The sequence below is a fragment of the Streptomyces sp. NPDC047061 genome (assembly GCF_040643955.1).
Classification (GTDB): Bacteria; Actinomycetota; Actinomycetes; order Streptomycetales; family Streptomycetaceae; genus Streptomyces.
Genome location: NZ_JBEYVI010000027.1, coordinates 115344 through 157098, shown reverse-complemented (window position 1 = coordinate 157098; position 41755 = coordinate 115344). Strand labels below are relative to the sequence as shown.

The window sequence follows — 41755 nt, the reverse complement described above, 5'->3', positions numbered from 1 at the left end:
CCGGGCCGGCTTCCCGCTCCTCCGCCAGCGCATCCTGCTCAGCTGATGCTCCGCCAAACCCGGCGATCACCCGCTACGAAAATCTTGGAAGACCCACAAGTTCCGTGTGACGGTTGCTGGCCGTAATGTCAGAGGCATGTGGTGGGATGGCAGAACTTCGTTCCCATCGTGCTGGAGATCCTCTCAATGCCTGGTGCGTACCCGTCCCTGACGCGAGCTCTGGCCGAGGCACTGGTCGACGCTCTCTGGTTCGTCGAGGGTTCTGAAGACGAACAAATGGATCCAGATGACGCCGTCAAGGTTCTGGAGGGCGTCGCCTAGGTGGTGAGCAAACTGTTGCCCGGGCAGCGGGACGAGTTCCTCGACTTGCTTGGAGCGATGGCCCTCGAGGAGTCCAATCCGTCTCGGCGGGCGTTTCTGGAGGAGTTCCCGGACGGCTTCGGGCTTCTGGAGGACGAGGGCTGACGCGGGTCCTCAGGCGAGCAGGACCCGTTTGCGGAGAAGGCTGAAGCTGGCGCGGCCGAACATCTGCCGTTTGAGCATCTTGATCCGGTTGACTGCGCCCTCGACCGGGCCGGAGTTCCAGCCGGTCGTCAGGCCGACGGTCACCGCGTCGAAATCGCTGTGCAGGCCGACGGCGAAGCTGCTGATGCCGGGCAGGTCGGCGTCCGCGGCCTCGGTGATCCAGTCGGGCAGACGGGTGCCGCCGAGCGTGGTGAGCATTTCAGCGAACGAGCTGGTCAGCTCAGCGGCGGATGCCAGTTCGGGGCAGTGGTCGAGCACGGCCTTGCGGTGCAGCTTCTCCTCCTCGGTGAGGGTGGCCGGGTGCCGGGTGAGCCAGCCGGTGACCTGCCGCACCGACGGTGGTGGCGGGGCGGGGGTGAAGACTTCCAGGCGGGGCAGGCCGCGCCGGGCCCAGTCGCGGACGGTGGAGTAGTGGTCAGGGAAGCCACGGGTGGTGATCTCGCGGTAGAGGTCGAGGACGGTGACCTTCCCGTCCGTTTCGGCCCAGCGTTGAGCCAGGTAGGGCTTGAACGGGTCGAGTTTGCTGGGGAGTTGACGCTTACGGCCCTTGACCATGTCCTGCCAGCGGGCAACGCGGGCGTACCGCTGGACCGTGTGCCGTCCCCAGCCCAGGTGGCGGGCGATGTGACGGATGCCCATGCCCTGGGCCAGGAGTTCATGGACGAGGGCATGGTGGGCGCGGGCCCGCTCGGCGAACCTGCCGGTCGGGTCCTCGTTCTGGTCGTCCGGGGTGGAGGTTGCCTCAACGGGCGTCTCCCACTCGGGCTCTGGTTCGGGGGCGGCCGGCGGGAGTTCTCGCAGGCAGGAGCGGTGGGCGGCGACGGTCTTCTCGACCGCGGTGGTGAGGTTCTGCCAGAGGTGGAACCTGTCGGCGACTTGGAGAGCCTGAGGTGCGGCGGTGGCGGCCGCCTCGGCGTAGGCGCCGGAGCGGTCGCGGCAGATGACTTCGATGTCGGGATGGGCCGTAAGCCATGGGGCGAGGGCGGCGGCATCGCGTTCGGGCAGCAGGTCGAGGACCTGGTGGCTCTCGGCGTTGATCACCACGGTGCCGTAGACGTGGCCGCGCCGGAGGGCGAAGTCGTCCACGCCGACAGCCGGGGGCTCGGCGGTGGTCGGGTCGGGCAGGTCCATCACCCGGCGCAGCAGCGTGGTACGGCTGGTGATGATACCCAGGAGCTGCGCGAGGCGGGCGCCTGCCCTGCCGGCCAGGGCCAGTCCGATCGCGCCCATCGCCTGCCGCAGTCGTTCGGTGACACGGCCGTGGCGACGGGTGAGCCCCGCCACCTGCTCCACGAACGTCCGGCGACCGCAAGCCGTGGTCGCGCAGAGGAACCGTCGGACGCGCAGCACGAGTTCCGCTCTCTGCCCGGCAGTGGGCAAGTCTGCGGGAAACCGCAGGTAGGAGCTGTGCACCCGTTCCGTCCATTGGCCGCAATCCGGGCAGGCGGCGCCGATCGGCGTGCATCGGGCCTCGATGCGTATCGTCTCGCCGTCCGCACGTACGGCCACGACTGCGACAGCGGCAACCGAAGGGAACAGCAGCTCCTGCAACCGGGACAACACCTCGTTCACGGCCACCGAATGTCCGGCGTGCCACCCATACGAGGAGCGATTTCAGGGCGTCTTATGCACCGCCGAAGGAAGACCAACAACTACAAGGAGTAGTCGGCTCACGGGACTTGTGCCAGACCCGCGTCTTGGGACCACCGAGGCGTCTCGAATCGGCCCCAATCTGTGAAGATCACTGCCCGCGAAGATGGCTTGAGAGCGGTCCTAGCTGGCCCTAGTGCCGTGACCCGGCGTCGCAACCTCCGTACCGTCTGGGGGGGCACCGGGGGCGGCGAGGCCTTCTGCGGCTCGCTCATCGCATGCCTCCTCTCGCGTCTCCAAGCCCCGCCCCGGCAGCGGGGATCTGTGGGAAGCACAGCCCAACTGTTCTACCCGCCGGGCGAGCCGGAGACGGAGAACGCGCCGGAGCCGGTGGAGTAGCGGCGGCAGTCACGGTCGTAGTGTTCGACACCCCTCGCGCCCGGGCAAGGCCTGAGAGGCATCACCGTCCTCGTGCCCCACGCCCCACGTCTGCCGAAGCAGCGCTGCGCCGAGCGGGGTCAGCGTGTGCAGGACCGTGGGGCCGATCTGCTGGCTGGTCGTCAGTCCGGCGTCGCGGAGCACCGAGGCGTGCCGACTGGCGGCGGACAGTGAGACCCCCACGACCTGGGCGAGCTCTCCCGTGGTCAGCCCGTCCGCGACGCACCGCAGAACCCGCGCGCGTGTGCCCCCGAGCAGCGCGCCCAGCGGCACCTGTTCCGGGGGAAGCGTTTCCTCGGGCACCGTCGGATGGTTGAGCGGGTACGAGAGTACGGGCGGCAGGTCGGCGTTGGCCAGGGCAACAGGTGTTCCCCACGAGAAGTACGTCGGCACGATCCTGATCCCGCGTCCGCGCAGATGGAGATCGCGATCTGTCCGGTAGTCCACTTCGAGGACCGGCGGGTGCCAGCGGAATCGAGGCCCCAGACTCGACAGGAGCCCCTCGATGCCCCTGGTCAACAGCGCGCGGGCGAGGAGGGCGCGGTGTGCGACGATCCCGCTGGCGACGCGCTCCGTGAAAGGGGCCACGGCCACCTCGTGGTACCGGCGGATCAGCTCGGTGAACTCCCGCCGTTCGGCCGTCTGTTCCAGCCGCAGCGCCCAGGAAGGCACCGGGGAGACGCGGTTCAGGAGCTGTAACTCGGCGCGGACGTCGTGTCGAGGCATACGTAGGATGCCGTCGAGGACCGCTGTGATCCCGCCCTCGGATTCCGTCGGCGTCAGGAAGTCGGGCAGGTACGGCCCGAGAGCGTACAGCGGGAACAACACCTGGCGCACAGGCCGAGCCAGTCCGGCCACGTTCAGGTCGGCTCGGACCGTCCGGTGCCATGCGGCGAACTGCCAACGGCCGCCGCGCGACTGCAACCGATGGAGCGTCGAGAGCACCTCCCACATCGGGTCCGGCTCCGCGGCGACGCGGACGCGGGCGAGGTCGACCTCAGTGAAGTGAATACGGAGCACGCGATTCCCCCCGGAGAGCTCCACATTTGCGCTGAGGCGCAAGAGTGTGTCGCCGATGTCGGGGTCCTGCCAAGGTTCGGCCAGGCCAAGAAGGTGCCATGGCCGAATCCGATGTTCGACCGCCCGAACCAGGAGGAATTCGCGTGCTGACGAAGAGAGCCAAAGCGACCGCCGGCACCATCGCGGCCCTGACCGCCGGAGTCCTAGCCCTGAGCGCCGGCCCCGCGTCCGCGAGCGGCACGTACAGCGGCCTGGCCTACGTCTACGGTGCCGGGGTCTTCATCGACGACTGGAACAACGAGGGCATCGTGGATCAGAGCCACAACACCTCGTCCAACGCGACCTGCCTGTGGCAGACGATCCTGTGGTCTGACGGCTTCCTCGGCACCGGCGACATCGACGGCATCTTCGGGAGCGACACCGCGAACGCGACCAGGCAGTGGCAGAACGCCTGGACCGACGACACCCCCGACGGGTCGGCTGGGCAGATCACCTGGACCGCGGCAGGCAGATTTCTGTACAACGAAACCGAGACGCATACCGGCAACACCGTGAGCTACTACGACGGCTCCCTGCACGACTTCGCCCTGAGCCGCGACAGCAACGGCTACTACCACTTCTACGACAGCACCGGCGCCGACCGAGCCGCCGGATACAACTACCGGACCTGCAGTTAGCTGCGGATCTTCAGGGACGAGCAACCCTTGTCCGCAGCCACCTGGCTGGAGGGTCCGCGGGGCCCGCCAGGCCCACACCGCTGGATACGGATGCGGGCCACGACCTGCTCGACCGGGTGCAGTCATTCACGTGGCTACGGCAACTTCTTCCGGCCCCACTAGGCGCTTCCAGCGGGTCCTGAAAGTCTCCGTCACTCACAGCAACTGCGTCACGGAACTTGTGCCAGACCCCAGCTCACATTGTCGAAGCCGCGCCGGTGTCCGAGCCACGCCTGGAGCTCGAACAGGCTCATAGGCTCTTTCGCGTTGTAGGGCTGGCTGGCGATGGTGGGGCAGGCGCGGTGGCTGGTGATGATGCCGCAGGCGCCGACGGCCGGGACGCCCGCTTTGCCGCAGAGCGCCGACCCAGGCCGGAATCTCTGGACTCTAGGCCAGGGAGCACGTCAATGCGGGCCTCCTGCACGTCGCACAGGGATGTTGTCAACGGGAGTGGTTGGCCAGAGACAGGAGAAGATGTGCAGTCTCCGGCCGTAGGTGGTCGGAGTGGGCCCCGGCAGGTCCGCTTCCGTGCATGAACACTTCGCTTGCGTCGACGCTGACGAAACGATGATCAAGGTTGGCGATAGGATACGCGGTGCCGGTGCCGTGCATACGGATGCCGGACACGGGCGCGGGTGCGGTCCCGATGCCCGCGTAGCCGATGCCGGCCCGCTTTTCCGCCCGCAGATGCCAGAAGCCGTTGGCGCGGTCGTGCTGGGAGTAGGTAGCGACCACGGGACCGCGCAGGGGCGCCTTTCCCAGTGAGGGGAAGGTGGTAGCGAAGGCATCGCGAGGCGCCGCCATCTGGAGCAGCAACATCGAGTCGACGGTGAAGGGGCGGCCGGGCGGCCGGGGGGTGCTCCAGCCGAGCGTCGGCGGTTCGTCAGCCGCCCATTGGACGGCCTCGCAGACAAAGCGGCAGCCAAAGGAGTGACCGATGACATGCAGGTACGCGCCGTCTCGAGTGGCGAGGACTGCGGGTGCGGCTGGGCCCGGACGGGTGAGATCGAGGTAGCCGAGCAACTGGCCGATGACGCGGGAGGCGTGGCCTTGTGTGCTCATGGCGTGAGCTCGGTCGCGGATGCGGCGGTAACCGCTCAGGGACGGCAGCGAGCGGGAGGGCCAGCGGATCAGGACGGTCCATGGCCGCCAGGGCCGCAGCGCCGGATACAGCTGAGGATGGTCCTCGTACTGGTGTGCCGAGAGCTCCAGCAAGTGATGGACCGCGGTGAGAGCCGACTTGGGGGAACTCTGCCAGCCGTGGGCGTACACCAGAAGGTCGGTGGCCCAGCCGGGAGGAGTCAGTTCCTCAGCGAAGTGGTCCAGCAGCCGGTTGCCCGGGACAGGACGCGGGCCCTGAGGCGTGGTTGCCAGCAGCCGGCCGTCGAGGTCGAGGTCGACCAACTGCACGGCGGCCGGGCTCACGTGGTCGGCCCGTGTGCGTCGGCCAGCTGGGCGGCCCGCTCGAGTCGCGCGTCCATGCCGCAGTGAAGGGCGTAGGCGAACCCCAGCGGGTTGTGGAGTTCGTCGGCGAAGTACCGGGCGGCGCTGTGGGCTGCTTCGCCGGCCGTGTACTGGCCAGCCAGGTAGCGGGTGAGGAACTCAAGCGCGTATTCGGCCGCGAAGATTTGCGGCATCTCGATCTGCGGTGCGAGCACGCCCCGCGCGCCCGCCCGGATCAGCTCTCCGCCAAAGAAGGCGGGATCACAGCCCTCTGCGGGTACCCCCGCGTGGCATGCGTTGATCATCACGAAGGGCTGGAAAGGATGGTCGTTGCCCGCGTCGTGCCGGCATTCCCGCACGGTGTCCGCGTCGATGGGGACGCCGTCGGTCAGTCTGAGAGCCAGTGCGGGCGGGTGGGCACCGTTCGGCACGAAGTGGCCGTGGCACCAGAAGTACATCAGGTGCTCGCATAGGCTGCGATCGGCGAGGGCAAGCCGGAGTTCGGAGCGCCTGCTGCGCTGAACGAAATGGGTGTCGCGGGCGAGGAGCGCGGCCACGTCGGCCGCCCGGGTACGGCCATGGGCGTCGACCTGCTCGTCGTGGTTCAGGCTAACAGTGGGCACCTTCGGCGCCTGACGTCGACTGGTCAGCCACGGGTACGCCCCGCCGGTTTGCTCGATCTGATGGCGATGGCCAAGGAAGCGCTGATAGATGGTCGCCGGTTCCCGGGCTGCAGTGGACTGTGACAGATCCTCGGGGCGCAGGCACATCATCGGCCAGGGGATGTACAGCTCGGAGTCGAACCGGACCCGGAACCCCTCACAGGCGGACAGGGTTCCCGCCAGGTGTTTGCGAAAGACCTCGACATGCGGATCCGGTCCCCCCAGGAGTGTGGCGAACAGCAACTGTTGGCCCGCCAGGGCCAGTTCGTCCAGGATCTCAAGCAGCCCCCCGGGCGGCTGGGACCGCAGGTCTACCAGGGCGGCATAGGGATACTCGAGGGTCTGCGGTGACGGAGAGCTGTCGTGCTCCGGTGACCTAAACCCGACGAAAACGTCCTTCCACAGACGGCACAGGCGCATGGCTGCCGCGCGTACATCGGCCGGGCGCGCAGTGAGGTCGGCGCGATGCTCGGTGCCGAACAGGGACGCTACGGCCGGACCATGCATGCGCGCCCGGATACGGTCACCGGCCACAACGTCGAGAGAGACGATGAGGTCGGGGCTCTGGGTGACCTCGTCAGGCAGCGTGGTGAACGCCCGACTGGGGTCCTGCACCACCCGGACTACGAGTTCTGCGCTCATCGCCCGCTACCACCCCGCTGCGACACCGTGTGGCGGGTGGCCGAGTTCGTCGGGACGTCTCCGGCAGAGACATCGATCTCTGTTTCCACCTGTTGCAGGACCGTTCCGGTGCGTTCCAGGGAAACAGTGAAGCGGATGACGTGACGGCCGGGATGGCGTGCCACGAAGGTGAACTCCCCTCCGTCCCCCTCCCGTTCCGACGGGCGCAGCAGCGCCATAGCGGGCTCCACGGTGGCAGGAGTCAGCGGCGTTGCGGCGACGGCCAGCAACGGACGCTGCGGGGCCGCAACATCCGACCAGGGATGAGCAGGGCCCGGGACCACACGCAGCACCAGCTGGCTCTCGACGGAAGCGACGGGAGGCTCGCCTGGCACGGCGACGTGCACGCGGCAGATCTCTGCAGCATTGCCGGCTCGCGTCTGCTGCCCTTCAACTCCTGCAACACCCGTGGGCCGGCGCAGCCCTGACGGCCGTGCCGCAGACCCTGCACGCTGTCCTACCTCCAACTCGCCGAACGGGCGGGGGTTGCGTGCGGGATCGTCGAACAAGATGGCCAAATGGCGGCCGACGTGCTGGTCCCAGGCCTCCGGGCCTAGATCCAGCGCTTCCTTGCGCCACTGCACGACGCGCTCGGTCAGCCTGCCCAGACTATGGTCCTGCACCATATCGGCGACGGCGTCTTGGAACTGCGGGTCCGAACAGTCACTGTGATGCCAGATCATTGCGGGAACCCCCGCCCGCAGCCCGGCCTCCAACTCGCGGCGGCCTACACCGGAGGGGGCAGACGGTGGCTCGCTGAGGACCAGACAGACGGCGTCAGCATCCTCTTTGAGTTCGCGCTCAAGATGAAAGAGGTGCGAGGTGTCGCCCGGCCTGCTCCACAGGGAACGCGTGTCCCCGGGATGCTCCTGCAGCTGACGCCACTTGCTGTGCCAGGGCCGGTGCCAGCTGGCCTGCCGCAAGCGCTCCAGACTACGCACCACCACTGGATAATCCATGATCAGCGGGCTCGGGTCTGAGGCACTGGAGTCCCTGGACCACCACTCGACGGGCTCGTTGAGCAGTTCCAGGGGCAGGATGAACTCAAGGGCCACTGACTGCCGAAGATCGGCCCACCTGCCCTCGGTCTCCTCGATCAGTTTCTCCACCGCACCGGGCAGTTCCTCCCGACGGCACAGGACGGTCTCGCCACGCACCGGATGCCAGCCCGCAGAGTCGGCTTGCCGCCAGTGCGAGACGTAGAAGCGGTCCATGTCGAGGCGATCCGGCTCAAACTGGATGACCAGATACGCCGGTGCGAGCGCGAACTCCGCCTGCACGAACTCCCGGTGCCGCCACTGCCCTAGCAGGTCCTCCACACCCAGCCGCACGGCCTGGTCGCGGTTGAAGCGGTGTAGCAGCTCGGCGCCCTCCACCGAGCCGTCTTCCACCAGTTTCTCGGAGCACAGGGCGAGAAACGCCATGCCGGGCGGCAGTTCATTGCCAGAGGACTCCTCGCAGGCCAGCCGCAGAAAGACCTGCCAAGCCGTCTGACACCACGGAGGCAACTCCTGAACGCGCGAGCGGCTCGCGCGCCTTGCCATGGCAGACAGATGCCAGGATCGAGAGGGCAACAGCAGGGGCCGCAGACGTCTGAGGTCGGCATCATTGAAGAAGCGGACAGCGCCCCACTCGTCCACGAGCGGCCACAATGTCGCGACCGCCTCTGACTGCTGCTCCACGTAATCCAGTGAGCGGGCCAGGCACGAGAGCCCGTCCTCCGTGTCGGTGCAGGCCAGCGCCACGCGCAGTAGCCAGGCGCGCAGGGGCGCCTCGCCCTGCGGCTCGACAGGCGCCCCGAGTTCGTCCGCGACCAACCGGCGCCAGATCTCCTGAGAGGCTGGTTGCCGCACGGTGGGCGAATCCTGGAGCACGTCCACGAGGCTGACAATCAGCTCATTGCGCACGCGCTTCACACTGTGCTGGCCCACCCCTACCTCCAGACGCCACCGACGTTCTAGATGGCGTCAGCCAGCGTAGTGCCGCCTGCACGATGACAGTGAAGGATAGTCAGATCTGCTGCCGGGGCGGGGCGCTGTATGACGCCGCAGTCGCGTCTGGGCCCTACAGCCACTTCTACGCTTACGGTCAAGTTCCCCAGTGGACCACCCGGCAATTGGAGACGGGCGACCTCTTCCACTGCGACATGTACGGCGCCGCTGTAGAAGGCTACCGTTACGACCCCTCCCGAACGGTGATCTGCGGCGGCAAGCCGACCAAGGACCAGGAAGAAGTCGTCGAGGGTGCCATCGCCGCGATCGAGGCGGGCGTTGCCGCCATCCGGCCCGGTATGCGCGCGTCTGAGCTTTACACCATCGTCCACTCGGTTCTGGAGGAGAGGGGCGTTGAGATCGGCGATCCGCTCCACGGCCACTCTTATGGTCTCGGCTGGGAGTCGCCATGGCTGATCCCCTCAGAGGACGCGGTCATCGGGGCCGGCATGGCCATCGCCATCGAGACGATGGCGGGACGTGAGGGTGTCGGCTGCGCCAAGTTCGAGGAGAACGTCCTCGTCTCCGAGGACAAGGTCGAACTGCTGACCACCACCCCCAAGCGGCCCTGGTTGTAAGGGCTCGCAGGCATTCAACCTATTACTTCCCGTGATCCGGCTCGGTGATGCAGTAACTGATCGTTTCAGAATGCGGTTTGGAGGCGGCGGAGGCATATGAGGCTGCAGGCCAGTTCGAGCAGGCCCTGGTGGAGATCGGCGCGTCGTTCGTAGCGGGTGCGGAGCCGTTTGAACTGGTGCAGCCAGGCGGTTGGGTCGGCCGCGCGGCGAGGTGCTCGCCGTGGGGCGAGTCCTGTTCCGCGCGGCCTCCCGCCGAACCGGACATGACGGTTTCCCGGTCATCCGGCTCTCCAGTGACTACTGCGTGAATGGTCTGGCTGGCCGTTCCGAATGGATACGGTCGTGGCAGATGTCGCAGGCCACGACTGTTTTGCGGCGCCGGTGAAGCATGACGCGCGCCCAGTCGGAAGGCTGCCATCCGGCATGTGCGAGGTCGGCGAGAGCACGGACGTGGTGCACCTGCACGTTGCCCTTGCTTCCGCAGATCTCGCAGGTATCCGCCAGGAGTCTCGCGATGAGTTCCTTCTGGGGATAGTCCACCCGGACAGGCTCACGATCGGCGAGTTCCGCCGCCCGCTGCCGTTGGAGAGGAATCCCACCGAACCGGGCCACCAGTGGTGTCCTGTTCTTCCGCTCGATTCGGGCCTCGAAGCAGACTCGGGGACCGTTGGGGGTATCGATTCTGGCCTTGCGCTTGGCGGCCATCTTCGACACTGACGAGCGGTGCTTGGCCGCAAGAGTCTTGAGCATTGAAGTCTCCATGACCCATTGGAGCCGATGCAGCCGGAAGACATCTCCGGCAAGCAGGTAGTACTGGACGACGCCCCGATAGACGGTCCCGAAGGTCGCCACGATCGCGTGATCGCTGCTGTTGATCAGGGCCGTCTTCTTCGCGGGTTTTCCGCGATCGGTATAGGGGGCGCACTTGGCTTTGATCACGTCCCGTGGGACACGGAGTGCTATCTGGCCGTTGACTCGACGGTAACGGCCGGTTTTCTTCGTGTCGTTGTGCTGGGTCGTGATCTCGTAGCCGAGAAACCTTGCTGCCCGGGTGCGGGCGTGAGTGATCAGTGTCTTTTCCTGGGACAGTTCCAGTTTGAGTTCGTCACGCAGGAACTGGGCCAGGCGTTTTTTGATCTGCTCGGCCTCGGCTTTTGGTCCGGTGAAACCGAGGAGGTGATCATCCGCGTAGCGTATGTAGCGCAGCCTGCGGTAGCCCGGATCGTTGGGATCCGCGCTGGGCAGGCTGACCATCTGCTGACGCAGCGCACGGGCCTGGACCCGGTTACCGCGCCGGCGGGCTTTCGCCAGCAGATTCTGCAACTCCAGGTAAGCCGGGTTGCGGGCCCGGCGCTTCCCTCGGGTGTGCTCCGGAATCAGAACTGTCTCGACGAACTCATCCAGCTTGTGCAGGTAGATGTTGGACAGGACCGGGGAGGCCACTCCGCCCTGCGGCGCTCCGGAGAGCGTGGCGCCCCATCTCCAGTCCTCCAGGTATCCGGCTGTCAGCATGTTGCGCAACAGCCGCAGAAACCGCTGGTCATGGATCCTTTCGCCGAGGATCGACAGCAGAACCTGGTGGTCCAGGCTGCCGAAGCAGTCGGCGATGTCCCCTTCGACGAACCAGGAAGTCCCGGTCCAGGTGTGGTCCACTTCCCGTAATGCGGTGTGGCAGCCCCGCCGGGGACGGAACCCATGAGAGCGGTCGGAGAACGTCGGCTCATAAAATGCCTCAAGTAAAAGGCGGATCACTTCACCGACGAGCTTGTCCGACCAGGTCGGCAGTCCCAACGGGCGTGTCTTCCCATTCTTCTTCGGGATGTGGACGCGCCGGACCGGGCGGAAGCGGTAACGCTCGTGACGCATCGCCTCAATGATCCGGTCGATCTTCCGCTGTGACATGCCGTCGACGGTTTCCGACGTGACCCCGGGCGTCATCGCACCATGGTTGGCATAGATGCGACCGTAGGCCAGCAGATACAACTGCGGGTTGAACATTTGCCGATACAGTTCGTCACACGGCAGGCCACGCCTGCCGCGTTCACGCAGGACACCCAGCACCGTTTTGGCGTTCTGCATTCCGCATACCTCCCGGGTTCGAGTGTCCGAATCACCTGGCCCCCTTCGCCCGATGCGGACGGCTTTCCCGTCCTCCCTGGCCGGTCGTGACTCCGGCGACTACTACGGGGCCTCCGTCGCCATAGGATTCGCATCCCGTAGGCGATCCCACGTTCGTCTCTGTCTGTACGTTCTAGCGCGAGTTAGGCGTCCCACTCATCTCCTTGAATGTCCTCGCTGGACATCGCTCCGCACTCCGGAAGTTGCCCCGGCCACAGCATTCGAAGCCAGGGCAGAGTGCGGCACCGGTTTCAGGTGTCTTTCCGGCGGATGGGAACTTGCATCTTCTGGAGATTGGGCTTCAAACAATCCAGTCTTCGCCATATCGCGCGGGCCACCCTGCGCACCGTGCCCGACAACTGGCCCCGGCCACAAGTTTTCTGACATGCTCTTGTCCCCTTCACCTTTCGGATCCAGGTAAGTCATCGGGCCCAGGAACCTCCTTCCGAGTTCCTCCCGGCTGAGCCGGGGATACAAACAGAGCGCCTCGTGGCGCACAAGGCGCGTTCGACCACCCAGCGGACCTTGCCAGTCCGGAGCCGTGGGCGACGCCGCGTCGGGCGATCACGGGCTTGATGCCGCGCTTCCATAGCAGGCGGCGGTACTTGTCGAAGTCGCAGCCTCGGACGGCGTACAGGCGCCGGGGCGTGCGGCGGGGGCGTCCTCGCAGTCCCCGGATCGATGGGACGGCGTCCGGCAGGGGCAGAAGCTGAGTGACGTCGTGCCGGTTGCCGCCGGTGAGCGTGACGGCGAGCGGGGTTCCGTGGCGGTCGACGATCAGGTGGTGCTTCGAGCCGGGGCAGGCGCGGTCGACAGGCGAGGGGCCGACATGATCCCCCCTTTCAGAGCCCGGATGTGCGAGCCGTCCACGGCGCAGTCGTCCACGGCGCAGTCGTCCACGGCGCAGTCGTCCAGGTTCAGCAGGTCGGTGCGGCGCAGCTCGCTCAGCAGGGCGGCGTGCAGGCGGGGCCGGACACCTGCCTCGGTCCAGTCCCGCAGCCGACGCCACGCCGTCACTCCGGAGCAGCCCACGGTCTCCGCCGGGACGTCCCGCCAGGCGACACCGGTCCGCAGCACGAACAGGACGCCGGCGAGTGCTGCTCGGTCAGGAACGCGCAACCGCCCGGGATGACGGCGGCGCCGTTCAGGAGCAGGTGGCAACAACGGGGCCACGCGTTCCCACAGATCGTCCGGAACAAGAGCAGCGCCCTGCGGTCCCGCCGCAGTCTCCCGTGCAGGTTGTCCTTCGCGAATTCATCGATCACGCGGCATGAGCCTGCCATGGGCAGCTCGTGGTCTCAAGATCCCGTACTCGGTCCCCAACGACCGGCAGAGCCAAGGGCCTGGCCATGACCGCCGCCCTGGCCCGCTGCAAGAAGCCCGCGAAACCTGCCACGTGGGACAACCTCCAAGTCAGACCGTGGCGGTGCGTCGCCGCCGGTGTCACGAGTCTGCCAGGCGGCTGCCTTGTTCGTATGCCGAGGCACGGGCAGCACGGACGCAGAGAAGACCGAAAGAGACCCAGGAGAGCGCCACTGAGCGTAGTCACTGTCAAAGGGATCGCAGATGGGTGTAGATCCTTTGGAGGGACTGGCTGAGCTGCGACTTCGGCAGACCGATCACGCGACGTACAACTGCTCGTTGGTCGAACACCGCAGGTGGCTCCACCAGCCGTAACCAAGATCGGCTGGACGGTCGCCGCCGGAGAGTTCGGAGCGTCCAGAAGGATCACGTATCACTTGCGAGTCCGCAGGTCTGCGCTGGTGAGGCGGTCCTTCCCGAGGAACTGCACTCATGGCACAACCCTCGCGCATGCCGGCAGGGCCCGCTGCTCCGCAGCTCCCCGTTGGCGGCATCGGCACTCGTCTCCCTGCCCGCCGGATCGTTCGGGAAGGCTCAGCCGCCGGCCATTCCCGAATCGTGCGACCCAGGGCCGTCCGCGGGTCCCGCTCAGGAAGGTCCAGGGGCATCAGCAGTGAAGGGCGGGTTCCGGCTTCGCTCCCTTCACCAGCGACTTCACCAGCGTGAACAGCTCGCCGGTCTGGGGGGCGTGCTCCAGCCGGGTGTCGACCGGAGCGACGGCCGCACGGTACGCCGCGAGCTGCGCCGCACCGGCCTGCCCCACGACCAGCCCTCCCGCGCAGAGTTGGGTGAGTTCATCCGCGTCCTCTGCCTGCAGTTCCGACATCGTGTCGTCGAAGGCTGCGGACGCGGCCCGGGTGAGCGCCTGGCGTTGGTGGGGACTCAGGCGCTTCAGCGCGGTGTCGCTGATGAAGGGGACGGCCATGCGGGGCCACAGCACCAGATTCCCTGTGAGGTACTTCTTGGAGGAGGCGTAGCCCTCGTGGTTGAAGGAGGCGATCGAGGACTCGATGGCGTCCATGTCGCTGACCGACCCGGACAGCGGATACCAGCGGGTGCGTGCGCCCAGAGCGTGGAAGGTGTCGTCCGCCAGCTTCGACTGTGCCACGCCGATGAGCTGCCCGTGCAGACCGGTGGGGGTCGGGGCCGAGCGACTCGCGGTGAACAGGTAGCGGAACTGGCCCGGGAGCAGGCCGAGGCCGGTGACGCCCGGGACGCTCAGTGCGGTGCCCAGCCGCTTGTAGAGGGGGCTCTTGAACAGCCGTTCCTGGGCCGCGTAACTGGTGATCAGCTCTGGCGCGCTGAGCATCCGCACGGCGCCGGGGAAGGCCCGCGTGCCTGCCACCCCCAGATCCGCTTTGCCCGCCTGGACGTCCGCGATCGTGCCGTCCTCGTAGGCGAGCCGGCCCGTCCGCCAGTTGAGCTTGGCGTCGATCTGCAGGGATCCCCCGGTCGCCTCTGCGGCCTGTTGGATGAACCTCTCCACCGCAGACGTGGTGCCGTAGGGCACGGCCATCGTCAGATGGACCACCTTCGGGGACGCTCCCGCCGAGCCGGATGTGGACTGCTGCGCCTTCGGTGCGCCCGACGTGCAAGCGGCGAGCGCAAGCAGTGGCGCGAGCAGCAGCGCCTCGACTCCCAGGTTCCTTCTCACCTTGACACCTCCTGGCGCCCTCGGGCGCTCCCTCGTTCAGCAGCTGCGCGTCGTCCACTGCCACAAGGATCTGCACTCATCGGAATCTGACGGTCCGGAGCATGCCCTCGAACCGTGTGACGGCGGCCGAAGCATCCTGGACCTGAGTGAGATCCATCAAGGTCCATGCCACCAGCGGCCTGCCGGGAGCGTCGATGACGACCACTCGAAATTCGTAGTCGGGCTGGAGGCCGAAGCAGTCCTTGTCGGGATCCGCTTCGGCCGTCGGGCAGCCGAGCGATCCGTCCATCGGTTCATTGGTGGTGCCGGTCAGCAGTGTGGCGGCGCGACCACCGACGGTCGTGGGCTTCTCATCCCGCCAGTTCGCGTGATGTCCGGCCTGCTCATGAAGGAATGCCAGGTAGCCCTTGTAGGTGGCCGGAGGCTTTTCGGGGCTCCCACCGCCCTCTGGCCGGTACACGACCGCGGGCAGCAGGAACCGGACCTTGTTGCTCGACCTCACCCACGTCAGGAAGGTGCTCGTGTCCGACACCGGCAGCGCTCCCAGTGAGGCGGGGACGGTGATCGTGAGCGGCGTCGCGAAGGACCGGCTGGTGTACGTCCGCGATACTGCAGCCGGATGTGAGGGCCTGGCGGCTCGTTCTGCGCCGCCACCGCAGGCCGCCGCAGCGAGCAGAGCGCACGCGCCCCCAGTGGAAACCACTAACTGACGAGCGCGCGTACGCCTCATCCGGCCACCCCCAAGGACGTGAAGTACAACTCTGGGGTCGCCGCATCGGCCGCGGCAAGAGCGAAGACGGGTAGACCGATCGGCACGGTCTCGGTGCCTCACGGGTGATCACCCAAACGTCGTGTCCCAGATACGCATGCACGACCGGCGGCACACGCGTGAAGAGACCGCGCGGCCCACTGCCATGCTCAGAACGGCTTCCCAATGGAGGAAGTCAAGCCGTGAGACATGGGCATCAAACCCGTTTGAGAGGACCAGCGATCTCTCCTAGGTTGGCCCGCGTGACGATCGAGGTGCCCTACCAACCGCTGCCGGTCGACCAGTCGGACGTCCGCTACGCCCACGGCCCCGACTCGGCTGCCCAGCCCGGCGTGCCTGTCGGCGAGACAATCGAGTTCGACTGGAACGACAGCGCGATCTACCCGGGTACCTCCCGGAAGTTCTGGGTTCACGTGCCCGCCCAGTACGACCCCGCACAGCCGGCGTCACTGATGGTGTTCCAGGACGGATGGTGGTACCTGGACCCCGAAGGAGAGGTCCGCGGCGCGATCGTCCTGGACAACCTCGTCCACCGCGGCGACATCCCGGCCACCATCGGCGTGTTCGTCGACCCCGGCATCTTCCCCGACGCCGCGGACCCGAAGAACCGCAACACCGAGTACGACGCATTCGACGACCGATACGTCAGCTTCCTCCTGAACGAGATCATCCCCGAGGTCACGCAGCGGTACACGATCACCGCGGATCCTGACCGGTGGGGCATCTGCGGTGGCAGCAGCGGCGGCAACTGCGCCTTTACCGCAGCGTGGCTGCGCCCGGACAAGTTCCGCCGCGTCATCGGGTACCTGTCCAGCTTCACGCAGATGCCAGGCGGCAACCCGTACCCCGAACTGATACCCGGCGTTCCCCGCAAGCCACTGCGCGTTTTACTGCAAGCGGGCCATCGTGACCTGCGCTGGAACGAGCCCGAAGCGAACTGGCTCGCCAACAACTTGCGTGTCGCGGCCGCGCTTGCGGAGGCCGGATACGACTTCCGCCTCGTCCTGGGCGACGGCGGTCACAGCCCCAACCACGGTGGAGTCCTGCTCCCTGATGCCTTGCGCTGGTCGTGGCGGTCGGGTGATCGCCCGCACTAGTACTGCTTCGTTAGGTTCTGGTTCTGGTTCTGCCTGTGGTGAGGGGGCGTCCGCAGGTGCTGCAGGTGCCGCTCCAGCACCGCAGCAGGTCCTGCAGTGCGTCGAGGACTTGGTAGAGACTCAGGCTTTCGTGCGGGCTTTTGGGTCGTAGCGCCGCAGGGTGAGGAAGGCCTGCGCGGCGGTGACCAGGGTGACGTGGTGGTGCCAGCCGCGCCAGGTGCGGCCCTCGAAGTGGTCCAGGCCCAGGCCATGCTTGAGTTCGCGGTAGTCGTGCTCGATGCGCCAGCGCATCTTGGCCCAGCGCACCAGGTCGGCGACCGGGGTGGTGGCGGGCAGGTTGGTCATCCAGTAGCCGGTGGGCTCGGTCGCCGTCTCGGGCTGTTCGATCAGCAGGGTCCGCAGCGGCAGCACACCGTCCCGCCGGCTGCGTCCGCCGGCGTGTTCCTGCGCTGTGCGAGTGGCTTCCTTGCCCGACGGCCGCACCTCGATCACCGCAAAACGGGAGGTCATCGGTGCCTTGCTGCCCTGGCGCCAGGTGACGCTCTCAAAGCGGGTGCCTGCTTCGGTCAGCTGGTGCAGGGGGCGGGCCGGCTCGCGATAGCGCGGCAGAGTCGGCGGCCCCAGCCCCTGGTAGGGCGGCAGGTACGGGACGGCACCAGCCGGGCGGGCGACCTCCTTGGGCTCAACGGCCATCACGTAGGACCAGCCCCGTTCCTCCAGTGCCAGGCGGAAGGCGACGCTGCGGCCGTAACCGCAGTCGGCCACGATCACCGGCACCGACGCAAGCCAGCCCGCCAGCCTCTCCAGCAGCCCCAGGGCCAGACGGGGCCTGGTCACATGCCCGACTTCGTCGGGCACGCCCGCGGCCCGGCGCCGCGGGATGTCGTGCGCCCATTCCTCGGGCAGGAACAGTTCCCATTCCAACGGGCAGGAGGAGGTATCGGTGGCCGCGTGCACGCTGACGGCAACCTGGCAGTTGGCCCGTTTGCCCAGCGCGCCGCAGTACTGCCGGGCCACCCCCACCGAGGCCCGCCCGCACTTGCGAAACGACACATCGTCGATGATCCACACCTCGGGCTGGACCACTTCGGCCAGCCGTTCGGCGATCCGCCGCCGCACCGGCGTCCACTGCCACGGCGACTGACTGACGAACTGCTGCAAGGCCTGCATGGTCCCGTCCGGCAGTCGATGTGCCATCGGCTGGATCGACTTGCGCCGGCCGTCCAACATCAGCCCCCGCAGATAGCACTCGCCCCTGGCCCGCTGATCCTTGCGCGGCACCGAGGCGAACACATCCTCCACGAACAGCCCCAACGCGGCCCGTAATCGGTTCACTTCATGTGCATCCACGTACCCAACATGCTCGTGATCAGCGAAAACGCCAAGACCTAACGAAGCACTACTAGGAGCTGTCCGGTCGATCAGTGGTTGGTGCGCACGGTCACGGTGGTTGTCTGCGCGGTCCAACAACCTGCGCCCATGACCATCGAGGAGTACCTCTCGACGATTGACGCGTTGGCCGTGCAGCCGTTCCCGGAGGTGACCTATGCCGACGCCTCCGGGGGCGGTGGACCAGAGCATCATGTACGCGAACTGCAGGTCAGTCGGGACTTCTGGGATGACGACGACGGGCTGGCCTGGGTTGAGGCCGAAGCTGACCTGCGGGCCTGCCTCGACCACCTGGCAGCACGCCTGACGACCCGGTGGGGCAATGCGTTCCTCGTTGGCCTCGGACCGTATCTGAGTGCCGGTTGCGAGGGAGAGCCGGCGCCCCAGCCGCTCGACTACCTCAGCCAACAGGTCGTGAGCATGCAGGTGTGGCCGCTCCCCGATAGCGGCCGGTGGCTCGCGCTGGCGCTCGGCCAGGCCGACAAGGAGCTGCCACTCATCCTGTTTGCCGCAGTCGGCCGGGCTTCCGCACTCGACTTGAACGTGAGTGGCCGGTCATGAGCGGAGCCACACGATGACGGCTGCAGCTGAGACAGCGCCGAACACGTAGCCGCGCTTGTCATACCGCGTAGCCACCGCACGGAAGTTCTTGAGTCTGTTCACGGCTCGTTCGACGGTGCTGCGCTTCTTGTACCGCTCCTCGTCGAACCCCGGTGGCCGTCCGCCTCGTGATCCCTTGCGCAGGCGGGCAGCCCGGCTGTTGCCCTTCTCCGGCATCGTGTGCCTGATGCCGCGCCGCCGCAGGTGTTGACGGCATGGGCCATCGCGGTAGCCCTTGTCTGCTGCAACGCTGCCCGGCTTCTTGCGGGCCCGGCCCGAACCGCGACAACGGACGGCAGCGGCCGTCCGCGCTCAGGTGGATCTCGCTGGTGAAGCCGCCACGCGAACGCCCCAGGCCCTCGCCTCCTGCACCACCTCCACCAGCCGGTCGACGAGGCTTTGCCACGGAGCCTCGTCCTGGTGTTCCAGTGGCTCGCCCCCCTTTGGGGCAGCGAGGGCCGGTGGCGGGTCGGTGCGAGCTCCGGACGCGTGCTGGTGCGCGCGCACGATGGTGGAATCCACCGAGACATCCCAGTCGATCTCGCCCACCGCATCAGCCTCAGCCTGGACCTGCTCCAACAGCCGTTCCCAAGTACCGTCCGCAGACCAGAGCCGATGACGCTCATAGACCGTCTTCCACGGCCCGAACCGCTCCGACAGATCACCGCGCTTCCCCCGCCCCATACACGGGACAACGATCCGACCAGGCGACAGTCACTTGATCGGCCGGACAGCTCTAGCGCCACACGTCGGGATCGGCCGTGATCGCCAACTGGGCGGCCCGCAGGAACTGTTGAGTCTGCCGCTCGGCTCGTCTTCTCCCCGTCCCTGCCTGCCGCCATACGCTCGAGCATTTCGTGGTCCGCACGGAGGAAGTGCTCTTCCAGAGCGTCTGCGAACTCGGCGGGCGCTGCGCGGACGTCCTGGACAATCACCACGACGAGGCGTTCACGGGCATAACCCACGGTCCGCACCCACCATCCCAGCTGCCGTGCCGCACGACGCATCGCAGCCCGGACGAGGTCCATGCCTCCCAGCATCTGTGCGTCCGCGGGGTGGAGGTTGGCCTGCAACTCCCCGCCGTACCCGCCGGCCTCCGGCGGACAGGTCGCCCGAAGGACCGGCTTCGACGCCTCCGCCAGGGCTACGCAGCGCCGGTTCTTGGACAGCGGCGGCCGCTCGGCCGTCGCCGCCGTCGTTTGCGCCGTTGCCGTCGCTGCGGCGGTTGTCATCTGCGCTTCAGAACCCGCGCGCCTCGCCGGGCCGGGTGCTCCAAGGTTCTGCTGCAGAACGACAAGAGCCTGCCTCATGCCCTCCTGGTCGAGGCGGGCCGGAAGAAGTCCGGCCTCGCTGCAGGCGGTCACATGGGTCAGGGTCGTCTGGTAGGGCATGGGCTGCTCTGCGGCGAAAGCCCGTGCCGGACGCGTGCGGTGGGTACGACCGGACATCACGTTCCCATCAGGCCTGCTCTCACAGCAGATACATTCCACCGCACCATGTATCCGGCAGGCCGTGGACGCGAGGAATCGGATCCGAGCCGGGGTACATCATCGTGGTCCTGGCGGCGGCCCGGTTCACCCGAGGCGGTGGCCAAAGGGGTGGTGTGCGCCCGCAAACGCAAGACCCAGTATGCCAGCCCAGCCGCCTCCGGCACCGGGGATCCAGACCGGGCGTGAACGGCCGCCGTGACGAAAGCTGCCGGGTGCCACCGGCCCAGGAGAGCGGCTGTTGGGGCGAATCCCGTCCACACGGCAACAGCCGTGCAGGTCAGCAAGCGTTCAGTCCCCATACGTGGGGACAGCCCTGAGCCGTTCGTGCTCCGCCGCACCAGCGCCTGTCCAGTCCCTACGCGTGAGGGTCCCTCCGGGGCGATCCACGAGCACGGTGTGCCGGGCGGTGCCCAGTACCGCGTCAGGCAACGTTCGCCCTGTTGAGGAGCCACGCGAACACAGCCGCGCCGATGGGTACGGCGACGACGTAGCCGACGAGGAGACCGACGTCTGAGTCAGCAGACGCGGGGAGGGCCCAGTTCGCCACTGCAGCCACGAACAGTGTCACCGTTGCCAGCGCAAGGACGGCGGCAACAACGGCGAGCCGTCGGGGCGGTCCCGCACGGTACAGCTCAACCGCAGGCCAGACCGCAACCATGCTCGTGAAGAGCATGCCGAGACTGGGGTCGGGCTGCCACCCGAACGGCCACGCCAACAGGGTGCCGATCCCGAAGAAAGCGAGGCCGACGAGTTCCAGCAAGACGGTCTCCACCACCAGGTCCCACGGACGTTGCCGGATCGAGCCGTTCCTGCTGTCCTTCTCATCGGCCACGTCGGCACAGTACCCACCGGCAGGGCGGATGTTGCCTGTTGCGGCACTTGGAGCTGTCTGACGAATGATCAACCTCATGCCGGCCTGGGGCGGTAGGCAATGGCCTTGCCGTGGCGGTCACGGCCAGCGATGCTTGGCCGATGCCGGGGCAGCGCAGGAGAAGCCGTCAGCGCAAGGACGAGATACGGCGGGTTGCTGACCGCTTCGCGCCGGAGGCAGGCCGCTGGGAAGTGCTTTTCGAGACCCGGGATGAGCCCGAGTGGCGCGAGCACATTCGCCGCCTCCGGGCATCGGACACGCAGATCGACTGGTCCGCAGCGCGGATGGACACCCTCTGCGGGCGCCTGATGCAGCCGACTACGTACCGGCTGAGCCTCTTCGTGCGGGACAAGGCGCCTGATCCGGGCAAGTACTCCTCTGGCAATTGATCTTGTGGCTGGTCGGGGTGAATTGACGGATGCGGCGTGGGAGCGCGTAGAGCCCTTGCTGCCGCAGGTGGACGGGCGTGGTCGTCCGTGGCGTGATCACCGGCAGGTGGTCAATGGTGTGTTGTGGCGGTTGCGGACCGGGGCTGTGTGGCGTGATCTGCCCGAGCGGTACGGGCCTTGGCAGACCGTCTACGAGCGTTTCGCCCGCTGGGAGGCAGGCGGGACCTGGGCGAAGCTCCTGGAGCACGTCCAGGTCCGCGACGGCGCGGTGGGCCGGGTGGAGTGGACCGTATCGGTCGACTCCACGATCAACCGGGCTCACCAGCACGCGGCCGGCGCCCGCGAAAAGGGGCCGAGGACGGGGACGAACTGGAAGACTCGGGCCGCTCGCAAACGCGCCAGACCCTCGGCCGGCCCCGAGGAGCAGATGCCGTGCAGTGCGGAGAAGGCGATCGCCTGGTATCGGGCCGGCTGGGCAACACCGCGTACGAGGGCTGGTGCGAGAAGGCCGCCCGCACCGCCTGCGGCTGCCCACCGAAGCACCCGTCCGCGATCGCCCACCGAACCGCAGCGGACCCGGGCACACCACCGGAGTCGGCGGGCACATTGGCCACGCCACCAGTGTCCGGTACTACCCCGCCACTGCCTCGGATGGATTCCCGGCGGATGCGCCTGACCTGTCGGGCCTGGGCGCCCGCAGGCGGGTGCCCAGGTGTTCTGTCCATGGACGTTGGTGACGGGGTCGGGTCGACCGGCGAACCGGCATGGCGGTGTTGTTGCTCGCCATTGCCCCGGGCCGGGGCTGTTTCGCTAACTGCGCCGACCTGGGGTAAGTGAGTGGAGTCCGGTGTCGATGAGTTGGGCTGCGCGTTGGACGTCGGCGCTGACCGCGTCGTGCAGTTCCTCCGGGGTCCGGGCGAGGTTCAGGTGCTTGCGCAGTGCCCGGAACTGGACGGGCCACAGGGCGAGCAGGGCCGTCGCGGCGACCTGCGGTTCGGGGTCGTCCGGGCTCATTCCGGCGCGCCGGGCCAGGACTTCGGCGGCTACGGCGACTTGCTGGTCTGCCGTGTCACGCTGATAGGCCCGCAGAGACGGGGTGGATCTGATCAGCATGCCGAAGCGCAGAAGCATGGCCTTGGCCTCGGCCGGGTCGCTCTGCGCGCTCAGCCACGCCGTGATGTTCGCCAGCTCGCCGGAGAGGATCCTCAGCGTCGCGTCGACCGGCGACAGGTCTGGATCGGCCAGGGTGGTTCGCAAGGAGTTCAAGGTGGCCTCGCCCAGGTCAAGGACGAGAGACTCCTTGGTCGGGAAGTAGTTGAACACCGTCTTCTCCGAGACCCCGCACGCTTCTGCGACCTCGGCGACCCGTACGGCGTCGAAGCCCCGTTCCATGAACATCTCGGTGGCTGTGTCGGACAGCTGCCGTCGCAGAAGCCTCTTCTTGCGCTCCCGCAGCCCCTCGACGGCGGGTTCCTCGTCGCGCGGCCGCAGGGCCGTCCAGTCCACGGTGCGCATGGTCATCACCGAAGCATAGTCCAGTCCCTAAATATTTTCTGCTACTGTAAATTTACAGCCACTGAAGATTAATGTCGGGCTTGACGCCTGCATGCGAAAGGAGACCCTCCATGAGCGTCATCCACATCGTCCGCGACTACCCGCACCCGCAGCAGAAGGTCTGGCGAGCGGTCACCGATCCGGAGCTGATTCCCCTGTGGACGGCTACCGGCGCCGGCGCTCGGCCCGAGGGTTTCGCCACCGCGATCGGCACCACGTTCAGGTTCGTCGCGAAGCCCAAGCCCGGCTGGAGCGGTGTCGTGGTGTGCGAGGTGTTGGAGGTCCGCGAGCCTTCGCTGCTGCGCTACTCGTGGCAGGACGAAAGCGGTGGCGAGGTGACCGAGGTCGCCTACCGGCTCGAACCGCACGGCAGCGGAACGACCTTCACCTACGACCACACCGGCTTCACCGGCGCCGGAGGCTTCTTCATGGCCAAACTCCTTGGCGCCGTCCGCACCAAGATGCTCACCAAGGGCCTGCCCGCAGTGCTGAACGACCTCGACGACCAAGGCAACCTGCGACCGGCGAGCCCCCTCGGCCCCAAGCGGCTCTAGCAGGGCCGGCACGAGAACTCACTGAACAGCGGGCACATCCGAACCTGCGCGACGTCGGCGCCCACCGCGGCTGCCCAGCAGACAACGCCGGGGCACTGCCCCTCCTCCCCCACGTCCTGCCGGCCACCTGGCAGCAGCGCAACGTCAACACCCTGACCGTGGACGGCTACTCCGCTGACCCTGGACACCGACCAGGTCACGATCGCCCACGAAACACTGCTGCCCCCTGAAGCAACTGCGCCTGACCGTCGTTGCCCTCTCGGTACTGCTCGTGCGGCGCCGGGATGCCGGGCAGCGTGCCGAGCGGTCAGCGTCTGTGCTCCGGGCGACACGACCAGCCGGTGGGCCGGAGCAGGACCCGTGACTGCGGATGACGCCGAACCCGTGCTCCCCGGTCGGTTCGGGAAGTGCGGGAAAGTCCCGTTGTCAGTGGTGGGAGGCATGATGCCGGTCATGACGACACCAGTAGCAGAGATCGTGGATACCGTCGCCTACGCGCAGGCGGTCGAGGAGGCCGTCGGGGCGGCGGCCGCGTACTACGCGGGCGGCACGTCGCCGCTGGACGACGACGCCTACGACCGGCTGGTGCGCTCGATCGCCGCGTACGAGGCCGTTCACCCCGAGCAGGTGCTGCCCGGCTCCCCCACCGGGAAGGTGGCCGGCGGCGCGGTGGGGGGCGATGTCCCGCACACGGTGGCGATGCTGAGCCTGGACAACGTGTTCTCCCCGGAGGAGTTCACCGCCTGGACCGCCTCCCTTGCCCGTCGTGTCGGCCACGAGGTCGCCCGCTTCCACGTCGGGCCGAAGCTGGACGGCCTCGCGATCGCCGCCCGCTACACCGAGGGCCGGCTCTCCCGGCTGATCACCCGCGGGGACGGGACGGCCGGGGAGGACGTCTCGCACGCGATCGGCATCATCGAGGGACTGCCGGAGCAGCTGGCCGAGCCGGTCACCGTGGAGGTGCGCGGCGAAGTCCTCATGACCAGCGCCCAGTTCGAGTACGCCAACGAGGTGCGCACCGAGCACGGCGGGCTGCCGTTCGCGAACCCGCGCAACGCCGCGGCGGGCACGCTGCGGGCCAGGGAACGCCTCTACACGGTGCCGATGACGTTCTTCGGCTACGGGCTCCTCCCCCTGCCCGGCACCGACCCGGTGCTCGCCGAGCGGCTGACCGCGTCCGCGCACAGCGACCTGATGGACCTGGTCGCCGAGCTCGGCGTGCACACCAGTGCCCGTACCGACGTTCCGGACGCCGTCGTCGAATCCGTGGAGCAGGTCCTCGCCCGGGTGCAGGAGATCGGCGCGGTCCGTGCCGGGCTGCCGTTCGGGATCGACGGCATCGTCATCAAGGCCGACTTCGCCGCCGACCAGCAGGCCGCAGGCTCCGGCTCCCGCGCGCCCAGATGGGCGATCGCCTACAAGCTCCCGGCCGTGGAGAAGATCACCCGGCTGCTGGCCGTGGAGTGGAACGTCGGCCGCACCGGGATCATCGCCCCGCGCGGCGTCCTCGAACCGGTCGTCATCGACGGCTCCACGATCACCTACGCCACCCTGCACAACCCGGCCGACATCACCCGCCGCGACCTGCGCCTGGGCGACCAGGTCATGGTCTACCGCGCCGGCGACGTCATCCCCCGCATCCAGGCCCCGGCCGCGCACCTGCGCACCGGCGACGAGCAGCCCATTGCGTTCCCGGAGGCCTGCCCGCGCTGCGGATCGGACATCGACAGGAGCGAGGAACGCTGGCGGTGCACGCAGGGCCGCAACTGCCACCTGGTCGCCTCCCTCTCCTACGCCGCCGGCCGCGACCAGCTCGACATCGAAGGCCTCGGCACCACCCGCGTCGTCCAGCTCGTCGAAACCGGCCTCGTCACCGACCTCGCCGACCTGTTCACCCTCACCCGCGAGCAACTGCTCGGCCTGGAGAGGATGGGCGAGACCAGTACCGACAACCTGCTTGCCGCGATCGCGGTGGCCAAACTGCAGCCGCTGTCGCGGGTGCTGTGCGCACTCGGGGTACGCGGCACCGGGCGGTCCATGTCCCGCCGTATCGCACGCCACTTCGCCACCATGGACTTGATCCGTGCCGCCGACACCGAGGCGATGCAGCAGGTCGACGGCATCGGGGTGGAGAAGGCCCCCTCGATCGTCGCGGAACTGTCCGAACTCGCCCCGCTCATCGACAAACTCGCCGCCGCGGGCGTCAACATGACCGAGCCCGGCGCCACCCCGCCCGCCTCCGCCTCCGCCTCCGCCGACGAGGTGAGCACCGACGGCGAAACGCCCGCGGCCGCCGCGGAGGCGGGTCCGCTGGCCGGGATGACCGTCGTCGTCACCGGCGCGATGACCGGAGCCCTGGAGCGGCTGTCCCGCAACGAGATGAACGAACTCATCGAACACGCCGGCGGCCGCTCCTCCTCCAGCGTCTCCAAGAAGACCACCCTCGTCGTCGCCGGCGAGAACGCCGGCTCCAAGCGGGCCAAGGCCGAACAACTCGGCATCCGGCTCGCCTCACCCGACGAATTCGCCGCCCTGGTCGCCGACTACCTCAATTGAAGCCCCGGCACAGCATGTTCTGCAGCTCACAACGGCTTGCACGACCTGAGCGGGAACAAAGCGGCGGTGGTTGACCGTTCATCTGTATGTGACCGCGGAGGGGACAGTGTCCCCGGGCCTCACCTATAGCCCATGGGGACGATCGTCCGGCTGAAGCCCCATGGAGCCTGCCGCCGAGAGGCGACCGCCCTCCGCAGGTCACCACCCGGCCCCGGCTGGTCTCCCCCGTCCAGCCGGGGCCTTGGCCTTGTCGCGGGGCATCAGCCGCAGGGCCGGGCGCGCCGCGATTCAGAGCAGAGGTTGGGGTTACGTACGTAGGCAGCGCGGTCCCTGCCCGGCACCCGTCCTGCAAGACGTCGTCGGCCCTGCTCGTACCGGAGATGCACCGGACCGCGAGCCATCCAGCTGCTCGACGAGCGGGAGTCGACCAAGCATCCGTACTCCCTGTCACGAACAGCCACTCTCACCAGGAGTGTCGGCCGCAAGCAGGCATGCCAGCCCGCGAGAGGCAGCCAGGTCAGGACTGGGCGGCCTGGAACGCGAGATACCGGCTGAAGGCTTCGTGGCTGTCGGGAGTGAAGTGCCACTCCCGCAGGGCCGACCGCAGCTCCGGCTCGGTCAGCCAGCCATGCCAGGCGACCTCGTCGGGATCGGCGGCCACCGTGTCCGGCACCGCGGCTTCGTGCACGCCGAGCCAGTGAGGGCTCAAACCGCTGCGGTTGAGGAACGTGAACAGCAGGCCCGGCAGCACACGAACGCCCAGCTCTTCGGCCAGCTCCCGCGCAGCGGCCTGTTCATAGGACTCGCCGACATCCACGGCGCCACCGACCAGGACCTCATGGAGCCCGGGGAAGCGCGACAGCTGCTCCGACCGCCGGTGGACGAGGATCCGCCCGCGCTCGTCACGGCACACCGTCACGGCGACCCGGTGCAGCCACCCCTCCCGGATGGCCTGCCGGCGGCTGACCACCACCCCCAGCGCACGATCCTGATCGTCGACACGCTCCACCAATTCGTCCACGACGCACACCCTGGCAGAGCCCACCGACAACGCCGCTTCCCGGCTGCCCGCGGAACCGGACCACGTATGTCCGAGGGGAGTCTCGGACATACGGGCACCGGCCTCGGATGGTCACTGGTCGGGGCACGGCTCAGCCAAGGTAGAAGTCCCTGCGGGCCTTCACGAAGGTCTCGATCGACTGCGGGGGGATGCCCGTCACGCGCTCGACGCCGTCGGTCGTGCGGTCGTAGCGGTTGTCGCGGTGCAGCTTGGCCATGGTGATGATGTGCTGGACGACGTGCGGCGGCAGGCCCAGCTTCGGGAGCTGTACCTCCCACCTCTGCGGGGGCACGTCAACGTAGGAGACCTCGCGGCCCAGCGCCCGGGAGAAATCCGCTGCCAGTTCCGCCATGTCGACCGAGCTCGGCCCGGTCAGCTCGTAGACCTGCCCGATGTGCGGAGCCGGGTCGCGGAGCACGGCGGCGAGGACCCGTGCGACGTCGTCCCCGGCGACCGGTGAGGTGCGTCCGCTGCCGAACGGCAGGGCGATCGTGCTGTTCTCCTTGATCGTCCGGGCCGCCAGGTCGGTGAACAGCGGAGTGTCCAGGAACACCGTCGGCCGGATGTGCACCACGGGCAGGCCGGACCAGTCCAGCACCTGCTCCGTCAGCCAGTGCAGCCGTTGCTGGTGGGACTCCTCCGTGCTGGTGGCGGTCATCTGCGAGACGGTCATCTGCGACAGGTCGACCAGGGCTTCCAGCTGTCCGTACTCCCTTGCCACGGAGGCCACCACGGTGGCCGCCAGCAGGTGATGCGGCGACACGGCCATCCCGAAGTACATGCGCGTCACGCCCTGCAGTGCGGCCGCCACCGTTTCGGGCCGGGTCAGGTCGCCGACGACCACCTCCGCGCCGAGCGCCCGCAGTTCGGCCGCGCGCTCGTCCTCGCTGCGCACCATGAAGCGCACGGGTACGTCCTGAGCACGCAGTTGCTCGAAGACCGTACGGCCCACGCCGCCGGCACCGGGGATGAGCACAAGGTTGCTGGTGACCAACGGTGGATCTCCTTCGCATGAGGTGAGTGTCGGAGTCGGGGTGTGATCGGACCGGTGGGCGACGCGGCACGGGCCTCGTCCCCGCGAGAGCGTTCTTCGGGGGTTGTCTCGACCATCGCCTCGGGCGGTCGGGCGGGACGGCCCGGGCCGGGCGGTCGCCTGCGCTGTGTCGCGGGCTGACGGGGGGTCACCGCTGGGCTTCCACGGTCTGGCGCCCGGATCTGTCGGCGCCGGCCGCCGCGGCGGCCTTGCCCGGCAGGAAGACCAGCACGACGGCGGCGCCCAGCAGGGCGACGGCCGCGGAACCTGTGGCGGCGATGTGCATGGCGTGGATGAAGGCGTCGTTCGCGGGCCGCACCAGCGCTCTGCCGGCCGGTCCCAGCTTCTCCGCGACGGCCAGGGTCGCCTGGACGGATTCGCCTGCGGCGGGCCGGTCGGAGGGCGGCAGCATGCCCAGGTGGCCGTTGATGCCGTTGCGGTAGCTGGTGGACAGCAAGGATCCCAGCACGGCGACGCCCATCGCCCCGCCGACCTGCCGGAAGGTGTTGTTGATCGCGGATCCGGAGCCGGCCTTCTCCCGCGGCAACGACGACATGATCACGACCGTCGCGGGCGGCATCACGTGGGCCATCCCCATGCCCATCAGGAAAAACAGCACTTCCAGCACCCAGATGGGAGTGCTCTGGCCGAGAAGCAGGAAGCCGACGAAGGCCGCGGCGGTCAGGACCAGGCCGGTGGCACACACGGCTCGGGCACCGAAGCGGCCCACGACCAGCCTCGCGCGCGGGGCGAAGAACATCTGAGAGGCGGCCAGTGGCAGCACGAGCAGCCCGGATTGCAGGACGCTGTAGCCCCGGACGCTCTGGTTGTAGAAGACGCTGAAGAACGTGACCCCCATGAGGGCGAAGAAGACCAGCCCGACGGCGGCGACGGACGCGGAGAAGCGCCGGTTGCGGAAGTACGTGACGTCGAGGGCCGGGTGGTCGCTGCGGGCCTCGTGGACCACGAAGCAGGCGAGGACCGCCAAGCCGGCGAGGATCGTCGTCCAGGACTCGGGCCGGGTGAAGTCGCCGTACTGGCCGCCTTTGATGATGCCGTAGACCAGCAGGGCCAGACCGATGATCGACAGCAGTACGCCGAGCGGGTCGAGCCTGCCCGGCTCGGGGTCCTTGGAGTCGGGGACGATCGCGGCCATCGCGGCCATCGCCGCGATCACGATCGGCACGTTGACCAGGAAGACCGAGCCCCACCAGAAGTGCTCCAGCAGGATGCCGCCGGTGATGGGGCCAAGAGCGATGGCGAAGCCGACCACACCGGTCCAGATCCCGATGGCCTTGGGCTGCTCCTCGCGCTCGAAGACGTTCATGATGATCGCGAGCGTGGCGGGCAGGATGAACGCGCCGCCGAAGCCCATCACGGCCCGGAAGGCGATGAGCTGCCCGGAGGACTCCGACATCGCGGAGAGCACGGAGCCCACGCCGAACACCAGCATGCCGAGGAGCAGCACCTTCTTGCGGCCGAGGCGGTCACCGAGCAGGCCGGCGGTGAACAGCAGTCCGGCGAAGACCAGCGTGTAGGAGTTCACCGCCCACTCCAGCTGGCTCTGGGTGGACCCGAGACCGGTGGGAGCGGGCTGGGCGATGGTCTTCATCGCCACGTTGAGGATCGAGTTGTCCAGCATCACCACCAGGAGGCTGGACAGGAGCACGGTCAAGATCGCCCAGCGTCGGCGGTGTATCGCCTCGGGAACCTTCCCTCCCTGGCTCGGTGGCGCGGGTGGCATGGACGCGGCGGGCGTCGAGGACTCGGTGGGGCCGGGCGGTGGTGACACAGGAGTTCTCCAGTGCTGTCAGTGACGATGAGATTTCGGAGCGGATCACGCGGGCCTCGGACGGTGGAGGCGGCGGCAGGCCCTGCTCTCCCCGGCCGGCGATCCAGCCCATTAGATGTTGGATGGAATCCAATCGAGGGGTAGGATAGATGTCAAACGAAATCCATTGGAGGAGAGTGATCCCATGGGGCGCGTGTCCCAGGCGCAGGCACAGGAGAACCGGCAGCGCGTCGTCGCAACCGCCTCCCGGATGTTCCGCGAGAAGGGCACCGCGGTGAGCGTCGCCGACCTGATGAAGGCCGCGGGGCTCACTCATGGCGGGTTCTACAAGCAGTTCGCATCGAAGGAAGACCTCGTCGATGAGGCCATCGCGCACGCCTTCGAGAATCCGGCGCCCCACTCTGCGGCCGCGGCAGTCACACCGGAGGAGGGCGAGGACCACGAGGCCGCCCGCCAGGCGATGATCGACGACTACCTCTCGATCTGGCACCGCGATCACGCCGCAGACGGCTGCCCGGTCTCCGGATTCGCCGCCGACCTCGGGCGCGAGCCCGACCAGGCCGCCGGCGCCCGCGAGGTCTACGTCAACGGGGTACGCAACCGCGCCGCCCGGCTGGCCACGAGCGATGACGACGGCCTGGCCCAGTTCTGCACCCTGGTCGGCACCCTCGCCCTCGCCCGCGCCACCCGCGGCAACCCGCTCTCCGAAGAACTCCTGCAGGCCGCACGCACAGCTCTGACCGGGAGCGGCACCAAGGGGACCTGAGGGGCCGGTTCGGGGGCCGGCTCTCCTGGCCACCAGCAGGTGAGGATCCCGGCGTCGGCGGCGGCGTCCCGCTCTCGGACGAAATACCCCCTCGATGGCGCCGGGGACGGCGGCACCGGAGGGCACCACCGGCGCACGCATCTTCGTCCGGCTGGTCCCGCTGACCGAGGTGCTGCCCGGTATCCACCGCGCCGAAGAAGTCCTGCACATGGTGCTGGGTCGCTCGGGTGGGAGCGCGTCATGGTCGCGTAGGTATCAGTGCGGCCGGTGTTTGCGCAGCCGGGCCGGCAGTCCCACTGCCGGGGCACCACCGCGGATCACCCGCAGTACGGGCGACGGCCCCGGGGGCCTGTCGGCCTCGGTCGGCGCCGCCGGGAGGGCAGAATCGGGAGCGGAGCCCATCCGCGCGCCCGTCGCACGTTGCGCGGACGGGCCGTCCGCGCCCTCGCCGCCGCAGGTCTCACGGTCCGCCTACGAGGTCCTCGTAGGCGGACATGGCCCGGTGGCCCAGCTTCTCCTCGACGGACTTCACGACCTCAAGGGCCCCCTGGTCCAGCAGCTCCGGGTCCAGCACTTCGAAGAGGCGGTCTTGGTCGAGCGACAGACGCAGCCGTTGCCCGGGCAGATCTCGCAGGGCCCGGCCGATGCGCCGTTGCGCGGGCTGGGGTGCTGCCAAGGCGCTCACCCTGCGCTTCCGGGGTTCTCCAGATGCCTCAGAGTGTGTTGTTTCCCTGCTGCACACGGGTTCGTCGCCATGGGCCACGAGACGCACGCCGTTCGCAGCAGCATGGCCATCCGCCTCTCACTGTGTTTCGAGGGCTGCAGGTGTACCTCGAAGATCAATGTATCGGACATAAATCGAACATCGTGAGGTGGGCGTGGACTGCCCTTGACGTTCGAGCCCGTGTGAATTTTCGAGATGGATGACATCGAGTCGTTCCGACTGACACCGACACGTGCGCCGTCAGTCAGGAACGGCCCTTGTGGCCCTGGCCTCGTCGTCCGAACATGGTCGCGGCATGATTTCCGCTGTGCATGAAGACGAGAAGGCGCGCGGGAGCGCGCCCTACGCGCTGACCGAGACGGAGCACGGCCGTGTCTGGGGCGTCTGCGCCGAGGTGGAGGGGCTGTTCGGAGAATCCCAGCGCGGGACGTACGAGCTGTTCGGCTGGGTTCCGGAGGGATCCGGCGTGCCCGCTTGGGCCGGCAGCAGGGTGTGGCTGGTGCCGGAGGACGAGGCATTCGATGCCTGGCTGCTGGAGGACGCGGAGAGTTTGGGGCAGCTCCCCGGGACGGACGGTCTGGTGCTCACCGGCCTGGACGACTACGAAGGTCCGCCCGAGGGGTACAGGGGTCGCGTTCGCGTGCACGACGGGCATCGCTGGCTGGGCTCCTGCCGGGAATTCACCCGCGTCCTGTCGCCCGACCAGATGCCTGCACCCATTGTCCTGCGAGGGCTTGCGCAGAGTGATCGGCTCAGGACGGCATTGACGAAGGGCACCCGGCGGGCGCTGGATCTGGAGGAGGCCGCGCTGGAGATGCGGGACGGCCAAGGCGAGCTGCTCACCGATCGGCTGCTGTGGGCCACGATCAGGGCCTGGCGCCCATCGTCCTGCGGGGCGGACCTGATCGACCTTGAGCTCGACGGAGGCCGCTTCACACCGGTCCCCGAATACGCTCGGCCGATCTGGGAGCGGTGGCTCGCTGGACCACCGGCCGCCGTGAACACCTGGGCCGGCCTCGACACCCGCCGCCGCGGGGCCTGGCATGACCTTGTGCGCGAGCGGGCCTGTCGACGATCCCACCGCGACCGGCCAGCCGGCCACGCCTACGAACTCGACGGCCGGTACATCACCGACGAACCAGCTCTCTATCTGGCGCTCGGCGAGGCGGTCAACGGACCCGGCGGCTACTTCGGCGGCTGCCTCGCGGCCCTCGACGATTGCCTGCGCGGCACCTTCGGATACACCGCCCCCGCCGCCTTGCTCTGGCGAGACGCCGCGACCGCGCGCGAGCACCTGTCCCACGCCCTCACACCGGACGGCCAGCCCTACGACCTGTTCACCGCAGTCCTTGAAACCCTGGCCGAGGGTGGCATGGACGTCACCTTGGCATGAACTGCTGTCCGATCGGTGCCTTCGACCCTGCCCGTCCCCCTCCTCCCTCTGACGCTTGTTCCGCGCAAGCTGCCGCCTCACAGGCTCCGTGGTGCCCACCTGGGCCCGGATGGCAGCTCAGTTGGCACGGAACTCATCTCCGACTGCCTGGATCTACGGATCAGGCGTAGTCGCGCGGTATGCCGAAGCGAAATGCGCATGCAGCGACTGTGGGGCACGGGGCAGGATCGCGAGCATGCCAACCGATGTCAGCGGAGTGATCGAGTGTCGGCCGGGGGCCCGGCTGTGGGGACCGGAGGACGAGGACTCGGTATGGGAAGCCGGCATCGACCTCTTCCTGCTCAACAGGGGCAACGCCTACGACGGCTTGGCCTGTCTCTTCGGCATTCGCAACTCCTCTGGCCTCCGGCCGCTGGCACACCCTCGGCCACCGGCACCACCCCCGAGACGGTCCCAGCAGCCTACGCCTCCGAACCAACGCAACGGCATTGGCACTAGGCCCCGTTCCCAGACGCAGGCGTACCACGATCCTCGTCCCGGCCGACGACAGGCGTGCGCACGACGTCCGGCCCTTCTGCGCCGTCGTCGACGACGCCACCGGGCTGCGAGACGGAGGCCGCTTTGCGCTGATGCGCCAGGAGTCCGAAGAACGCGGCGGCGAAACCGCTGATGAGACCACTCACGGCATGATTGGCCGCGTTGGCCGCCGCGCTGTCGGGCACACCGACGAGCAGGTAGTTGACAAGCGCACTCACCACGGCTCCGACCGCTCCCCCCTTGAGGCCGGACCTCAGCGAGGAGCGGACGAGGGACGGTGCTGCGATCCTGGGTTTCGGGGTGGACGGCGTGGTCATCGTCGACTATTCCCTTCCGTGCGGCCGGGGTAGCCCCGGCCGGGTGTCCGTGACCCTCCCCGCCCGGCGGCAATCCGGTCCGAACCGAGGTGTGGGAAGTCCGCAGTCGGCCGACCGCACACTGGACGCCACACCGGCGATACGGACGAGTTCCTGGCGCGCCTGCTGGACCTGTTCCTCCAGGTCTTCACCGAGCGAGACGACTTGCGCCCGAGTGCCCCTGCTCGTCTTCCCCAAAGCCGCGCGCGACGAGGCCGCCGCACCGACACTTACGTGTTCACCGAGAAGCCGATGACGACGGACGCCGACCACGCCCGCCGCATCCTCGCCGCTGGTGACACCTGGGAGGTCGGCTCCGTACCCATCGAGCGGAAGGGCTCCCAGGCGGAGGCGAGGGGCAGGTCCGCCGCGCGCGGCAAGCAGCCCGCAGGGCCCCGGTCTCGATTGGAAGTGCTCGGCTGCCGCAAGACTGGCCCCTGCAGGCTTTCCGTGGCGCGTTCAGGGATGCTGTGCGCCGAACTCGCCGTAGAGGTCGGCGAGGAACGTCGACAGGTGGGTGAACTCGCTCTGGAGGTGGACGAACAGTTCGTAGGCCATACCATGGCCGAACGCTCGGCCCGCCTCGTCCCCGGCGTCTATGCCGGGGCCACCCCGGTCGAAGACGAAGCGACTGCGAACCTCGAAGCCGTCCTCCGTGTCGCGGGCCAGGTGGATCATGACTCCGCCCTCGATGTCCGCGCAGGCATAGGCGTGGTAACCGGCCGCCTCGAATCGGCTGGTGTCCAGGCCCAGTTCGGCCGGGTCCACGAAGTTCGCGACCAGCTCCATGCGCTGCGAGCCGAGGTATTCGACGATGTCGTGGGTGTTGCCGACGATGCGTTCCAAGTCACTGAGGCCGGGCCGGGTGAGCACGTCCTGGTTCCGAGGAACGGCCTGTACGTGACAGTAGGGATGCCAGAGGGAGTAGCGCTCGGGCTCGACGGAGTGCCACCACATCCACCAGGTGAACATCTCCGCGGTGCAGCCCGGGAAGCGGTTCAGGCCGGCGACGTAGGGGTGGCCTGACTCGGTGAGGCCGAACCCCATCTCCCGTCGGTGGTATCCGGGGTCGAGGAGTGTGTTGAGGTCCTCCGGGCCGGAGGACAGCGTGTCCGCCGGGTCCAAGGCCTCTTTCAGGTTCGGCAGGACTTCCTCGCGCAGCCGCATGTCGCCACTGAAGTACTTCGCGTAGGGCTTGTCCTTGATCCGTTCGGCGTTCGACCGGAACAGCTCCTGCGTGACGACCGGGTAGTACGTAACCGGATACGGCGGCGGCGTCTTCGGTGCGGACATGTGCGTCGCCTTTTCCTGAAAGGGGGGTTTCGGTTTCGGCAGAGCGCGGGCGGCGCCGTTCACGTTCATGCCGGCGAGCTTCGCCCGTGGGGTTCGAACCCTGCTCCGCGACGATAACATGAACCTGAATTCGGATTCAACTTTCTGGAAGGTGCCAAAATGCAGGATGTGATCAGTGAGAACGCGCCTCGCCCCCCGCAGCAGAAGCGAAGCCGCGCCGCCATGGAGCGCATCCTGCAAGCCGCACAGACCTTGATTGCCGAACGCGGCACCAGCGGTCTGACCCTTGCCGACGTCGCGGAACGCGCCGGAGTCTCGGTCGGCAGCATCTACAGCCGCTTCTCCGGCAAGGAAGCGCTCATCGCCGCGACGCAGGAACAGTGGCTGGGCCACGTCACCGCGTACCAACGAACCCTGTACGCCGACGCGGCGGCGCGGTCGGACGACTTCGAGGACTTCGTCACCAGTCACCTCACCGCGATGACTGCCGCGTTCCGACGCGATGCGGACCTCATCCGGGAATTCGCTGTCCGCGCCATCGGTCAGTCGGGCACCAGCGACACGGCCCGGCGCAGGCTCCAGGACGCCTTCGACCAGGCATGCGACGCGATACTCGCCCACCCCGGCAGGCCCCCGTACGTCAGCCGCGTCCGGGTGTCCCTGGCCTTGCGAGCGGTACAGGCGACTCTCGAGTGGCGGGTGACAACACCGACGGCCGATGCTCCCGACAACGACTGGGATCTTCTCGCCGCGGAACTGCCGAACCTCGCGCTGTCCTATCTGCGCAAGGCGCCCTCATAGGGCCGCCACGGGTACGCCATGGGTCCGCGGTCCGGAGCGGACCCATGGTGGTTCACGGGCAGGGGGCGAACCGCGCACGCAGGACGAGCAGCCGTGGTGCCCGCCCTGACATGAACGCCCTCAGCGACGCTTCGAACGACTCACACCCACTCCTGCTTCTCGACGAGGTCACGCAAGGAGAGCAACGCCTCCACGCACTCCTCCTCGCGACCATGGAACCGCTGGGCGGGCATCGGGACGCTGACCGCCATCATCTGACCTGCGACCTTGACTGCCACGCCGACCGCGCAGATGCCGTCGCTCTGCTCCTCGTAGTCGTAGGCGACGGCGCTCTCGCGCACCTGCGTCAGCTGGTCGAGCAGTTCGGGAAGCCGGGTGATCGTGCGCGACGTGAGAGCCGGGAGCCTCGCGGGGAGGAGTTCGCGCAGACGGCTCGGCGGGAGTGCGGCGAGGATCGCCTTGCCCGGAGCGCAGGAGTGCAGGGGGAAGCTCTCCCCCACCGCACTCGCGGCGCGCAGCCGGTGCGGCGCGTCCACCTGGTCGATGAACCTGATCTCGCCTCCGTCCAGCACCGACAGATCGACGGTCTCCCTCAGACGGGCCGAGAGGTCGGCCAGGAAGGGGTGGACGAGCCTGACGACATCCCGGGTACCCGCTTCGGCGAGGCGCAGGATCTCCGGCCCCAGCCGGTAGCGTCCGCGAGGGCCCGGGCCCGACCCTACGAGTCCCTCGTCCTCCAGGGCACTCAGGATCCGGTGGATCGTGCTCCGGGGAAGGCCGAGCCGTTCGGCCAGTTCGGACTGGGTCAGTCCGCCCGGCGACTCACGGATCGCCCGCAGCATCTGCCCCGCCCGCGCGATCACCTGGATGCCGCCGGCCTGACGCGCGCTCGTCTCGTCGGATGGTGTAGTCATGCTTCTATCCTGCCGTCCTTCGAAAACCACCCGGGATGGGCCGGGCCGCCTGGCGCCCACACTGCACGCGGCTTGGTGCCGCTGTCCGGGGCGGGAGGCCTGGGCTCATGGGCGCCGCTGCAGCCCCAGCAGGGCCTCGGTCTCGGTGACCGAGGCGATCTGCAGGTCCAGGCCGCGCGCGAGCTGGACCGTCCGGGCCACCAGCGGCTCGTTGCCCTGCGCTAGCTCGCCCTTGCGGAGGTAGAGCGTGTCCTCCATCCCCGCACGGGCGTTTCCGCCCAGGGACAGCGCCATGGCCGTCAGGTTCAGGTTCGCCCTGCCGATGGCGATGATCTGCCAGATCGCGCCCTCGGGAAGGCGGCGCACCAGGGTGAGGAGGTTGTCCGCCGTGGCGGCCGCCCCGCCGGCGACCCCGAGCACGATGCTGAACTGCAGGGGGCCGTCGAGGAGTCCCTCGTCTCGCAGGCGCAGACAGGCGTCCACGTGCCCGGTGTCGTAGATCTCCAGTTCCGGTTTGACGCCCAGCTCCTGCATCCGCGCCGCGAGCCGCCGCACCCCGTCGGGCGGATTACGGAACTCGCCGGCTCCGAAACTCATACTGCAGGGGTTCAGGGTCGCCATCCGGGGACGCAACTCCACAAGCTTCTCCCGGTCCTCGAACGGCACCTCCAGCCCGACGCCCGTGGAGAGCTGGATGAGGATCGGGCACCGCTCCGCGATGAGATCCATGGTGCGCCGGGCGATGCCGAGGTCAGCGGTGGGGCGGTCCTGCTCGTCGCGTACGTGGATGTGGGCGACGGAGGCACCGAGGCGGTACGCCTTCTCCACGGCCTCGGCGATCTCGTGCGGCTGGGTGGGCAATGAGGGGTTGTCGCTGCGCCGGGCGATCGGCCCGGTGGGGGCGACGGTGAGGACGACGCTCATGGCCGGCCTCCGGGGGTCGGCCTGGCGATGACGACGAGCAGACGGGCGCCGGCACCGGTTCGGTTCTCCAGAGACCGCACGGTGCCGCGCGGCAGGTGGACGGAGTCGCCCGAGCCCAGCGTCTCGGTCGTACCGTCCTCGACAGTGAGTGTGAGTTCGCCGTCGAGGACGTAGTAGACCGTCTCCTCGGCGGTCGGCGAACTCTGCGCGGCACCGCCCGGGTGGTAGTAGGATTCCCCCAGCCAGAAGCGGCCGGTCGGTCCTGCCTCGTGGCCCTGGAGCCGTCGGGCGTCGACTCCGTCGTGCAGGGGCGGGAAGTAGGCGGGGGCGGACTCCCGCCGGATGATGCGAGCAGCCACGGGCCCCTCAGCCCCTCTCGATGTGGTAGGTCCCCTTGGGGTCCGCGATCGCCACGAGACGGACGATGCAGCCGTCGCCCCCCACCCAGCGCCAGGGGAATGCCGCGAAGGTGAGCCTCTTGCCCGTCGCCTTGTCGAGGTCGCCGCCGATGTTCTCGAAGCCGTAGATGCCGGCGTTGAGTATCGCGTTGTGGCAGGGCTCCCAGTACGGGAAGTCCTCCTTGACCGATCTGCCCGTCTCCTCCTCGTACTCGCGCACCGCCCACGGAAGCAGGCCGCCGGTCTCCTCACTGGGACCGTGCGGGCCGATGGCCGTGCCCAGCGGGTGGTCGAGCGCCTGGCAGTCGGAGCCGACCGCCTTGACCTTGCGCTCCACGAACCACTCGCCGGCCTCCTTGTAGAAGCCGGGTGAGTACGCGTAGTACTCGGCGCTGTCGGCGTACCTGCGGTGCCAGCCGGTGTTGACGATGACGAAGTCACCAGGCCGGACCTCGGTGACCGACGCGGCCTTCTCCAGGTCGTCGGCGGTGACGACCTCCCACTTCTGCTTGGGGATGTCGAGCACCACCCCGGTGCCGAAGAAGTTCCGCAGCGGGATCTCGTGGAGGAGCGGGGTGCCCTCGATGACGTGCCCGGGTGCGTCGATGTGCGTGCCCGAGTGCATGACCGTGGTGATCTTCTGGGTCAGCACTCGGCTCTTGGCCATGCCGTGCAGCCGCTCGATCTTCACGTCCTCGAAGTACGGCCAGGCGGGCACGCCGTGTCCCCAGGGGTGCGAGAGGTCGTAGAACTGGAGGTCCTGCTCGTTGGGGCCTTCCGCCCAGGTGTACGTCATGCTCTGTCTCCTTCGTGATGTCGGGGTACGGGGTTCAGGGGTGGCGTCCGGTCGTGGGGTGGAGTGGTGGGGCTCGCGCTCACTCCGTGTCGGTCGCGCGGCGTCGTGCGGCGAGTTCCGACGAGACGTGGGCGGCGAGCGCGGCGCCGGCCGCCTGCCGGGCTCCTGGGGGCCAGGCGAAGAGGCCCTGGCCGGTCTTCGCGCCCAGACGGCCCGCGCGGATGAGGTCGTCGAGTGCGGTGTGGGGCGTGACCGAGCGGTCCAGGACGGGGAAGACGGCCTCATGGATGGCCCGGGTGAGGTCCAGTCCCACGTAGTCGGCGTTCGTCAGCGGGCCCATCTCTCCCAGCCGCAGGCCGATGGTGTCGCGGACCACCAGGTCGACGGTTTCGGCATCGGCGACGCCCTCGGCGACCAGCGCGATCGCGTCACGCCACAGGGCGTGCTGGAGGCGGTTGCCGACGAAGCCCGGAACATCCCTGCGCACCCAGACCGGCCGCTTGCCGAGGTGGTTCAACAGGGCCATCACGTCCGCGACGGCGTCGGGACTCGTGCTCTCGCCCTGGACGACCTCGACGACCGGGATGAGGTCCGGGGGATTCCACCAGTGGGTGCCGACAGCCCTGCTCGGATCGTCGATGCCCGCGGAGATCGCCGAGATGGGGAGGACGGAGGAGTTCGAGGCGAGAACGGCGGTCGCCGTGAGCCCGGCCATCCGTGTGAACAAGGTGCGCTTGAGGTCGAGGTTCTCGGCCACGGCCTCGGTGACCAGGTCCGCTCCTTCGAGGGCTTCCTCCAGACGCGAGGTGGTCCGGACCACACCCGGGGCGTCACCGAGTGCGCGCGCCAAGTGCTGCGCCTCACGGCCTGCTTCGGGAAGCACCGACGGCTCCGAGTCCGTCAGGGTGACGCTCAGACCTCCCGACGCGAAGACCCCGGCGAGGCGTCGCCCCATCAGGCCGGCACCCACGACGGCGACGGAACGGAAGCGGGAGCGGTCACCGGCGGGGAGCGTCGCGGGTGCGGTGTCCGGGCCCGAGGCCGGCGTCAGCATGAGGTGTAGCCGCCGTCCAGATAGAGGACCTGGCCGGTGAGGAACGCCGAGGCGTCGCTGAGCAGGTAGACGAGCGCGCCGGAGAAGTCGTCGGGCTCGGCGAGCCTGCCCAGCGGGATGCGACTGAGCATGGTCTCTCGCGTCGCCCTGCCCTTGTCGTCGTCGGTGTACATCCACGCGGTCAGTTCGGAACGGAACACCGTGGGTGCCAGGGCGTTGACCCGGATCCCGTCCTTGCCCCACTCCGCGGCCAGGCTCTTGGCCAGGAGGTCGACCGCGGCCTTGGACGGGGAGTACGCGCTGTATCCCGCGGGATGCCCGAGTCGGCCCCGGGTCGACGAGACCAGCACGACGCTCCCGCCCTCCCCCTGCGCGAGCAGTTGACGGCCGACGGCCTGACAGGTCAGCCACGCGCCGCGGACGTTGGCGTCCATGACGGTCTCGAAGTCGGCGACGGGCATGTCGACGATGGGGGCGACCTTGTTGACGCCCGCCGAGGCCAGCACGCCGTCGAGGCGCCCGAACGCCTCGACCGCCCGGGCCACCATCGCCTCGGCGTCGGCGGGGCTGTCGGGACGCCGGTGGACGGTGGCCACCCGCTCCTTCGGCAGTTCGCCGGCCAGAAGCTCCAGTGCGTCCGCGTTCCCACCGGCCAGCACCACGTTGGCGCCGGCTGCGGCGAGGGCGCGCGCAGCCGCACTGCCCAGGGCTCCGGAGGCTCCGGTGATCAGAACCGTCCTGCCTTCGACATCGAACAGATGGAGGGGGGATACGACGCTCATCACTTCCTACTTCCACGATGCGGGTCGTTTCGACCGCTTTACGGGACATTAAGTCGATGGCTGCGGCAGGGTCAAGGGACGACGCGAGAGGTGGACACCACTTCCCGGTGACCGCTTTCGCCTGAACGCCGGGAGCCGGGGGCCTGAGCGAGGAGCCGATTGCGCTCGCGTCGCGGACTGCCGCTCGTGGCGTAGCGCGAGTGGGGCGAGACCCTGGACGGCCGGTCAGGCAAGGTGAAGCCGGCGTTTCATGGCGGACCTGCCACCGTCCGGGTGCCGTGGCACGAGAGGGCTGCGCCGGGAGGCCTGGACGAGGACCTCGCGCAGTCCGTCCGCTCCGGATACCCGGAAATCCGTCGACGATCGGGGCGGTTTGAGCGACATCCCGCCATGGACAGTCCGTTCTCCCCGGGGCGTGCTGATGCGTGGGATCAGCCGGTCAAGAACACGAGGAGCCAGGGTCACGGCCGAGGAACACATCACCTACGAACTCGACGGCAAGGTGGCGTTGATCGGAACCAACCGTCCGGAGAAACGCAACGCCCTGACGGAGGACATGCATGCCGAACACGGCCGCTTTGCGGAGCGGGCCGGTCAGGAGGCGAAGGCCGCCGTCGCCTTCGGTGTCGGCGCCCACTTCTACGCCGGCCTCGACCAGGCCGAGTTCATGAAGGAACTCCACGACGGTCGGGGACGACGGCCGGCCCTGGGACGGCACATCCCGCACGTCGCCTTCGACCACATCGCCCGCGGACGGATCCCCCTTCATCACGGCGCTGAGCGGTGCGGTGGTCGGAGCGGGGCTGGAGGTGGCAGCGTCGGCGCACAATCCACCGACAGCACCGACCGCGGTTCAGCCCCTCGCGCCATACCGGTACCCGCGACCTGGGCTTCGCGGCCCCGCTGACGACGTCTGCTCGGCCCGTCCACGGACCCTCGGCGCTGTCCGGCCGACCTCGTCGTGGCCCTGCTCGGTCTCCTCGACCGCGTCGGTCCAGCACCTCGCCGACCCGCGAGCGGGCGATAGCCCATTCCTTCCGGATCGAGGTGCGGGCGACCCGGCGGACTGAGCCATTGGTCGCTGG

General features: G+C 68.4%; 36 protein-coding genes and 6 pseudogenes. 14 read left to right on the top strand and 28 right to left on the bottom strand.

Features of this window, described 5'->3' with window-relative positions; all coding sequences use genetic code 11:
• Positions 1–168: 168 nt before the first annotated feature.
• Both ABZ887_RS32445 and ABZ887_RS32440 read left to right on the top strand, forming a co-directional pair.
• Positions 169–321, top strand: coding sequence for a hypothetical protein (locus ABZ887_RS32445; RefSeq protein WP_361297103.1), 153 nt, complete (start codon positions 169–171; stop codon positions 319–321).
• A gap of 3 nt (positions 322–324) precedes the next feature.
• Positions 325–465, top strand: a complete 141-nt coding sequence (locus ABZ887_RS32440) for a hypothetical protein (RefSeq protein WP_361297100.1) — start codon at positions 325–327, stop codon at positions 463–465.
• A gap of 9 nt (positions 466–474) precedes the next feature.
• Here ABZ887_RS32440 and ABZ887_RS32435 read toward each other — a convergent pair whose 3' ends face one another.
• On the bottom strand, positions 475–2088 hold the full coding sequence (locus ABZ887_RS32435; protein ID WP_361297118.1) for an ISL3 family transposase: 1614 nt from the start codon (positions 2086–2088) through the stop codon (positions 475–477).
• Positions 2089–2523: 435 nt separating this feature from the next.
• On the bottom strand, positions 2524–3573 hold the full coding sequence (locus ABZ887_RS32430) for a helix-turn-helix transcriptional regulator (RefSeq protein ID WP_361297097.1): 1050 nt from the start codon (positions 3571–3573) through the stop codon (positions 2524–2526).
• Between the two features lie 143 nt (positions 3574–3716).
• On the opposite strand from ABZ887_RS32430, the gene ABZ887_RS32425 reads away from it, so the two are divergent.
• Entirely contained in the window at positions 3717–4250 is a 534-nt protein-coding gene (locus tag ABZ887_RS32425; RefSeq protein WP_361297094.1) for a peptidoglycan-binding protein, read from the top strand.
• On the opposite strand, the pseudogene ABZ887_RS32420 reads toward ABZ887_RS32425, so the two are convergent.
• From ABZ887_RS32420 to ABZ887_RS32405, 4 genes and pseudogenes are all read right to left on the bottom strand, one after another.
• A pseudogene (locus ABZ887_RS32420) lies at positions 4250–4383 on the bottom strand (IS5/IS1182 family transposase); the annotation flags it as partial. The gene ABZ887_RS32425 and the pseudogene ABZ887_RS32420 overlap by 1 nt on opposite strands.
• 347 nt (positions 4384–4730) lie before the next feature.
• Positions 4731–5699, bottom strand: a complete 969-nt coding sequence (locus tag ABZ887_RS32415; protein ID WP_361297091.1) for a hypothetical protein — start codon at positions 5697–5699, stop codon at positions 4731–4733.
• An 11-nt stretch (positions 5700–5710) separates the two neighbouring features.
• Complete coding sequence (locus ABZ887_RS32410; protein WP_361297088.1) at positions 5711–7036, bottom strand: hypothetical protein; 1326 nt, start codon at positions 7034–7036, stop codon at positions 5711–5713.
• Complete coding sequence (locus ABZ887_RS32405; protein ID WP_361297085.1) at positions 7033–8982, bottom strand: hypothetical protein; 1950 nt, start codon at positions 8980–8982, stop codon at positions 7033–7035. The genes ABZ887_RS32410 and ABZ887_RS32405 overlap by 4 nt, the downstream gene beginning before the upstream one ends.
• 86 nt (positions 8983–9068) lie before the next feature.
• Here ABZ887_RS32405 and ABZ887_RS32400 point away from each other — a divergent pair, with 86 nt between their 5' ends.
• Entirely contained in the window at positions 9069–9644 is a 576-nt protein-coding gene (locus ABZ887_RS32400; RefSeq protein ID WP_361297082.1) for a M24 family metallopeptidase, read from the top strand.
• 65 nt (positions 9645–9709) lie between these two features.
• On the opposite strand, the pseudogene ABZ887_RS32395 reads toward ABZ887_RS32400, so the two are convergent.
• The 6 genes and pseudogenes from ABZ887_RS32395 to ABZ887_RS32370 all read right to left on the bottom strand — a co-directional run.
• A pseudogene (locus ABZ887_RS32395) lies at positions 9710–9832 on the bottom strand (IS5/IS1182 family transposase); the annotation flags it as partial.
• Positions 9833–9941: 109 nt separating this feature from the next.
• Complete coding sequence (locus ABZ887_RS32390) at positions 9942–11723, bottom strand: reverse transcriptase domain-containing protein (protein WP_361297079.1); 1782 nt, start codon at positions 11721–11723, stop codon at positions 9942–9944.
• Between the two features lie 539 nt (positions 11724–12262).
• Positions 12263–12947: pseudogene (locus tag ABZ887_RS32385) on the bottom strand (IS5 family transposase); the annotation flags it as partial.
• Between the two features lie 14 nt (positions 12948–12961).
• Positions 12962–13027 (bottom strand): annotated as a pseudogene (locus ABZ887_RS32380) (type I restriction endonuclease subunit M); the annotation flags it as partial.
• Between the two features lie 704 nt (positions 13028–13731).
• Entirely contained in the window at positions 13732–14778 is a 1047-nt protein-coding gene (locus ABZ887_RS32375; RefSeq protein WP_361297076.1) for a hypothetical protein, read from the bottom strand.
• Between the two features lie 76 nt (positions 14779–14854).
• The gene (locus tag ABZ887_RS32370) at positions 14855–15310 is read right to left on the bottom strand and encodes a hypothetical protein (protein ID WP_361297074.1); all 456 of its coding nucleotides are present in this window, start codon (positions 15308–15310) and stop codon (positions 14855–14857) included.
• A gap of 479 nt (positions 15311–15789) precedes the next feature.
• Here ABZ887_RS32370 and ABZ887_RS32365 point away from each other — a divergent pair, with 479 nt between their 5' ends.
• Positions 15790–16644, top strand: coding sequence for an alpha/beta hydrolase-fold protein (locus tag ABZ887_RS32365; protein WP_361297071.1), 855 nt, complete (start codon positions 15790–15792; stop codon positions 16642–16644).
• A 120-nt stretch (positions 16645–16764) separates the two neighbouring features.
• On the opposite strand, the gene ABZ887_RS32360 is transcribed toward ABZ887_RS32365, so the two are convergent.
• On the bottom strand, positions 16765–17994 hold the full coding sequence (locus ABZ887_RS32360; RefSeq protein ID WP_361297068.1) for an IS701 family transposase: 1230 nt from the start codon (positions 17992–17994) through the stop codon (positions 16765–16767).
• Between the two features lie 129 nt (positions 17995–18123).
• Between ABZ887_RS32360 and ABZ887_RS32355 the strand changes: the two genes are divergently transcribed.
• A complete protein-coding gene (locus ABZ887_RS32355) occupies positions 18124–18594 on the top strand; it encodes a hypothetical protein (RefSeq protein ID WP_361297065.1) in 471 nt (156 codons plus the stop codon).
• Here ABZ887_RS32355 and ABZ887_RS32350 read toward each other — a convergent pair.
• Positions 18589–19296, bottom strand: a pseudogene (locus tag ABZ887_RS32350) (transposase); the annotation flags it as partial. The gene ABZ887_RS32355 and the pseudogene ABZ887_RS32350 overlap by 6 nt on opposite strands.
• 1248 nt (positions 19297–20544) lie before the next feature.
• Positions 20545–20955 (bottom strand): hypothetical protein, encoded by a 411-nt coding sequence (locus ABZ887_RS32345; RefSeq protein WP_361297062.1) that lies wholly within the window; start codon positions 20953–20955, stop codon positions 20545–20547.
• 110 nt (positions 20956–21065) lie between these two features.
• Between ABZ887_RS32345 and ABZ887_RS32340 the strand changes: the two genes are divergently transcribed.
• Both ABZ887_RS32340 and ABZ887_RS32335 read left to right on the top strand, forming a co-directional pair.
• Entirely contained in the window at positions 21066–21383 is a 318-nt protein-coding gene (locus tag ABZ887_RS32340) for a hypothetical protein (protein WP_361297059.1), read from the top strand.
• A gap of 4 nt (positions 21384–21387) precedes the next feature.
• Positions 21388–21806 (top strand): annotated as a pseudogene (locus ABZ887_RS32335) (IS5 family transposase); the annotation flags it as partial.
• A 387-nt stretch (positions 21807–22193) separates the two neighbouring features.
• Here ABZ887_RS32335 and ABZ887_RS32330 read toward each other — a convergent pair.
• Positions 22194–22904 (bottom strand): TetR family transcriptional regulator, encoded by a 711-nt coding sequence (locus ABZ887_RS32330; RefSeq protein WP_361297056.1) that lies wholly within the window; start codon positions 22902–22904, stop codon positions 22194–22196.
• A 104-nt stretch (positions 22905–23008) separates the two neighbouring features.
• Between ABZ887_RS32330 and ABZ887_RS32325 the strand changes: the two genes are divergently transcribed.
• The gene (locus ABZ887_RS32325; protein WP_361297053.1) at positions 23009–23491 is read left to right on the top strand and encodes an SRPBCC domain-containing protein; all 483 of its coding nucleotides are present in this window, start codon (positions 23009–23011) and stop codon (positions 23489–23491) included.
• 453 nt (positions 23492–23944) lie between these two features.
• On the top strand, positions 23945–26047 hold the full coding sequence (gene ligA, locus ABZ887_RS32320) for an NAD-dependent DNA ligase LigA (protein WP_361297050.1): 2103 nt from the start codon (positions 23945–23947) through the stop codon (positions 26045–26047).
• Between the two features lie 517 nt (positions 26048–26564).
• On the opposite strand, the gene ABZ887_RS32315 is transcribed toward ligA, so the two are convergent.
• The 3 genes from ABZ887_RS32315 to ABZ887_RS32305 form a co-directional block, all read right to left on the bottom strand.
• A complete protein-coding gene (locus ABZ887_RS32315) occupies positions 26565–27077 on the bottom strand; it encodes an NUDIX domain-containing protein (RefSeq protein ID WP_361297115.1) in 513 nt (170 codons plus the stop codon).
• Positions 27078–27198: 121 nt separating this feature from the next.
• Positions 27199–28101, bottom strand: a complete 903-nt coding sequence (locus ABZ887_RS32310) for an NmrA family NAD(P)-binding protein (RefSeq protein ID WP_361297047.1) — start codon at positions 28099–28101, stop codon at positions 27199–27201.
• Positions 28102–28288: 187 nt separating this feature from the next.
• Positions 28289–29884 carry an MFS transporter gene (locus ABZ887_RS32305; RefSeq protein WP_361297112.1) on the bottom strand — a complete coding sequence of 532 codons (1596 nt, stop codon included), beginning with the start codon at positions 29882–29884 and terminating at the stop codon, positions 28289–28291.
• Between the two features lie 232 nt (positions 29885–30116).
• Between ABZ887_RS32305 and ABZ887_RS32300 the strand changes: the two genes are divergently transcribed.
• Positions 30117–30698: a TetR family transcriptional regulator gene (locus tag ABZ887_RS32300; RefSeq protein ID WP_361297044.1), complete on the top strand. Its 582-nt coding sequence runs from the start codon at positions 30117–30119 to the stop codon at positions 30696–30698.
• Positions 30699–31158: 460 nt separating this feature from the next.
• On the opposite strand, the gene ABZ887_RS32295 is transcribed toward ABZ887_RS32300, so the two are convergent.
• On the bottom strand, positions 31159–31374 hold the full coding sequence (locus ABZ887_RS32295; protein ID WP_361297041.1) for a hypothetical protein: 216 nt from the start codon (positions 31372–31374) through the stop codon (positions 31159–31161).
• Between the two features lie 343 nt (positions 31375–31717).
• Here ABZ887_RS32295 and ABZ887_RS32290 point away from each other — a divergent pair, with 343 nt between their 5' ends.
• Positions 31718–32815, top strand: a complete 1098-nt coding sequence (locus ABZ887_RS32290; RefSeq protein ID WP_361297038.1) for a barstar family protein — start codon at positions 31718–31720, stop codon at positions 32813–32815.
• 494 nt (positions 32816–33309) lie between these two features.
• On the opposite strand, the gene ABZ887_RS32285 is transcribed toward ABZ887_RS32290, so the two are convergent.
• Complete coding sequence (locus tag ABZ887_RS32285; RefSeq protein ID WP_361297035.1) at positions 33310–33669, bottom strand: hypothetical protein; 360 nt, start codon at positions 33667–33669, stop codon at positions 33310–33312.
• Between the two features lie 498 nt (positions 33670–34167).
• Positions 34168–35001: a hypothetical protein gene (locus ABZ887_RS32280; RefSeq protein WP_361297032.1), complete on the bottom strand. Its 834-nt coding sequence runs from the start codon at positions 34999–35001 to the stop codon at positions 34168–34170.
• A 159-nt stretch (positions 35002–35160) separates the two neighbouring features.
• Here ABZ887_RS32280 and ABZ887_RS32275 point away from each other — a divergent pair, with 159 nt between their 5' ends.
• Positions 35161–35802 (top strand): TetR/AcrR family transcriptional regulator, encoded by a 642-nt coding sequence (locus tag ABZ887_RS32275; RefSeq protein ID WP_361297029.1) that lies wholly within the window; start codon positions 35161–35163, stop codon positions 35800–35802.
• A 140-nt stretch (positions 35803–35942) separates the two neighbouring features.
• Here the strand turns inward: ABZ887_RS32275 and ABZ887_RS32270 are convergent, their stop codons facing one another.
• The 6 genes from ABZ887_RS32270 to ABZ887_RS32245 all read right to left on the bottom strand — a co-directional run bounded on the left by ABZ887_RS32270 (position 35943) and on the right by ABZ887_RS32245 (position 40670).
• Entirely contained in the window at positions 35943–36716 is a 774-nt protein-coding gene (locus ABZ887_RS32270; protein WP_361297026.1) for an IclR family transcriptional regulator, read from the bottom strand.
• Positions 36717–36821: 105 nt separating this feature from the next.
• The gene (locus ABZ887_RS32265; protein WP_361297023.1) at positions 36822–37640 is read right to left on the bottom strand and encodes a 3-keto-5-aminohexanoate cleavage protein; all 819 of its coding nucleotides are present in this window, start codon (positions 37638–37640) and stop codon (positions 36822–36824) included.
• Positions 37637–37999, bottom strand: coding sequence for a cupin domain-containing protein (locus tag ABZ887_RS32260; protein ID WP_361297020.1), 363 nt, complete (start codon positions 37997–37999; stop codon positions 37637–37639). Before ABZ887_RS32260 ends, ABZ887_RS32265 begins: the two co-directional genes overlap by 4 nt.
• Positions 38000–38006: 7 nt before the next feature.
• The gene (locus ABZ887_RS32255; protein ID WP_361297017.1) at positions 38007–38834 is read right to left on the bottom strand and encodes a cyclase family protein; all 828 of its coding nucleotides are present in this window, start codon (positions 38832–38834) and stop codon (positions 38007–38009) included.
• A gap of 79 nt (positions 38835–38913) precedes the next feature.
• Entirely contained in the window at positions 38914–39888 is a 975-nt protein-coding gene (locus ABZ887_RS32250; RefSeq protein WP_361297014.1) for a 3-hydroxyacyl-CoA dehydrogenase NAD-binding domain-containing protein, read from the bottom strand.
• Complete coding sequence (locus ABZ887_RS32245) at positions 39882–40670, bottom strand: SDR family oxidoreductase (RefSeq protein WP_361297011.1); 789 nt, start codon at positions 40668–40670, stop codon at positions 39882–39884. Before ABZ887_RS32245 ends, ABZ887_RS32250 begins: the two co-directional genes overlap by 7 nt.
• A 373-nt stretch (positions 40671–41043) precedes the next feature.
• On the opposite strand from ABZ887_RS32245, the gene ABZ887_RS32240 reads away from it, so the two are divergent.
• Entirely contained in the window at positions 41044–41577 is a 534-nt protein-coding gene (locus ABZ887_RS32240) for a hypothetical protein (RefSeq protein WP_361297008.1), read from the top strand.
• Positions 41578–41755 lie beyond the last annotated feature (178 nt).

Excerpts from the sequence above, each read along its gene's own strand:
- ABZ887_RS32250 (WP_361297014.1), bottom strand. The coding sequence starts at position 39,888 with ATGCTGACGCCGGCCTCGGGCCCGGACACCGCACCCGCGACGCTCCCC.
- ABZ887_RS32290 (WP_361297038.1), top strand. The coding sequence starts at position 31,718 with ATGATTTCCGCTGTGCATGAAGACGAGAAGGCGCGCGGGAGCGCGCCC.
- ligA (WP_361297050.1), top strand. The coding sequence starts at position 23,945 with ATGACGACACCAGTAGCAGAGATCGTGGATACCGTCGCCTACGCGCAG.
- ABZ887_RS32270 (WP_361297026.1), bottom strand. The coding sequence starts at position 36,716 with ATGACTACACCATCCGACGAGACGAGCGCGCGTCAGGCCGGCGGCATC.
- ABZ887_RS32305 (WP_361297112.1), bottom strand. The coding sequence starts at position 29,884 with ATGCCACCCGCGCCACCGAGCCAGGGAGGGAAGGTTCCCGAGGCGATA.
- ABZ887_RS32330 (WP_361297056.1), bottom strand. The coding sequence starts at position 22,904 with ATGACCATGCGCACCGTGGACTGGACGGCCCTGCGGCCGCGCGACGAG.
- ABZ887_RS32255 (WP_361297017.1), bottom strand. The coding sequence starts at position 38,834 with ATGACGTACACCTGGGCGGAAGGCCCCAACGAGCAGGACCTCCAGTTC.
- ABZ887_RS32300 (WP_361297044.1), top strand. The coding sequence starts at position 30,117 with ATGGGGCGCGTGTCCCAGGCGCAGGCACAGGAGAACCGGCAGCGCGTC.
- ABZ887_RS32410 (WP_361297088.1), bottom strand. The coding sequence starts at position 7,036 with ATGAGCGCAGAACTCGTAGTCCGGGTGGTGCAGGACCCCAGTCGGGCG.
- ABZ887_RS32325 (WP_361297053.1), top strand. The coding sequence starts at position 23,009 with ATGAGCGTCATCCACATCGTCCGCGACTACCCGCACCCGCAGCAGAAG.
- ABZ887_RS32275 (WP_361297029.1), top strand. The coding sequence starts at position 35,161 with ATGCAGGATGTGATCAGTGAGAACGCGCCTCGCCCCCCGCAGCAGAAG.
- ABZ887_RS32390 (WP_361297079.1), bottom strand. The coding sequence starts at position 11,723 with ATGCAGAACGCCAAAACGGTGCTGGGTGTCCTGCGTGAACGCGGCAGG.
- ABZ887_RS32280 (WP_361297032.1), bottom strand. The coding sequence starts at position 35,001 with ATGTCCGCACCGAAGACGCCGCCGCCGTATCCGGTTACGTACTACCCG.
- ABZ887_RS32355 (WP_361297065.1), top strand. The coding sequence starts at position 18,124 with ATGACCATCGAGGAGTACCTCTCGACGATTGACGCGTTGGCCGTGCAG.
- ABZ887_RS32245 (WP_361297011.1), bottom strand. The coding sequence starts at position 40,670 with ATGAGCGTCGTATCCCCCCTCCATCTGTTCGATGTCGAAGGCAGGACG.
- ABZ887_RS32265 (WP_361297023.1), bottom strand. The coding sequence starts at position 37,640 with ATGAGCGTCGTCCTCACCGTCGCCCCCACCGGGCCGATCGCCCGGCGC.
- ABZ887_RS32400 (WP_361297082.1), top strand. The coding sequence starts at position 9,069 with ATGACAGTGAAGGATAGTCAGATCTGCTGCCGGGGCGGGGCGCTGTAT.
- ABZ887_RS32285 (WP_361297035.1), bottom strand. The coding sequence starts at position 33,669 with ATGACCACGCCGTCCACCCCGAAACCCAGGATCGCAGCACCGTCCCTC.